This is a genomic window from Nodularia spumigena CCY9414 (assembly GCF_000340565.2).
Classification (GTDB): Bacteria; Cyanobacteriota; Cyanobacteriia; order Cyanobacteriales; family Nostocaceae; genus Nodularia; species Nodularia spumigena.
The window spans coordinates 1987902-2038227 of sequence record NZ_CP007203.1 but is presented as its reverse complement, the minus strand read 5'-3'; the positions used below and the strand labels follow the sequence as shown (position 1 = coordinate 2038227).

General features: G+C 41.6%; 41 protein-coding genes and 5 pseudogenes (1 of these 46 running past the window's edge). 23 read left to right on the top strand and 23 right to left on the bottom strand.

What is annotated here, in order from left to right; all coding sequences use genetic code 11:
• From NSP_RS26810 to infC, 4 genes are all read right to left on the bottom strand, one after another.
• On the bottom strand, positions 1-353 hold a 353-nt coding region (locus NSP_RS26810; protein ID WP_144360593.1), incomplete at its 3' end, for a transposase family protein.
• Entirely contained in the window at positions 260-655 is a 396-nt protein-coding gene (locus NSP_RS26805; RefSeq protein ID WP_006194894.1) for a helix-turn-helix domain-containing protein, read from the bottom strand. The genes NSP_RS26805 and NSP_RS26810, both read right to left, overlap by 94 nt.
• 9 nt (positions 656-664) lie before the next feature.
• Positions 665-3352 carry an MFS transporter gene (locus tag NSP_RS09075; protein ID WP_006196451.1) on the bottom strand — a complete coding sequence of 896 codons (2688 nt, stop codon included), beginning with the start codon at positions 3350-3352 and terminating at the stop codon, positions 665-667.
• 316 nt (positions 3353-3668) lie between these two features.
• Positions 3669-4202 (bottom strand): translation initiation factor IF-3, encoded by a 534-nt coding sequence (gene infC / locus NSP_RS09070; protein WP_006196450.1) that lies wholly within the window; start codon positions 4200-4202, stop codon positions 3669-3671.
• A 377-nt stretch (positions 4203-4579) separates the two neighbouring features.
• Between infC and NSP_RS09065 the strand changes: the two genes are divergently transcribed.
• The 10 genes and pseudogenes from NSP_RS09065 to NSP_RS09025 all read left to right on the top strand — a co-directional run bounded on the left by NSP_RS09065 (position 4580) and on the right by NSP_RS09025 (position 14666).
• Entirely contained in the window at positions 4580-5995 is a 1416-nt protein-coding gene (locus tag NSP_RS09065) for a type I restriction-modification system subunit M N-terminal domain-containing protein (RefSeq protein WP_006196448.1), read from the top strand.
• Positions 5996-6096: 101 nt separating this feature from the next.
• The gene (locus NSP_RS09060; RefSeq protein ID WP_231859559.1) at positions 6097-6225 is read left to right on the top strand and encodes a type I restriction endonuclease subunit S; all 129 of its coding nucleotides are present in this window, start codon (positions 6097-6099) and stop codon (positions 6223-6225) included.
• 34 nt (positions 6226-6259) lie between these two features.
• Positions 6260-6499 carry an antitoxin gene (locus tag NSP_RS09055; RefSeq protein ID WP_006196446.1) on the top strand — a complete coding sequence of 80 codons (240 nt, stop codon included), beginning with the start codon at positions 6260-6262 and terminating at the stop codon, positions 6497-6499.
• Positions 6500-6501: 2 nt separating this feature from the next.
• On the top strand, positions 6502-6912 hold the full coding sequence (locus NSP_RS09050; protein WP_006196445.1) for a type II toxin-antitoxin system VapC family toxin: 411 nt from the start codon (positions 6502-6504) through the stop codon (positions 6910-6912).
• Between the two features lie 46 nt (positions 6913-6958).
• A pseudogene (locus NSP_RS09045) lies at positions 6959-7894 on the top strand (Rpn family recombination-promoting nuclease/putative transposase).
• 83 nt (positions 7895-7977) lie between these two features.
• On the top strand, positions 7978-8124 hold the full coding sequence (locus NSP_RS26250; RefSeq protein WP_006196443.1) for a hypothetical protein: 147 nt from the start codon (positions 7978-7980) through the stop codon (positions 8122-8124).
• A 135-nt stretch (positions 8125-8259) separates the two neighbouring features.
• Positions 8260-10827: a type I restriction endonuclease subunit R gene (locus NSP_RS09040; protein WP_006196442.1), complete on the top strand. Its 2568-nt coding sequence runs from the start codon at positions 8260-8262 to the stop codon at positions 10825-10827.
• Positions 10828-11009: 182 nt separating this feature from the next.
• Positions 11010-12371, top strand: coding sequence for an NAD(P)/FAD-dependent oxidoreductase (locus NSP_RS09035; protein WP_006196441.1), 1362 nt, complete (start codon positions 11010-11012; stop codon positions 12369-12371).
• 217 nt (positions 12372-12588) lie between these two features.
• The gene (locus NSP_RS09030; protein ID WP_006196440.1) at positions 12589-13608 is read left to right on the top strand and encodes a tRNA-dihydrouridine synthase family protein; all 1020 of its coding nucleotides are present in this window, start codon (positions 12589-12591) and stop codon (positions 13606-13608) included.
• 128 nt (positions 13609-13736) lie between these two features.
• Positions 13737-14666, top strand: coding sequence for an alpha/beta fold hydrolase (locus NSP_RS09025; protein ID WP_006196438.1), 930 nt, complete (start codon positions 13737-13739; stop codon positions 14664-14666).
• Here NSP_RS09025 and NSP_RS09020 read toward each other — a convergent pair.
• On the bottom strand, positions 14653-15021 hold the full coding sequence (locus NSP_RS09020; RefSeq protein ID WP_006196436.1) for a BON domain-containing protein: 369 nt from the start codon (positions 15019-15021) through the stop codon (positions 14653-14655). The genes NSP_RS09025 and NSP_RS09020 overlap by 14 nt on opposite strands.
• Before the next feature lie 273 nt (positions 15022-15294).
• Here NSP_RS09020 and ilvN point away from each other — a divergent pair, with 273 nt between their 5' ends.
• From ilvN to NSP_RS08990, 6 genes are all read left to right on the top strand, one after another.
• Positions 15295-15813 carry an acetolactate synthase small subunit gene (ilvN, locus tag NSP_RS09015; protein WP_006196435.1) on the top strand — a complete coding sequence of 173 codons (519 nt, stop codon included), beginning with the start codon at positions 15295-15297 and terminating at the stop codon, positions 15811-15813.
• A 1074-nt stretch (positions 15814-16887) separates the two neighbouring features.
• Entirely contained in the window at positions 16888-19989 is a 3102-nt protein-coding gene (locus NSP_RS09010; protein ID WP_006196433.1) for an ABC transporter transmembrane domain-containing protein, read from the top strand.
• Positions 19990-20084: 95 nt separating this feature from the next.
• Complete coding sequence (locus tag NSP_RS09005) at positions 20085-21638, top strand: beta-barrel domain-containing protein (protein ID WP_006196431.1); 1554 nt, start codon at positions 20085-20087, stop codon at positions 21636-21638.
• Between the two features lie 87 nt (positions 21639-21725).
• Complete coding sequence (locus NSP_RS09000) at positions 21726-22505, top strand: peptidylprolyl isomerase (RefSeq protein WP_017804000.1); 780 nt, start codon at positions 21726-21728, stop codon at positions 22503-22505.
• Positions 22506-23050: 545 nt separating this feature from the next.
• Complete coding sequence (locus NSP_RS08995; RefSeq protein WP_006195374.1) at positions 23051-23287, top strand: hypothetical protein; 237 nt, start codon at positions 23051-23053, stop codon at positions 23285-23287.
• Between the two features lie 573 nt (positions 23288-23860).
• Positions 23861-24172, top strand: a complete 312-nt coding sequence (locus NSP_RS08990) for a hypothetical protein (RefSeq protein WP_006195371.1) — start codon at positions 23861-23863, stop codon at positions 24170-24172.
• Positions 24173-24633: 461 nt separating this feature from the next.
• Here NSP_RS08990 and NSP_RS08985 read toward each other — a convergent pair whose 3' ends face one another.
• The 5 genes from NSP_RS08985 to ispG form a co-directional block, all read right to left on the bottom strand.
• Positions 24634-24939 carry a hypothetical protein gene (locus NSP_RS08985; RefSeq protein WP_006195370.1) on the bottom strand — a complete coding sequence of 102 codons (306 nt, stop codon included), beginning with the start codon at positions 24937-24939 and terminating at the stop codon, positions 24634-24636.
• Between the two features lie 262 nt (positions 24940-25201).
• Complete coding sequence (locus NSP_RS08980; protein WP_006195369.1) at positions 25202-27472, bottom strand: pentapeptide repeat-containing protein; 2271 nt, start codon at positions 27470-27472, stop codon at positions 25202-25204.
• A complete protein-coding gene (locus tag NSP_RS08975) occupies positions 27469-28476 on the bottom strand; it encodes a zinc-dependent alcohol dehydrogenase family protein (protein ID WP_006195368.1) in 1008 nt (335 codons plus the stop codon). The genes NSP_RS08980 and NSP_RS08975 overlap by 4 nt, the downstream gene beginning before the upstream one ends.
• 223 nt (positions 28477-28699) lie before the next feature.
• Entirely contained in the window at positions 28700-29986 is a 1287-nt protein-coding gene (ctpC, locus tag NSP_RS08970) for a carboxyl-terminal processing protease CtpC (protein WP_006195367.1), read from the bottom strand.
• A 242-nt stretch (positions 29987-30228) separates the two neighbouring features.
• Complete coding sequence (ispG, locus tag NSP_RS08965) at positions 30229-31455, bottom strand: (E)-4-hydroxy-3-methylbut-2-enyl-diphosphate synthase (RefSeq protein ID WP_006195366.1); 1227 nt, start codon at positions 31453-31455, stop codon at positions 30229-30231.
• A gap of 39 nt (positions 31456-31494) precedes the next feature.
• Here ispG and NSP_RS26800 point away from each other — a divergent pair, with 39 nt between their 5' ends.
• Positions 31495-31653 carry a hypothetical protein gene (locus NSP_RS26800; RefSeq protein WP_198138095.1) on the top strand — a complete coding sequence of 53 codons (159 nt, stop codon included), beginning with the start codon at positions 31495-31497 and terminating at the stop codon, positions 31651-31653.
• 216 nt (positions 31654-31869) lie between these two features.
• Here NSP_RS26800 and NSP_RS08960 read toward each other — a convergent pair whose 3' ends face one another.
• The gene (locus NSP_RS08960; RefSeq protein WP_006195365.1) at positions 31870-32757 is read right to left on the bottom strand and encodes a LysM peptidoglycan-binding domain-containing M23 family metallopeptidase; all 888 of its coding nucleotides are present in this window, start codon (positions 32755-32757) and stop codon (positions 31870-31872) included.
• A 321-nt stretch (positions 32758-33078) separates the two neighbouring features.
• On the opposite strand from NSP_RS08960, the gene NSP_RS08955 reads away from it, so the two are divergent.
• Positions 33079-34287, top strand: a complete 1209-nt coding sequence (locus tag NSP_RS08955; protein WP_006195364.1) for an HhoA/HhoB/HtrA family serine endopeptidase — start codon at positions 33079-33081, stop codon at positions 34285-34287.
• A 16-nt stretch (positions 34288-34303) separates the two neighbouring features.
• On the opposite strand, the gene NSP_RS08950 is transcribed toward NSP_RS08955, so the two are convergent.
• The 3 genes from NSP_RS08950 to ispD form a co-directional block, all read right to left on the bottom strand.
• Positions 34304-34651: a DUF760 domain-containing protein gene (locus NSP_RS08950; protein WP_006195363.1), complete on the bottom strand. Its 348-nt coding sequence runs from the start codon at positions 34649-34651 to the stop codon at positions 34304-34306.
• A gap of 157 nt (positions 34652-34808) precedes the next feature.
• The gene (gene scpB, locus NSP_RS08945; protein ID WP_006195361.1) at positions 34809-35348 is read right to left on the bottom strand and encodes an SMC-Scp complex subunit ScpB; all 540 of its coding nucleotides are present in this window, start codon (positions 35346-35348) and stop codon (positions 34809-34811) included.
• 170 nt (positions 35349-35518) lie between these two features.
• Positions 35519-36199 (bottom strand): 2-C-methyl-D-erythritol 4-phosphate cytidylyltransferase, encoded by a 681-nt coding sequence (ispD, locus tag NSP_RS08940; protein WP_071839288.1) that lies wholly within the window; start codon positions 36197-36199, stop codon positions 35519-35521.
• Between the two features lie 206 nt (positions 36200-36405).
• Here ispD and NSP_RS08935 point away from each other — a divergent pair, with 206 nt between their 5' ends.
• Positions 36406-37362: a glycosyltransferase family 9 protein gene (locus tag NSP_RS08935; protein WP_006195359.1), complete on the top strand. Its 957-nt coding sequence runs from the start codon at positions 36406-36408 to the stop codon at positions 37360-37362.
• 213 nt (positions 37363-37575) lie between these two features.
• On the opposite strand, the pseudogene NSP_RS08930 reads toward NSP_RS08935, so the two are convergent.
• From NSP_RS08930 to NSP_RS08915, 4 genes and pseudogenes are all read right to left on the bottom strand, one after another.
• Positions 37576-38298, bottom strand: a pseudogene (locus NSP_RS08930) (DevA family ABC transporter ATP-binding protein).
• Positions 38299-38383: 85 nt separating this feature from the next.
• Positions 38384-38715 (bottom strand): annotated as a pseudogene (locus tag NSP_RS26245) (hypothetical protein); the annotation flags it as partial.
• Between the two features lies 1 nt (position 38716).
• A pseudogene (locus tag NSP_RS08920) lies at positions 38717-39166 on the bottom strand (transposase); the annotation flags it as partial.
• Positions 39167-39332: 166 nt separating this feature from the next.
• Entirely contained in the window at positions 39333-40412 is a 1080-nt protein-coding gene (locus NSP_RS08915) for a sodium-dependent bicarbonate transport family permease (RefSeq protein WP_006195355.1), read from the bottom strand.
• A gap of 543 nt (positions 40413-40955) precedes the next feature.
• Between NSP_RS08915 and NSP_RS08910 the strand changes: the two genes are divergently transcribed.
• Together NSP_RS08910 and NSP_RS25230 are read left to right on the top strand one after the other, a co-directional pair.
• The gene (locus NSP_RS08910; RefSeq protein WP_006195354.1) at positions 40956-41273 is read left to right on the top strand and encodes a P-II family nitrogen regulator; all 318 of its coding nucleotides are present in this window, start codon (positions 40956-40958) and stop codon (positions 41271-41273) included.
• A 219-nt stretch (positions 41274-41492) separates the two neighbouring features.
• Positions 41493-41678 (top strand): annotated as a pseudogene (locus NSP_RS25230) (IS4 family transposase); the annotation flags it as partial.
• A gap of 91 nt (positions 41679-41769) precedes the next feature.
• Here the strand turns inward: NSP_RS25230 and NSP_RS08905 are convergent.
• Positions 41770-42246 carry a CRR6 family NdhI maturation factor gene (locus NSP_RS08905; protein WP_006195352.1) on the bottom strand — a complete coding sequence of 159 codons (477 nt, stop codon included), beginning with the start codon at positions 42244-42246 and terminating at the stop codon, positions 41770-41772.
• Positions 42247-42618: 372 nt separating this feature from the next.
• Between NSP_RS08905 and NSP_RS08900 the strand changes: the two genes are divergently transcribed.
• On the top strand, positions 42619-43068 hold the full coding sequence (locus NSP_RS08900) for a Fur family transcriptional regulator (RefSeq protein ID WP_006195351.1): 450 nt from the start codon (positions 42619-42621) through the stop codon (positions 43066-43068).
• Between the two features lie 313 nt (positions 43069-43381).
• Positions 43382-45157, top strand: a complete 1776-nt coding sequence (locus tag NSP_RS08895; protein ID WP_006195348.1) for a DUF3685 domain-containing protein — start codon at positions 43382-43384, stop codon at positions 45155-45157.
• Between the two features lie 191 nt (positions 45158-45348).
• Here the strand turns inward: NSP_RS08895 and NSP_RS08890 are convergent, their stop codons facing one another.
• From NSP_RS08890 to NSP_RS08875, 4 genes are all read right to left on the bottom strand, one after another.
• Positions 45349-46803 carry a dihydrolipoyl dehydrogenase family protein gene (locus tag NSP_RS08890; protein WP_006195347.1) on the bottom strand — a complete coding sequence of 485 codons (1455 nt, stop codon included), beginning with the start codon at positions 46801-46803 and terminating at the stop codon, positions 45349-45351.
• A 268-nt stretch (positions 46804-47071) separates the two neighbouring features.
• Positions 47072-48238: a threonine-phosphate decarboxylase CobD gene (gene cobD, locus NSP_RS08885; protein WP_006195346.1), complete on the bottom strand. Its 1167-nt coding sequence runs from the start codon at positions 48236-48238 to the stop codon at positions 47072-47074.
• 26 nt (positions 48239-48264) lie between these two features.
• Positions 48265-48567, bottom strand: coding sequence for an HU family DNA-binding protein (locus NSP_RS08880; RefSeq protein WP_006195344.1), 303 nt, complete (start codon positions 48565-48567; stop codon positions 48265-48267).
• 480 nt (positions 48568-49047) lie between these two features.
• Positions 49048-50326: the 3' portion of a type IV pilus secretin family protein gene (locus tag NSP_RS08875; RefSeq protein WP_006195343.1), read on the bottom strand. Its footprint extends 1202 nt past the window's final position; the window shows 1279 of its 2481 coding nt (coding positions 1203-2481); its start codon lies beyond the right edge, outside the window — the gene reads right to left on this strand; its stop codon occupies positions 49048-49050.

The window sequence follows — 50326 nt, the reverse complement described above, 5'->3', positions numbered from 1 at the left end:
CCTTGGTAAGCTTTGTCACCGGAAAATTTTTGTTTCTCTTCAAACCCATTTTTATTTTCCCGAAATAAATTTATGTCACTTTTTCGTCCTGGCTCACCAGCTACTACATCAACAATATCTCTACCATTAGGCAGAACAATTAATTGACTTTTTCTAGTGTGCATTTTCTTCTTACCTGAGTAATATTTTTCCTGCTGTTGATACTCTGAAGGTCTTTCTATGGGCTGTTCATAGCTATCTACGATTAGTTCAAAGTCTGTTAAAACTTCTTTAACAATTTCATAGTCACTGGAGTTTTTTTTACCTGTTCTACTAAACTTGGTGGTAATAATTCTCCCAATAATGGCAACCAATAGTTAAACGTATCATTTGCAGTTGTTTCACTCACGCCAAATTGAATACCCAATAGTTGAAATGTGGTTAAATGTCGTAAATATGTTAGGGTGAGAATTATTTGCTCCGATGGTGATAATTTTGGTCTGCGACCACCTCCACCCAGAATAATTCTCACTTTTCTATCTTCAAGCAATTCTCGTTTATGATTGTGCCGTTTAATGGCTTTGTCTAAAAGTTCCTGCAACTGTTCATATTTCAGCCCTACTAAACGCTGTGCTTCCTGGGGATTATTTTGGATATAATCGAATATACTGCTCATAATGCTTTACTAAAAATAGCATTTTATACTCTTATACCATAATTTTATTCTTTTTCGGAGATGTCTATTGAGTATTAAAGCTTTTGTGGGCAAAGTAATCGTATGGTCTAAAATTTCTAACCCCTGTGCTAAATTTGCCCCTGATTCTGATTTGAGATTAAATGTTGCGGCTTGCATCTTTTCTGGCGAATAAAGTAGCCGCAATAGCAGCAGCAATCGCTCCTTAACATCGATTTCTAACTCTTCCAATGCGCGTTGTAATAAGCTAGCAATTACTAAAGTCCTGTCTGATTGAAAATTTTCGTTAATTGGTAGTGGTTGTTGAAAGTCTAGATAGGCGGCGTAAATTTCCCCTAAAAACTTTAATTCCTGCTCAATTAAATTTTCTACCTGACTATGATGAAAGGTATCTATACTGGTGACTTCTGGTTGTTGATTTATTTTGAGTAAACTGCGGAGAATATGATGTCTGTTCACCCCCGAAGAGATTTCTAAGTGCGTCCATAAAGTTTCTATGGCTTCAAAACTGGAAATTTGAGCAATAGTCCGCCAAGCATACATCCTGACTACTTCTGGTTTGTAATTATTCGTAGCCACCTGTAACAGAATATCCAGGGCTTCATTTTCCAGTCTAATCAAAGCCCGCATAGCGGTACTGCGGGTGGATTTATAGTAAAGCGCCCCGACTAATGCGGAATAATATTCCTCTAAATGAGTTGCAGCAATTATTTCCAAAACTGCACAGCGCACCCGTAAGGATTCATCCTGTAACAATTTGGGAATGTGAATCCGTAACGCCTGTAAATATACCGCTTCTCGGAGCGCTCTCACCCCATTGACTCGTTCTCGTTCTTGTTTATGAGTCAGCATTCGGCGCATAGTTTTGGTGGCGGCGATTTTTTGCAGAGGTGTTCCCTGACGCAAAATTAAAGCGGCTGCTGTGGCGCGGATCAGTGAATGATGTCGCGGTTGGAGGTACTCTTCTAAAAGGGTTAAATTGGGATTGGTGTCCGCTAGCCAAACGTAACGCAGAGCTAGGGCAAAAACTTCGGGATCAACGGTTCCTGGGGGCTGTTGTAACAAGGAGCGCACTTCCAGCCCATAAACAGGATTGATATTCCCCATGATCATGACTTCCAAACTTTGGCGCTGCAAATCTGGGGGTAATTTCAGCAGTAAGGGTGCTAAAACTTGGGCTGCTCCTTGGGGGTCAATTTGTGCCAATAGTTCAATACAAGACCTTTTATCTGCTGTACTGCCTTTTTCGGATAAAGCTTTGATTACCCCCTGGTGGAAGAAACGCAAACCGACATTTGCAGCACTCAGTTCTCCCCGTTCTGCACTCAATACTAGCAGGTCTACGTAACGCGATCGCAAGTCCAAAACGACTTTTAAACAAGCCCCGGCGATGATTACCGTTTCTCCGATTAATACCCACTTTTGGACTTCTATGGGTAGGAATTGATTGCAAACAAACAAAGTTACCAGAATGATTATACCTGCCAAACCGGTGGCGATCGCCTCTGCTGTTCCCCCTGATAATGTCTGCGTGCGGCTGCGAATACGTTCAGGTATGGGTTGGTAGAGAACAGGGCCGCTACTGACTACAAAGGTGTAGCGTAACAGTTCATCGACGAATTTTAAACCGACTAATCCCCAAAAGAAGCCTTGGGCTTGCAATACAGGGACTAAATTCAATAAAGCCAGCGCTCCTGGTAAAATAAAGCCCACAGCGATGGGTAAAAGTGCGGCTGTAAAAAATACCCCAAAGCGTTCAGTGATGCGACTGGAAATAAACCACTGAGTGATTAACTCACACAGTCCCACAACGCCACCAAATAGACCTAAAAAGCTCGCCAGTTCGACGCTGCTTAAAGAAGCATTTAGTTCCCGCAGGTATTGAAAATCTACTAATAATCCAATTATTTGTAAAAGACCGACAAAAGCGAATAATTGCCATGTATAGCGCTTTAATGGCGCTTCCAGGCGGCGGTGTCGCGTCGCTTGTTCCTGGGGAATTACCCGTTGGGGAGCGTCGGGAAAAGCTTCGCGATAGTGATAACTTAAATAAAAGAGAATTCCTGAACCTAAAATAATCACGGTACAGGCGATGAGTATCACTTGATCTAGTTTGATGAATTGCAGCATCCAAGGCAAACTAAAGCCACTGATCACATCGGCTACTAACATACCACTGCTGACTAAGGGATAGGTACGTTTAATCTCTCGGATATTAAATAATTGGTTAGCAACTATAGAGGTATTCAGGTCATTGATCACATAAATTCCATCTACCCACAACCGCAGCAGAAACACTAGGGCTACTGTTAGGTAAGAAATATAGACTCCCCCCCGCAAGGAGACTATAAAGATTAATGGCATCACCATACAAGGTGCGATCGCCACAATCACCCAACGCAACGGGAAAATCTTTTGCAGCCAAGAATAAACAACAACCAGTGCCATACTCATGACAGCACTAGCAATATACATCCAAGGCAAGGGACCCGCCCCATATTCATCTAAAAACAGTGCCACTGTACTGTCTTCAGCCCAGCGCAAACCTACTGATACAGTGGTGTAAAAAGCAAACATCAACCAAGTGCGTTCGCCTTCTTCTGGTCGAAGATTCAACCACTGTAACAGTCGTGTGAGAAAGCCTTTTTTTGCAGCAAACGAGTTATTTTTAAATTCCATGCACTGCAAGTTACACTAAGTTGGATTCGGAATCAGATAAACAAGCAGGAGAACATAAGGGAGAAAACAACCCATTATTCCCCCTCATCCTCCTAGTCCCTCTCATGCTTCTCATGTTCCTCATGCTCCTCATGCTCCTCATGCTCCTCATTTTCCTCATCACCACTCCCCACAAACGGCAAAAATCCTGAGCAACTGAGTATTATCTTTCCCACTCAGCCCTCAGGACTATCAATTTTCTGAAAATTTTACCGATTTTGGGTCAATGGTAAATTTTCAGTTAGGAATTATACTTTATATTGGAAAAATTGGCGAATTACTTTTTCGGGGAAATCAGCATCATCATATTTCTCCCCTCTTTTTTCGGCGCTTGCTGCAATTCTCCAAGCGGTTCCAAATCCTTGGCCATGCGCTTGAGCAAATGCTCTGCTAAGTCACTGTGTTGAATCTCTCGACCCCGGAACATCACAGTTGCCTTCACTTTATCACCATCTTTCAGGAAGCGCTCGGCTTGCTTAACACGCACATTGTAATCGTGTTCTTCAATTTTATAGCGCATCTTCACTTCTTTCACATCAGCCGTGTGCTGCTTTTTCCGGGCTTCCCGCGCCTTCTTCTCCTGCTCAAACTTGTACTTCCCGTAATCCATGATCCGACAAACCGGGGGGTCAGCCTTATCACTTAGCAATACTAGGTCTAGCTCTTTTTCTTCAGCTAGTTGTAGTGCTTCTTGTGGAGGCATAATTCCTAATTGCGCGCCATCAGTATCAATGACTCGAATCTTGGGAAACCGGATGCGCTCGTTGATTTGGGGCAGATCGCGAGTTCGTTTTTTCTCAATCACAGGCATTATGATTATGGAAGCTCTCTAGTAGTTAAGACGTGGTTTGGACTTGGTTCGCTTGGTCTTCTTTGGGATGCCTCAGAAGCACAAGACAGCAATTGAACTAAGGACTTAAGCTTGAGTCTATTTTTCTAGGATAACTAATTGATCAATTAGTCGTCACTGTATTTGTTATTCTACTCACTCTGAGATAATTTCTGTGGCTATCTTTAATGTAAATTTTATCACAAATAATATTAATTTTTATTACATTTCTTTTAGCCCATCTCAAGGTATGTTAAAAATCATCACCTTCTACCTGCCACAGTAATTATACTTAACAGCTAGAAATTGACCTAAAATAAATTACTTAAAAAATGTAGTGGCTTTACACAGCTAGTCTTATGATTCCCACAAATACAGAAAATTCTCATCAAGATTTAATTGGTTTTATTTGGACTATTGCTGATAAACTCCGAGGCCCTTACCGTCCACCCCAATATCGTCGGGTTATGTTACCCCTGATTGTTTTAGGGCGTTTAGATGCTGTTTTAGAACCGACTAAACAAGACGTACTTGATGCGAAGGCGAAATATGAAGCAATGGGGTTACAGGGTGAGGCTTTTGAGAAAGCGATCGCTAAAGTCGCAATTGGGAGCGATCGCCAACAATTTTTGTATAATACCAGTAAGTTTACATTTCAAGAATTATTAAATGATGCTGATGGCATTGCGAGTAACTTAATCAATTATATCAATGGTTTTTCACCTAGAGCCAGGGATATATTTGAGAAGTTTAATTTTGAAAGCGAGATTCAAAAACTCGATGAAAGTAATCGCTTATATTTAATCATTAAAGATTTTTGTAAACCAGAAGTTGATTTATCTCCCGCCCAACTTTCTAACCTGCAAATGGGTTATCTGTTTGAAGAATTGGTGAGAAAATTTAATGAACAAGCCAACGAAGAAGCCGGAGATCACTTTACACCCCGTGAAGTCATTCGCCTCATGGTGAATCTGGTTTTTTGTGAGGAAACGGATGTCTTTCAACAAGGTATTTATCGCTCAGTCTATGACCCCACATTAGGCACAGGGGGAATGCTTTCGGTTTCAGAAGAACACATTAAAAAGCAAAACCCAGAGGCGAATTTAGGGCTATTTGGTCAAGAATATAATATTGAAAAACTCGACGAAAAACGCACCGCCCTCATCAGTCACGCTGTCACCAAAGGACTAGATCCCAGCGTACCTATGAAAGATTCTGGTATTGAGTGGCTGGGTAAAATTCCGAATCATTGGGAAGTGATAAAAGTTAAACATTTAACTAAAATCTTGCGCGGAAAATTTACTCATAGACCAAGAAATGATCCTAGATTCTATGATGGTCAATATCCTTTTATACAAACTGGTGATGTTGCAAATGCGAATAAATTTATTATGGAATATACACAGACACTAAATGAAAATGGTTATGCAGTAAGCAAAGAATTTCCTTCAGGAACACTTGTAATGACAATTGCTGCAAATATAGGAGATATGGCAATTTTAAACTTTAATGCTTGTTTCCCTGATAGCATTGTGGGTTTTCTTCCATCAAAAATGACAGATATATTTTTTCTTTACCATCTTTTTAGTTCTATGAAGAAGCAATTTTTTAGGACTTACGCAATAACTCTCTGCAACCCTCTTTCCTTCGTGTCCTTCGCGTTCTTCTCCCTTGGCGCTAGCCTCTCCCTTTGGGAGAAGGGGAGACGCTACGCGAATGTGGTTCGTTTTTTCATGATTTTGCGTAAGTCCTGTTTTTATCAACTGCTGTTTTAAATACTCAATTAAATTTAAACGTCGAAAGAATAAGTAATATTTTTACAGTGATTCCTCCTTTCAATGAACAATTGCAAATAACTGATTTTTTAAATAAGGAAATGCAAAAAATTTACCAACAAAAAGCCAAAATAAAAGAAGCCATAGAACTATTAAAAGAATATCGCACCTCCCTAATTACCAACGCCGTCACAGGTAAAATTGATGTAAGAAAAGTTGCTATTCCCTAACCCCAGAAACCACAACCAAAAAAGGACAATAACAATGAGTACAGAATATCACATCAAGCTTATTCAAACAGGAAACACCCAAACATTAACAATTCCTCAAGAATTAAACCTATCAACAACAGAAGTAATTATCAGACAAGAAAATGGAAAACTAATCATAGAACCCTACAAGAAAAAATCCCTCCTAGAAATCTTTGCCACCTTAGATGACATTGAAGAAGAATTTCCCAATGTTGACGAAGGATTATTACCCTTAGATGATATTGAACTGTAAAAATGTCTTATTCTTACTTGCTCGACACTAATATACTCTCTGATTTTGTTAAACACCCAACAGGGAGAATTTTTTCTCAAATTCAAGATGTGGGTGAAGAAAAAATTTGTACCAGTATCATTGTAGCTTGTGAATTACGATTTGGCGCAGAAAAAAGCAAATCATTCCGATTAAAAGAACGAATTGAACTAGCTTTAAAAATTATTCCTGTATTACCATTAATGCCAGATATAGATCATAATTACGCCACAATTCGCACAAATTTAGAACGTCAAGGAACTCCCATTGGTAGTAATGATTTATTGATTGCTGTGCAAGCATTCACCCTAAATCTAACTGTCGTTACTGCTAATGTTCGTGAATTTTCTCGCATTCCTAATTTAAAAATAGAAAACTGGCTTAAACCCGATTAAAATAGCATCAAATTATGATTCCCTAATTAAAATCGAATAAAAAAATATGATAGACCACGATAGACTATTTAAAGAATTAATCCAAACCTTCTTTTGGGAATTTATAGAACTGTTTTTACCAGAAATATTAGAGTATGTAGAAACAGACAGCCTCACCTTTTTACCAGAAGAAATATTTACCGATGTTACCTCTGGAGACAAAAGAAAAATAGATTTATTAGCACAAGTAAAATGGCAAGGACAAGACAGTTATTTACTCATTCACCTAGAAAATCAGGCATATAATCAGAAAGAATTTCAACGGCGGATGTTTCATTACTTCGCTCGTTTAGATGCAAAATATTTACTTCCCATTTTCCCTATAGTTATTTTCTCCTACGACGAACCAAAACGCCCCGAAAAAAGCCAATATACTGTTAACTTTCCTAACAGAAAAATACTCGAATTTAACTACTTTGCCATTCAATTAAATAACCTGAAATGGCGAAACTTTTTAAATCAGCCAAACCCCGTAGCAGCCGCATTAATGGCAAAAATGGATTTTAAGCCAGAAGAAAGAGTCAGAGTTAAACTAGAATGCTTAAGAATGCTAGTCACCTTACAATTAAACCCTGCTAAAATAGAACTAATTTCCGGTTTTATTGACACATATCTCAGATTAAACACAACCGAAGAACAAGAATTAAACACCGAATTAAAACAAGCCAACTTAGTTGAAGAGGAACAAATCATGGAAATTGTTACCAGTTGGATGGAAAAAGGAATTGAAAAAGGGATTGAACAAGGAATTGAGCAAGGGATTGAACAAGGAGAACAAAAAATTATTAAAAGACAACTAAAACGGCGATTTAATAATATTACTCCTGCCTTGTAAAGCCGAATTAATAGCTTATCTTCAGAACAAATAGAAAACCTATCAGATGCGATTTTTGATTTCCAATCTTTAGAAGATTTAACTAATTGGTTAGAGCAACAAAATTAGAGCGTACACAAGGGCGGGCATCTTTGCCCTCCCCATAAGATAGATTTTCACTATTGGTCTTTTCCCTTAGCCTAGAAACCATCATGACACAAAAAACCTATCAACTACCCCTAACCTTTGAGCAAATTCTTAATCTTGTTCTACAACTTCCCGAACAAGAACAAGAAAAACTTATTCAAGAAATCAAGAAAACCTCTCCAAAAATTGATGACGAAAATCTACTTAGTTAAGAACTTTTAATGTAGGGTGTGTTGTGGCGCAGCGCACCATCAAAACTTCGGCTTATATCAATAATTCAAGGTGCGTTAGCCTACGGCATAACACACCCTACGAACTATTCAACTACGCTCTAATTTTTTAATAAGATGCACATAGAAAGCGAATTTGAACACATTATAGAAAATGAAGTTATTCAATTTAGTGGCTACGAAAAAGGCAACGCCAAAAAATATGACCGAGAAACAGCCCTTTTCCCCACAGAAATTATTAAATTTATTCAAGAAACTCAAGATAAACAATGGCAACAATTAGCCAAAACCAGCCCCAATGATGCCCAAAAAATCATCATAGATAGCCTCACTAAAGAACTCAAAAGCCGAGGAATGTTAGATGTCCTCCGTAATGGCTTTAAATGTTATGGTAAAACCTTTAAAGTTGGTTACTTCCAACCTAACACCGGGATGAACCCGGAAACCTGGGAACTTTACCAAAAAAATCGCCTCACCGTCACCCGCCAAGTTACTATCAAAACCGGAAGAATCCCCGATATTCTTCTCAGTCTCAACGGTTTACCTATCGCTAGCATTGAACTAAAAAACCCCCTGACTGGGCAAACCTACCACAACGCCATTGAACAGTATCAAACCGATAGAGATGCCAAAGATCCCTTATTTACCTTTAAACAACGGTGCTTAGTCCATTTCGCCGTAGATACACAACAAGTTTGGATGACTACCAAACTAGCCGGAAAAAGTACCCATTTTCTACCTTTCAATAAAGGACATAATCACGGTGCTGGTAATCCCATCGGCGACAATGAAGAATATCGCACGAGTTATCTTTGGCTAGAGGTTTTACAAAAAGATAGCCTTTTGGACATCTTGGCGCGTTTCCTCCACATCGAAGTCAAAGAAACCAAAATTACTACAGACACTGGTGTTAAATACCAGAAAAAAGAAACCCTGATTTTCCCCCGTTACCATCAACTTGATGTGGTGCGTAAACTGATTACCCACACCCAACACCACAAAGCGGGACATAATTATCTAATTCAACATTCCGCCGGTTCGGGAAAATCTAACTCTATCGCTTGGTTAGCACATCGCTTGGCTAATCTCCACGACTCCCAAGATGAAAAAATCTTTCATAGTGTGATTGTAATTAGCGATCGCACTATCTTAGATCAACAATTGCAAAACACTATTTATCAATCTCCTTTTCATCTTTACACCATGCGTCAAGCTATTGAAGAAAATTATATCAAAGATGTATTAGCAAATTACACCTGCTATGAAAGATATTATCAACTTGTTTGCACCTCAGAAGATGACCCAAATTTACCTCGTCGTCAAACAGCCAAAGCCATCGCCCGATTCATTGAACTTCATCCCCACAACATCGCCCAAAAAGTAGAAATCATCATTGAACATTTTCGCAACCATACTCGCCATAAAATCGGAGGGAAGGCGAAAGCAATGGTTGTTACCCGTTCCCGTGAACACGCTGTAAAATACAAACTCGCCTTTGATAAATACATTCAAGACAAAGGTTATAAAGATATAAAATCTCTAGTGGCGTTTTCTGGTGCTATTACCCTCGATGAATTTCCTGATGAAACCTTTACAGAAACCAATATTAATGGTATCAAAACATCAGAAATTCCCGAAAAATTTGGCAGTGATGCTTATCAAGTGCTGTTAGTTGCGAACAAATTTCAAACCGGATTTGACCAACCTTTATTACATACAATGTTTGTGGATAAAAGATTGGCTGGAGTCCAATCCGTGCAAACTTTATCACGACTAAACCGCACTACTACAGGTAAACAAGATACTTTTGTTCTCGATTTCGTTAATAAACCAGAAGACATTTACAAAGCCTTTAAACCCTACTACACAGAAACACCCATAGGAGAAACAGCAGAGCCACAACAACTTAATGATCTGTCTTATCAACTTTATGAATGGGGCTTTTTTACCAAAGAGGATGTTACCCAATGGTGTGAAATTTGGTTTCGCCAAAAAACTTCTCTGACTGGAGGCGAACATAAAAAATTAAATACTTTACTAGATCCGATAGTTGACCGTTATAAAGAGCGCAAAGAACCAGAAAAAGAACTATTTAAAAGTCAACTTACCAGCTTTCGCAACCTTTATCTATTCCTGGCTCAGATTCTCCCTTACCAAGATTCAGACTTAGAAAAACTCTATGCTTACGGGTATTGTCTGCTGAAAAAATTACCCCGCAATTCCGAAGCGCCAAAAGTAGATTTATCTGGGGATATAGAATTAAAATATTTTCGCTTAGAAAAAATCAGTGCTGGTAAAATTGACCTCAATGATGGTGAAGCAGAACCATTACCAGGAGCTACCGCAGTGGGAACCCGTCAGCCAGATAAGGAAATTCCTTTATCTCAACTGATTAATTCTCTAAATGATAAATTTGGCACAGATTTTACTTTAGCTGACCAATTGTTTTTTGAACAAATCGCCGAAACAGCGATGAGTAATAATTCTATTAAACAAGCCGCCCAGGTAAACACAAAAGAAAACTTTGCCCCTGTTTTAGATAAGCATCTGGAAAACCTCATTATTGAACGTATGGAAGGTAATGAAAAAATCTTTATGGAAGTAATGAATAACGAAGAAGTTAGAGCGGTTGTGTTTGAAAAATTACTTGCCAGTATTTATGAGAGTATCAATAGTGAACATTGATAATGGTATTATAGCCGTGATTTCTCATCGCCAGGGCTAGAGTCAAAAGACCTAATATCGCTATTTGACTACTTTTATGATTTTTTAGAATGTTCCAAATAAACGGCAGAGTCTATCATAATTTTGTTAGCTTTTTGTTAAGAATAGTTACAAAGCTCTTAACACAAGGAAAAATATTTATTATGGTAGTTTCATCTGAAAATAATGCACCTCATAGGGTTGTAATCATTGGTGGTGGCTTTGGTGGACTGTATACAGCAAAGACTCTGGCGAAAGCGAATGTCAAGATTACTCTGATCGATAAACGAAACTTTCACCTATTTCAGCCGCTTTTATATCAAGTTGCTACAGGTACGCTATCACCTGCGGATATTTCTTCACCATTGCGATCTGTACTCAGAAAAAGCAAGAATACACAAGTGTTATTGGGAGAAGTAAATGATATTGATCCTAAAGCGCAGGAAGTTATTTTGGATGAGAAAGTAATACCTTACGATACATTAATTGTGGCCACAGGTGCTAACCATTCCTATTTTGGGAAGGATGAATGGAAAGAATATGCTCCTGGCTTGAAAACTGTTGAAGATGCGATAGAAATACGTCGGCGGATATTTTCGGCATTTGAAGCCGCAGAAAAAGAAAGTGATCCCGAAAAACGCCGTGCTTTTTTGACTTTTGTGATTGTGGGAGCAGGTCCCACAGGTGTAGAATTAGCAGGTGCGATCGCAGAGTTGGCATACAAAACTCTCCAAGAAGATTTCCGCAATATCAGCACTTCAGAAACGAGAATTTTAATATTGCAAGGGCGCGATCGCATTCTCCCATACATTTCGCCTGACTTATCGCAAGCAGCAGCAGAAGCTTTGGAATCCTTGGGTGTGGAGGTCCACACTAAAGCCAGAGTCACAGATATTGAAAATAACATCGTTACTTTCAAGGAAGGCGGTGAAGTCAAAGAAATTGCCTCAAAAACTATATTGTGGGCAGCAGGTGTAAAAGCTTCCCCAATGGGGAAAGTCCTACAAGAACGTACAGATGTAGAGTGTGATCACGCCGGACGTGTGATGGTAGAACCGGACTTGACTATCAAGGGTTATAAAAACATTTTCGTAGTGGGAGATTTAGCCAACTTTTCCCATCAACATGGTAAACCCTTACCTGGTGTTGCACCTGTAGCCAAACAACAAGGAGAGTATGTAGCTAAACTGATTCAAGCACGGGCTAAAGGTCGGACTTTGCCACAATTTGACTACAACGATGTAGGTAGTTTGGCAATGATTGGGCAAAATTTAGCTGTTGTAGATTTAGGCTTAATCAAACTCAAAGGTTTTATTGCTTGGGTATTTTGGCTAGTAATTCACATCTATTTCTTAATTGAGTTTGACACTAAAGTAGTAGTAGTAATTCAGTGGGCGTGGAATTATATCACCCGTAATCGTCGCTCTAGATTGATTACAGGTAGAGAAGCTTTTGTAGAAGCACAAAGTCTTCAAAATAGCAGTGCTTACCAGAGTCCAGAAAAGAAGCAGCCAGTCAAGCTCTAGAATTTTTGCTTTGAAGTACCAAGGATTTTTAAACCGGCCTCTACGGGTTTCGCCTGTGGAGCCGTTTTGGTGCAAGAGCAGAGCGTCCCAGGAGGGGAAGTCAAAAATCAAAAATGAAAAGTATTGTCAAACTTCCCCCAAGAGCGGTACAGTCAATCTAAAATACTCGCGGAGCTAAGGCAAATCTAAAATCCAAAATTGAATAATCGGTATCTTTATGCCCCTGGTATCAATCCCCCAATCCCTCCTCAAAGACTTACCCCTCACGGCTCTTGCGCCCATGCAGGATGTCACCAACCTCTGGTTTATGAAGGTGATTGCTCATTATGGCAGTCCTGACTACTTCTTCACCGAGTATTTCCGGGTCAATGATACCTCACGGCTGAATCGGAGCATTTTGGCAGCCATCACCGAAAATGACACAGGTCGCCCCGTTTTTGCTCAAATGATTGGCGAAAGCATTCCAGACTTAGTAAGAACAGCAAAGGAACTCTGCGGCTATAATATCGCTGGAGTTGACTTGAATATGGGCTGTCCTGCTCCGAGAATCTATCGCAAAAATGTTGGGGGTGGATTGCTGCTTTCACCAGAAAAAGTGGATCGGATTTTGGCAGAACTGCGGCAGACAGTCAATGATCGACCATTGACGGTGAAGATGCGCTTAGGCTTTGAAAATACAGATACCTTTTACGAAATTCTCGATATAATTAATCGCCACAGTATTGATTTGCTGAGTTTGCATGGTCGCACGGTGAAAGATATGTACCACGGGGCAGTGAAATATGATTTGATTGCCGAAGCGGTCAGACGGGTGCAATGTCCAGTCCTGGCCAATGGTAATATCCACTCGGCGAAAACTGCCCTGGAAGTGCTTTCTCAAACCGGCGCGGCGGGTGTGATGGTGGGACGCTGGGCGATTGGGAATCCTTGGCTTTTTAATCAAATTCGCCAGGCTTTGCGCTTTGAACCGATTACCCCGGTTCCTTTAGTAGAGGTACGCAACTATATTGATCGTTTATGGCAAACTCCAGCCGCCGCAACTATGCCAGCGCGATCGCGTATCGGCTATCTCAAAAGATTCCTCAATTACATTGCTCTGAGTGTTGACGCTGAAGGTGATTTCCTGCGGTTGATGCGACGGACACAGACCGAGGTAGAATTGCTTAACCTGTGCGATCGCGTTTTCCTTACTGATATGACGAAAACTTTAGCCCTCACACCTTTTCTAGGCGTTTGATTTTTTGGGTAATTTCTTGAGCAAGCGATCGCACCCTCCACAAAAGCCTCAAAATCCCAGTATCTTAGAATCATACCCCCCTCCTCGCTGGCGGGGCTGGGGGTGGGGTTCATAAATTGGAGGCAACCGTGACCACTACGGTACACTGGCAACAACGAGTTGGTAATCAAAGAGATTGGGTTTGGCGAGGCTGGCAAACTCGTTATACTTATATCCGACCTAGCCAAAATAAATCCACCACACCCTTAATCCTGTTACACGGTTTTGGTGCATCCATTGGTCATTGGCGACATAATTTAGAAGTCTTAGGCGAACACCATACCGTTTACGCCCTCGATATGCTGGGTTTTGGTGCATCCAAAAAAGCGCCAGCGAATTACAGTATAGAACTGTGGGTAGAGCAGGTATACGAATTTTGGCAAGCATTTATCCGTCAACCAGTCATATTAATCGGTAATTCCAACGGTTCACTGATTTCCTTAGCAGCAGCTGCGGCTCATCCAGAGATGGTGAAGGGTATAGTCATGATGAGTTTACCCGACCCATCTTTAGAACAAGAAGCCATCCCGCCTTTTCTGCGACCTCTGGTGACAGGAATTAAAAAGATGGTTGCTTCCCCGTTGATCCTCAAGCCTGTGTTTCACTTCGTGCGCCGACCCAGCGTGCTGCGTCGCTGGGTCAGACTTGCTTACGCCAATCCCGAAGCCATCACCGATGAACTGGTGGACATTTTAGCAGGGCCTCCCCAAGACAGAGGTTCAGCGCGGGCTTTTAGTGCCTTGTTTAGAGCTGCGATCGCTGTTAACTTTAGTCCTAGTGTCAAAGCCATATTACCCACCATCACAGCACCAATGCTGTTAATTTGGGGGCAGAAAGACAAATTTGTTCCCCCTTTACTGGCACAGAGATTTACTCAGTACAACGAAAAGCTAGAACTTCTCAACTTAGAAGATGTCGGCCATTGTCCCCATGATGAATCCCCAGAACAAGTTAATCAGGTGATTCTAGATTGGATTAACAGGCACATTAATTATGAATTAGGAATTACCCAACAGTGACTTCATCGGTGTTAACACCTGTAGCACCATTAACTGAACGCGCCACAGCAACCATCTTGTTGAGGGTTTCCTGGTCGGGAACATTTCCTTTCAATACCACAGTCCCGCTTGTCTGAGCAACCCAGAGAGTATCAATATCCCCAAGTTGCGAATCTTGATCAAACGCCAACGCTACCCGCTTGGCCAACCCACTTTGGTCGTATTCTCCATTCAATCCTAAACGTTCTGGCGGAATTGATTCAGTAGTAGCAGGAGCCGCGCTAGTAGTCGAACCTGGCGGTACTTGCTGCGGGGTAGGATTTACTTGGGCATTTTGCGGTTTTTCTAACCCAAAAAGTCTTTTTAACCAACTCATAACAGCTTTTCTCCAATTTTTGGCTAATTATCAACGATATATGAAGGATAAACCCTTGGCAAATAAATTACATCTACCGATGTAAAGATATGCACTGCCAAAATTTGTGCTTTCAGTGTGATTTGCCTATAAATTATTTTGAGAAAGTGTAATGAGTGTAGGTATTGAGTTTAAAATGGAACCTTAGACTAATAATTTAGCAATTTAGGTGTAGGGCAGTCATGAGCTAGTGTTTATATTAATCAAATGCTTGCCTGATCTGTGTTGGCGAAGATGAAACATACCCTTTCAGTTTTGGTAGAAGATGAGGCGGGCGTTCTGTCCCGTATCTCCAGTTTATTTGCGCGTCGTGGCTTTAATATAGAAAGCCTCGCAGTTGGGCCAGCAGAGCAAGGAGGAGTGTCTCGCATTACGATGATTGTACCTGGAGACGATCGCGTGATTGAGCAACTCACCAAGCAACTGTACAAATTGGTCAACGTTCTCAAAGTCCATGACATCACCGAAATTCCTTGTGTAGAGCGAGAATTGATGCTTTTGAAGGTGAATGCTACTAGCAGCAACCGCTCAGAAGTGGTCGAACTGGCTCATATTTTTCGGGCGCGAGTGGTAGATGTGTCCGAAGATTCTGTCACTCTCGAAGTTGTGGGAGATCCTGGTAAGATGGTGGCGATCGTCCAAGTGTTACAAAAATTTGGTCTCAGGGAAATCGCCCGCACTGGCAAAATTGCCCTGACTCGTGAGTCGGGTGTAAATACTGAGTTGCTCAAGTCTTTAGAAGCCAAAGTTTAACAGTTATCAGTTATCAGTTACCAGTTACCAGTTAAGATACATAAGTGTAAGTAGGTTTAAGTCCCCCACTGTCAGCCTTGATTACTGATAACTGTTCACTGATAACTGTTCACTGTTTTAGAAGTCGCTGAAAAATTTCTCATTCACACGCTGGTAATGCTGGCAAAGATTCGGCTTTTGCAAAACAAAATCAACTATTGGGTGTTCAAAGGAAGCAAAGGAAGGCTTGATAAAGTTACCGATATACCCAAAAGCAGTTGCATCTAAAATTTACCCTATTGTCGCATATTTATATAAGTTATTTCATGAAAAGAGTAACTTGCACTAATATTTTAACTAGGTCTTTTTATCATTATACTATGAAATACAAGAATATTTTCTTTAAAAATAAAAATAGATTTTCCCGTAATATTTGCCATTGTGGCGTGACATAAACCCTAAAAACCTGCTACAAAATTGATGGTTCAGTATAACGTTGATAACAACTATGATTTGTAAAAAACCACAAATTAAACATTACTGAGATGGGATTTTTAGGCTGATACAATGACGAGTTACTCATTTGATCAACTAAGTAAGTAGGTGACATTAAAGTTTAAATTTACTAATTGCTGCTCGTGGTAGTTTTAGCACTTATTTCTCATAGTTCCCGGAATTACAGCACGTTTCAAGTAAGTGAAGTACACATTTTAATATTCTATATCTTATGAGTCAGGGCAAAGATGCCCGCCTACTACCTACTCAGATTAAATGTGCTGTAAGCCTTTGGAACAAATTTTCATTTATTTTTATTCACCTTAGTTGTTGAAGTTAGGGACATTTCACGAATAAATATATCTGACAAATATGGGACAGGTGGGGAAACCCATCTATAGCAACCGCCAAGGACGTTAGGACATAAACTGATCATAAAAGTTAGACACCGAAAGGTTTTTACCCTACTCCCCACTCCCCAGCTATAGTTGTGATTTATCCAAAATTTATAGCCTAAATCAGGTTTTTGTAATTCACCCAGTTTTTATTAGTTATTCAGTCTGATGTACCAATAACTAATGCTGTTTTGGAGGTTAGGTTATGACAACGGTATTTTCCCAGGAATATCTGGGTGAAAAACTTACTTACACTTTAGGAAACAGGCTTTCAAAACAAGAACTGCAAAGCTGTTTGGCATCTATGGAAATAGTACAGCCACCAGTAGCCAAGCAGTTCTGGCAATCAGCAGAAATGAACGCTGGTATTTACGTCATTCTTGCAGGTAAAGTCAGATTGTCTGATAGTTCTGATGACTTAATTACTACTCTGTCGGCGTGGTCTTCATTTGGTGAAATGACTTTGTTTCCAGAGGAGAACTTTAATCACTACAGCGCCAGAAGCTCACAAAATTTAGAACTTGGGTATCTCAAACCAGAGGTATTGCAAGGGTTGATGAACAAATATCCTCACATTCGCGATCGCCTGTTTTCTCGTGCCGAAATCTGGGATTTATTGCTGTGGTGTCGCCAAAACTCAGGATTTCCCGGACACCCCGCCCAATTTCACGCCATGCTCAAAGCCTTATCCTTCTTTGAGCGACATAACCTAGAGATTGGCTCTGTAAATACACAATTCCCCGATTCCCATTTATGGCTGTTGTACAAAGGTCAACTACTGCATTCTCAGGGTAACTCTTTGACACCAGGGCAAATCTCTACTGAACCGAATCAAGGTCATTGGCAAGCCATACAACCAACCATTGCTTACATCCTGAAAAGTTCAAACTGGTTAAAAGCACGAGAACACTGCCCAGCATTAGGTTCCTTTGTACCTGAGCCAGAACACCAGAATACTTCAACGCTTAATCAGACAGAATGGGAAAGTAAGCATAAAAGCGACTCGAACCCAGACAAAAGACCACGCCAAAAGCCCATAACCAAGGTTATACCCTTTCCCCAGCGAGAACCAGAATCAAAAGCCAAGCAAAATAAAACACTTCCTTACTTTCCCAGCCCGAAAGTGAAAATGGGGCATTGGTGGCAACGCCTGAGCAAACGCTATCCCTTCTATGCTCAACAAAGTGGCGCAGACTGTGGCTCTGCTTGCTTAGTGATGATTGGTAAGTATTGGGGTAAGCACTTTAGTGTGAATCGCTTGCGGGATATGACCAACGTCAACCGCAGTGGTGCATCTTTACGTGCCTTAGCCGCAGTAGGAGAAAACCTGGGTTTTGCCACCCGTCCTGTGAAAGCTACTTTCGATAAGTTTGCAGAACAATCTTTACCTGCGATCGCACACTGGGAAGGCAACCACTACATTGTCGTTTATCAAATCACCAAAAAGCGCGTCATAGTCGGTGATCCCGCTATCGGTCAACGCAGCCTCACCAGGAGCCAATTTAATGCAGGTTGGACTGGTTATGCCTTATTACTGCAACCGACAGAACTACTCAAAGAAACAAAGAATGAAACTGCCAACTTCTGGAAGTTTTTTGAGTTAGTTAAACCTCACTATTCAATACTGGTAGAAGTCTTCCTCGCCAGTGTGCTGATGCAATTATTCGGACTAGTAACGCCAGTATTTACCCAGTTATTACTAGATCGAGTCTTGGTGCAACGCAGCATTCCCACCTTAAACGCCGTTGGTATGGGGATGATTGTTTTTGGTTTGTTCGGTATTGCCATGAATGGAGTCCGGCAATATCTGCTAGATCATACAGCCAATCGCGTCAGCATCTCCCTACTTGTCGGTTTTATTAAACATACCTTCCGCTTACCCCTGGCTTATTTCGAGTCCCGTTATGTCGGAGATATTGTTTCTCGGATTCAAGAAAACCAAAAAATTCAGCGCTTCCTCACCGGCGAGACTCTCTCAATCATGCTGGATATGCTGACATTAGTGATTTATCTGAGCATGATGTTTTGGTATAGCTGGCGCATGACTTTATTCGTACTATTGACAGTGCCACCATTTTTTATTCTGGCATTGGCTAGCACAAATATTTTGCGTCGCATTTCCAGAGAAGTTTTTAATGCTGGAGCCAAAGAAAACAGTTATCTGATTGAATCTCTCACAGGTATTCGCACAGTGCGTTCATTAGCCATTGAACAGACAGTACGCTGGCGTTGGGAAGAACTGCTGAATGATTTGGTGAAAAAAGGCTTTAATGCCCAAGTGATTGGGAACCGCCTGCGAATCGTGAGTGGCGTTATTCAAACCTTTGTGAATGCTTCCTTGATGTGGTTTGGCGCATGGCAAGTCATTGAAGGGCAACTGACTATGGGGCAGTTAGTAGCTTTTAATATGTTGGTGGGTAACGTCTTGAGTCCTTTTCAAAGGCTATCAATGTTGTGGAATGGATTACAGGAAATTATTATTTCTACAGAACGGATTAATGATGTTTTAGAAGCAGAACCAGAGGAAGACTTGCAAAATAAACCCCGCAAGCCTCTAGGGAGACTGAATGGCCGTATTTGTTTTCAAAATGTCACCTTTCGTTATCATGCAGAAACTGAGACTAACGTTCTGGAAAATATCAACTTTGAAATCCAGCCAGAGCAAATGGTAGCAGTAGTGGGGCGCAGTGGTTCGGGAAAAACAACCTTGAGCAAGTTGATTTTAGGTTTATACCCACCTACAGATGGCAAAGTTCTGATTGATGGTTTTGATATTAATACTATATCTTTGCGATCGCTGCGTTCTCAAATCGGTGTTGTTGACCAAGATACCTTTCTCTTCGGTGGCACAATTCGCGAAAACATTGGCATCGCTCACCCAGAAGCTTCTGTAGAAGAAATTACTCAAGCCGCAAAATTAGCAGGTGCAGACGAATTTATTCAGCAATTGCCAATGGGTTATGAATCCCAAATTGGTGAAAGTGGGGGAATGCTTTCCGGTGGACAACGCCAACGCCTAGCCATTGCCAGAGCCTTAATCGGCAACCCCCGCTTATTACTTTTTGATGAAGCCACCAGTCACCTAGACTCAGAATCAGAAAGGATTATTCAGAACAACCTCAAAACAATTCTCCAAGGGCGTACCAGCGTAATTATTGCCCATCGCCTTTCCACAGTCCGCAATGCTGATCTCATATTAGTTTTAGATCGCGGCGTATTAGTAGAAAGCGGTACTCATGACGAATTAATCGCCAAACAAGGACATTACTACTATCTCAATCAACAACAACTAGCTCAAGTAGTTTAAATCAATCAATTTTAGATTTTAGATTTTAGATTTTGGATTGCAATCTAAAATTCCTCACTCCCGCCGTTCCTCTTCTCCCCACTCCCCATAAAACTATGTCTTATATTTCTCCCAATTCCTCATCTGTATTTCTAAAAAAAGAGCAAGATGAGTATAAAAGTTATGTTCAACCCAGCCAAGAAACTACTAAGCTTCACAAGACGATTCCACCAGGTAACACCGAAGATTTATATTACGGTACTGAAGAACTACTAGATGCCTTACCAAAAGTCTGGACTCGTGGTGTTTTGTATGTACTGGTAGGCTTTGCTTCTCTGGCTTTACCTTGGGCAACCTTCGCGAAAGTAGATGAAACTGGCAGCGCCAGAGGACGTATAGAACCTCAAGGTGCAACACAAAAATTGGACTCCCAAGCACAAGGAAGTGTTAAAGCTGTGAAGGTAACAGAAGGCGATACTGTCACCCAGGGACAGGTGCTGGTGGAACTTGATTCTGATATTTTGCAAACGGAAGTTCAGCAAGCCGAGGCTAAACTTTCGGCACTGCAAAATCAAGAAACACAGTTTGAAGTCCTGAAGAGTCAACTACAGTTGACACTTAGTATTCAGAAACAACAAAACCAATTTCAAGCTTTAGAAAAAATGTCTCAAGTGAACCAGGCACAACAAAACCTGGGTTTGAAAGAAACAACTTATAACCTGCAAAAGTTAGAAAGACAAGCATTAGTTAATCAGGTGCAGCAGCAGATTCAAACTGCTGAAGATGAGCAAGTATCGGCTGAAGGTCGGTTGAGTATAGATTCCCGGCAAGTTAACCGCTTTCAGCAACTTGTGAATGATGGTGCGGTTTCGGCAAATCAAGTTGACCAACTCAAAAAGGAAGAACAAGACAGCAAACGACTCTACGCTAGAGCGAAATCTGATGTTAAACAAGCAAAATTACGCTTGGCTGAAGAAACGAGCCGCTATGAAGCTACAATGAATCAGTTACAGTCTGATATTAAGCAAGCAAAACATCAATTGCAAGCTGAGAAAAATAGCTATCAAAGCTTACTGCAAGCTGGTAAGTTGGCGGTGCTGAAATATCAAGAACAACTTAAAGAACTAGAAAGACAAGTTGCTAATTTAAAAGCCGAAATTGCTCAAACTAAAAGCAAAATCACATCCTTAAAGTTACAAATGCAGCAACGAGTTGTGCGATCGCCTGTTGATGGGACAATTTTTGATTTACCAGTCACCAAGCCAGGAGAGGTGGTACAAGTCGGTCAGAGAATTGCTGACATTGCACCCGAAAATACTAAAATTGTACTCAAAGCTAATATGCCGATTCAGGATAGCGGCTTCTTAAATGTGGGAATGCCGGTAAAAATCAAGTTTGATGCTTTCCCCTTTCAGGAATATGGCATTATACAAGGCAAAGTTTCGCGCATTTCTCCCGATTCTAAGACGACTCAAACACCCGCAGGTAACATAGAAACCTATGAGTTAGAAATAACTTTAGAACAACAGTATATTCACAACGGCGCAACACGTATTCCATTAACACCAGGCCAAACAGCAAATGCTGAAGTTATTGTGCGTCAGCGACGCGTAATTGATTTTGTTTTAGATCCGTTCAAGAAGTTGCACCAAAACGGTTTAGAGCTTTAGTCATTAGTCATTTGTCATTTGTCATTAGTCATTAGTCATTGGTGATTGGTTGTAGATAAATCACACTCATAGTACAGGGATTCTGTCATGTCTCAAATTCTGACTATTTCTGCTTCAGATATCATTCACAGCCTCAAATTATCTTCTCAAGTTCCTGGTCTTGTCGAGGCGATCGCATCGCAAAAAATTATTGCAGAAGTAGCCCAGAAATCAGGAATTACAGTCACACCAGAAGAAATACAGCAAGAAGGAGATAATTTACGTTTAGCCCATAAGCTTGTCAAAGCTAAAGATACATTGACCTGGTTACAAAAACACCATCTTTCTGTAAATGAGTTTGAACAATTAGTCCAAAACAAAATCCTTTCTAAGAAATTAGCTAATCATCTATTTACCTCTCAAGTAGAACGGTTTTTTTATCAACACCAACTAGATTATATCGCCGCCATCACCTATGAAATCATTTTTGATGATAAAGACTTAGCTTTAGAAATGTTTTATGCGGTGGAAGAAGGAGAAATCAGTTTTCCAGAAATTGCTCGTCTATATATTCTTGAACCAGAACTTCGCTGCACTTATGGATATCAAGGACGGCGACACCGCAAAGATTTTCGCCCAGAAATTGCATCTGCTGTATTTGCTGCAACTTTGCAGCAGATTCTCAAGCCAATTGTGACTCCAAAAGGAGTGTATTTAATTTGGGTGGAAGAAATTATTCAGCCCCAATTGGATGAGTCATTACGCGAAAAAATCATTACGGAATTATTCACTGATTGGTTAAAGCAACAAATCCAGTGTATGGAAATAATTACTCAGCTAGATTCGGATACCCTAAAGCCACAGAAAAAATTACTTCAGCAGTCTTAATTTATAGCCTAGTTAAACCGCAAATATTTTCATAACAAATGGCAATTAAATTATAGATTTGCCGTTATCTTAGTGCCATTCCATCATAGCCCCCTCCTTGCTGGCGGGGTGGGGTTCTTGTATCTCACTTAACTGAGAACCGCTATAGTTTCTTTCTCCCCTCTCCTTGCAGGAGAGGGGCTGGGGGAGGGGTATCTGTTTGTCTAAACCATCTGTCAGCAGCAAAGCCGATGGCTAATAAATATAGCCATGCTCATAAATGGTGTTTAAAGATTTATTTTTTAAACACTATTTAATCTTTCATTGAAATTAATGAATTCACAAAAATGTCTGACGGGGCGACATATTGTATTGCCTAAATTTTGCATAATTACATTTATTTATAATGATAACATTCTCCCATAAACTTATATATTCATCTTCAACTTATTTAAGAAAAAGGCATTGCATGAGATATTGACTTCCCTGGTTAAAGCGCTATATTAAAAACATAGCCGAACAAAACAAATCGGTTCAAAAAAAGTAAATTTTCCAGGAGAAACTCAATGATTATTGCTGACTTAAACATCTTAGAAACCGTAGAAGCTGGAAATATTATTGGTGGTTGCTGCTGTTCAAAAGATTACAAGGATTATGACAAAGATTATGACAAGGAGTATGATAAGTATGGTAAAAAGAAGGACAAAGATGAGGACAAATATTATGGCAATAAAGAGGAAGAAGCAGAATATCAAGAAACTTTAACCATAAAGATAAACCAAGAAGTTTTTGTCATTTCTTAAGAAGACTTAAGCAATAATTGCATCTTCCAAAAAATCCATCAAATCAACAATCTGATGTTGATTTGAGAATGAATGCAACTATTTTTCAGTCCGTGTCTGTCTGACTTCTCAACTTAATCTTTGCCTGATTTTATTCTATAAATGGGACCGAAAGCTCTCAAAGTTATATTGTAATCAGGTAGTAATAATATGGCTGGAATGTCTTTAAAGCATTTCAGCGATATTTTTTATTTGCATTGAAAAACTTTGATTGTATTTGCTGCAACTCCGTCGCAGATTCTCAAGCCAATTGTGACTTTAAAAGCATTCGACATTATTTATTTGGGAGCAAGAAATTAGTCAACCCCCATGAGATGAGTCCTTACGCTCAAAATAATTACAGAATTATTCTTGGTTGCTGAAACCCACAAATAGAGCGCATGGAAATAAGTACATGGATTATTTTTAGGAAAAATCAAATAAAAAGCTAGTTATTTATTTAGAGGAATTAGCTATTGTATAAACATAGCCAAGGAAGAGAAATTGGTTATAAAAAAGTTCCTAAAACCTACTTGAAAGTCACAGGAAAAACTCATGGTTATCTCTGATTTGAACGTCTTAGAAGCTGTTGAAGGTTCTGCTATTGTTGGTGGTGGCGGTTTTAAGATCGATAACAATAAGCATGAAGTAATTGACAGCAAAGTCAATGTTGATATCTTTAAGACACTTGATGTAAAAGTGAAAGTTGTCGGTAACTTTGCTGATGCTCAAGCAGTTGCTCAAGCATACGGTGAAAACACAGATGCTGAAACTATCACCTTTGCAGAAGTATACGAAGGTGTTTCTTCTGATGCTGCTTCCCGTTCCACAGCAGCAGCTATCAAGGGAGAAAAAAGCTACAAATAGCTTAAGATGATTCTTGATAGAGATAGATAGTGGCTTTGAGTTGCTCTCTATCTCTTTCTTGGAATTTGAGAATAGAGGACAGGGGACAGGGAACATAGATACGTTTTTCACCTTTAGAGGATGTTTGAAAAGTGCAGACTGGTAAGGGCTATATAAACAAAATAAAGTTATAGAAAACCATATATTCAATTATCCCACGCAGATGAAAACCCTTAACGGCGATGTTTTCATAGGCGTGGGATTTACAATGATTGGGTATTAGTCTTTATTCATTAGTACCAATGATTTTTATAATGTTTAATAAAGTCTTAATATTATAAGTACTACCCTACCCTGTTCAAGAGTAGGGTACTACCAAAAATTGCAAATACTGAAATAACAAAATTACACAATGCAATTTTGGCACTACAACAGAAAAATTGAGCTTAAAACTAGAAGGTCAAAAATATAAGCAGATGTTTTTAGTATTGGTTTGTTATTAAAGTCACAGTTTGTTTTTGGTAAGACTGGGAGAAACCTTGACTATCCCAAGCCCTAGATAAAGCTATTCCCGTAGCCTTAGTAACCATAAACTGACTACTAGTATCTACAATAGTATTAGTTTCGGTAAAGGTTTCAGAGCTATCTCCAACTGCGGTTGCTAAAGCTGTTATGTCAGCATATCCAGGTTCCACATATGATTCAATATTGGTACCAGTATCTAGTCCGCCAATAATCCTGTTTTCATCTGTTGCTAGTTCGCAATATTCTAAATCATTAATAACCATGATATTTACCTGTGAAAAGAGGTATGAATTCTTTACAATCATAGCATAAAATAATTAATGTAAACAGACAATTTATTTTAATTAATTTAAATTTATTGCTTTAAAACAAATACCAAAAATGCTAAATTAAGCAAAATAAATATTATTAATATTTACTCTAACATTAGATAGATACATAAATATGAAAAATTATTTTCACATTTATATCTATGAGAAATTACTCTAAATATAGTTGTATAAATCCGAAGCAATATTGCAGATATTACTTGAGATAAATCAGTAAGTTTAATCCTGGAATAGTGCGAGAAAGAGTCCACAAAACCAAAGTAATATAAAGTATACCCAAACTCCACTGATACCAAGCAAGTGTGGCAATAATACCTGGTAAATGTTCATCTCGCAGGCGAATATCGTTAAATCCTAACCTGACTAAGTTGTTGAGGCTAAAGTCGTAGTAATTTAACCAGTTCCAACGGCGGTTCCATAACAAATGCATATATCGTTCGCGGAATGTCTGATTTCTGGGTATGACTGGTAATCGCCCAATTAATAATCTTAATTGCCGAAAAGTACCGTCTTCTGTAAAATAAGAAACGTCCATTAAATCGTGATAGCGGCCTTGTTGGTAAAGTTGAATTAATAAAATTACTGGTACGGGGATAATAATTATTAACAGACAACCGAGTGTTAGCCAAGGCTGTTCAGCATTACGGAAGATGGCTAATAAGCTAAAGAGTGTTAAAAAGCTAAAACCAGCTAATATCCATGTAGTTTCATAATATGTGGGAATAATTGGCACTGGATGTAAGCGACGATAGCGATCTACTAGCCAAAATAGCCAGCCGAAATAAGCGATCGCCACTCCGCCCACGCCAAACACTAACCAAAAGCTGGTACCATAGCCACTAAGCAACAATAGTACACTCAAAGCCAACCATCTTGCTGCAAGTAATAGCCAACCACCAGGGGAAAGAGGTTCAGCAACCACCAGGCGATCGCTCAATTGATTGTATGTTTCTAAATCGATATCTGCTAAACTTAATAACTCACTGCTATTGCGAAATAATTTGCTCATCCGACGATTGGCGATCGCATCCGCTTGAATTGCACTAAAACCCAAATTAATCAAAGTTTTGCGGGTAGCACTATTAATATTCCCATCCACCAAACCATGACTTAATTCCCTCAATCGCAGTTTTTGTTTTGTATACTCCAACTGATTAGCATCAGCTATTTGCTGCTGCTGACGGAAATTTTGTCCCAAATTACGCAAAATATTTTGATTACCTTGAGAAGTAGGAACACGAAACATTTTCCCAATTTCGCCGGGATTCCCTAAAATTTTCCCTTGGTTAGAATTAAAACTTAAACCAGGGACATTTAAAAAAGCCTCTTTCGCAAACCGCGCATCACTAAAATCAGCTTGGTTAAAAATACTAGCACCGCTTAAATTAACCGCTTGGTTAAAAATTGCATCTCGAAAAATTACAACCTGCTCAAAAATAGCTTCTGTGAAAAAGATATACTGATGAAAATTCGCCTTAGTAAACTGTGCTGTCTCAGCAAAGCGTACACTAGAAAAATCAGCATTTTTTCTCCATTGCGCCCGACTAAATTTAGCTGATTGCTTAAAAATAGCTTCATTGAATTGAGTAGACTCTTCAAAAGTGCTATCTTGAAAATCAGCCGTTTCCTGAAATTGCGCTTTCTGAAAATTCACCTTGTCGAAAAAAACACTCGTCTGAAAATTACTCAATTGCCGAAAATTAGCCCCAGTGAAACGTACAGAACGACTAAATCGAGTTTCCATCCAGTTAGTTGGTTGTAAAAAAATGGCATTTTTGGCATTCACAGGCTGAAAAAAGAAAGTATTCGGGAACTGTACCTCCCCATTGAAGCGAGTTTTTACCAGAATTAAAGAACCACGAAAAATGTTAATTTCACTAGATGCACTCGGCTGACTTCCCAAAAGTGCGCGACAGTCCTTAGACTTAGGTAAAGCGATATCTAAAGACTGCAAACAAACAAAACGCAAATGTTCCAGTTGTGCTTGTTCACTGCTCGTCAAAACAGGAGCATAGACACCTACAGACTGCTCACTAGATATAACGGGCGCGTAGAGAGGAGTTCTCAAACCCAAATCACTACCCACAAAATTCCCCTGAATCAGAGAATTACTCAAATCTAAACCCAAAGGCTTTGTCCCCGACCTTTGTAACTCCTTTCGCAGCACCTGATAAAAATTATCCCGAAACTCCCCATTCTCCGGTCGCAAATCAATCACCATCTCCCGTAAATCCACAGTCAAATTACCCTCACGGATAACCGGAGTATGCAAACGTTCCTGTAACAACTCCAGACTTAAAGAAGTGCGTTCTGGTTGACTTGAACTAGCCCCAGCAGGTGCAGAAAAGAAAAGCCATACAACGCAGACATAAATAACAAAGTAACGCAGAGATACCCAAAACCTGACCTCCGCGCCCCTTTGCGCTGACCTCCGCGCCCCTTTGCGTTTAAAAAAAAATTCAATCACTCATCACTCATCATCAGAACAACCTTACCAATCATTCCACCGGATTCCAAAACTTGATGCGCCCGAACCGCTTCCGCCAAAGGAAACCGATGACTAACCTGAACTTTCAACTTACCTTCATCCATCCAAATAGCACACTGTTCCAGAATTTCCCCATGATGCTTCAGACTCTCCTCCAAACCTTGCAACATTGGAGTCAGCATTAATTCTAACCCAATGCGGAGATTGCGTAACCTTGCCGCCTTCCAAACAGTATCAGCCGTTGGTTCCAGAATCGTCACAATATCGCCATATACCCGCACAGCCGGAAAAGTTTTGTGAAGAGTTTCGCCACCAACAGTATCAAAAGCTAAATCCACACCTTCACCACCAGTCCAATTTAAAGCCGCCTGGACAAAATCTGTGTCTTGATAAAAAATCACCTCATCAGCACCGAGTTCTTTAACAAAATTAGCCTTTTCCTGAGAACTCACAGTAGTGCAGACAAAAGCACCCTTAAGTTTTGCCAATTGTATCGCCACATGACCAACACCACCAGCACCAGCATGAATCAAAACCCGTTCCCCAGGTGCTAACCTTCCCCGTTCATACAAAGCTTCCCACGCAGTAATTAATACTAGAGGCGCTGCTGCTGCTTCCGCAAAAGAGACTGAAGCAGGTTTACAGGCTACAAACCTTTCATCAACAACCGTATATTCAGCGTAATTACCCTGATGTGCGCCCAAACCACCATAGCAAAAATATACCTCATCACCTACGCGAAATCTTTCAACACCAGCACCCACCGCCTCAACAATTCCAGCACCATCACAGCCCAAAATTGCCGGCATTTGTTCAGGGTAAAAAGTGCCGCGCTGACGGAGTTTCGTATCAATAGGATTAACACCAGCCGCTACTAAACGGACTAAAAGTTGAGTATTTTCTAAAGGTACAGTAGGTTTTGGCACATCCTGTAATTGCAAAACTTCAGGACTACCAGCTGCTGTCATTAAAACTGCTTTCACAAATATTTCCTCCCAGATGCACAGTTATTTGCAACTTTAGCGCAATCAGGAGGACAAACTCTTCCTTATTTCTCTGTGTACTCTGTGCCTCTGTGGTTAGTTAATCTAAAATACATATCTTACAAAAGCATATTTAAATTAAGTCATGATCTAATGTATTTCTGTAAAATCCTGGTTGCGTAGGGGCGCAAAACCTGACACCCCTTTAGCATCGTAGACAAATTCACTTTTTCTCGGAACTCGTCATACCTCTAGCAGCAATTTCCTTACCCAAAACTTCCACAGCTTTAGCAAATTGAGGATCTGCGAGTGTAGCTAATTTTTCACGCTGCTTGAGCCACAATTCTTCACGCTGTTCATCCGACAAGTCCACAGTCACATCAGGGCCAACCCCGTGCTTATTAATATCTTTACCACTGGGAGTATGATATTTAGCAATTGTCACCGCTAAACCGGAACCATCTTCTAAGGGACGCACCGATTGCACTAAACCTTTACCGAAAGTTTGAGAACCCACCAAAACAGCGCGTTTATTATCCTGCAAAGCTCCTGAGAGAATTTCGCTGGCGCTGGCTGATCCTTTATCAACTAAAACCACCAGAGGTTTATTCGTCAAAGCACGTCCCCTGGCTACTTCCCGCTCTTGTTCACCCCCCCGGTCAATAGTGGAAACAATTGTGCCGCTATCCATCCACATCCGAGCAATTTCTACACTTGAGTAGAGTAAACCACCAGGGTTACCACGTAAATCCAGAATATATCCAGCTACCCGTTTCCTTTCTAAATCTCTGATAGCGCTTTGCATTTCCCGGCTAGCATTGGCGCTGAACTGATTCAGGCGGATGTAACCGAGTTTACCTGCTGGAGTTGGTTTTTCAGAATACTTAACTGGATGAATTTCAATGCGGGCGCGTGTGATTTGAAACTGTTTTTGTTGACCGTCCCGTTCCACTGTCAAGTTGATTTTCGTTCCTGCTTCACCACGAATCAAGGATACCGCCTCATTGGTATCCATCCCTTCAGTGCTTTTACCATCAATTTTGATGATGACATCTTTCGCCAAAATGCCCGCCTTAAATGCGGGTGTATCATCAATGGGCGAAATCACTACAATCTTCTTCGTTTCTTCATCTTGACTGATGGTGATGCCAATACCTGTGAGTTCCCCAGAGGTATCCACCTGCATATTTTTGAACTCTTGTGGGTCCATAAACCGGGTGTAGGGATCATCCAGCTTTTTCAGCATTTCCCGGATGGATGTATAGGCATCTTCCTGACTACTGTAGGACTTGCCTAAGTACTCCTTCCGCACAGCCAGCCAATCCACTTGATTAAAAGTCTCATCTACATATTGGCGCTGAACAATTTGCCAAACTTCGTCTACTAATTCTTTGGGACTTGCTTTAAATAAAGCCTGACCTCGCGAGTGAATACCCAGGCTAGTAACAGCAATTGTGGAAAGCGTCACCGCCGTAGCACCCAAAACAAGTCTACTTTTTGTAATGACCATAATGACAGCTGCGTCAGAGGGAGGAATATATCGTCAGTATGCCCAATCTAACACAGGGTTACACTGTACAAACCAACCATGTGTTACTAACTTCATTAAAATACTTGACAATCCGGGGATTAAGAGGAACGGGGGCAGGGGGCAGGGGGCAGGGGAGAAGAGGAACGGTTGTTAAGTAACCGGAAGTTTAAAGTAATTTCTCACTCCCCCTTGCTCCGGTGCTCCCTGCTCCCCTGCCTCTTCTATGGTTCTACCCAACGTCCATCAGCCTTAATGAGGTTAATTAATTCCTCAACTCCTTGGGCTTCTGGGACTTTTTTAATTTCTTCTCGCCCACGATATAAAGAAATGTAACCTGGTGTTTTACCAACATAACCATAGTCAGCATCTGCCATTTCTCCAGGGCCGTTGACAATGCAACCCATGACGGCTACATCCAACCCAGTTAAGTGTTTGGTGGCTTCCCTAACTTTGTGTAAAACTTCCTCTAAATTAAATAAAGTCCGCCCACAAGAAGGACAAGCGACATACTCAACCATTGTTTTCCGCAGTCCTAAAGCTTGCAGAATGCTGTAACAAACGGGAATTTCTTTTTCTGGTGCTTCTGTCAGTGACACGCGAATTGTATCGCCAATACCATCAGCTAATAATGTGGCAATTCCGGCTGTGGATTTAATGCGTCCATATTCACCATCACCAGCTTCTGTGACACCCAAATGCAAGGGATAATCCATACCCAGTTCATCCAAGCGTTTAGCCATCATCCGATAAGCGGCTATCATCACCGGCACTCGTGAGGCTTTCATGGAAATTACCAAGTTCCGGAAATTTAAAGATTCACAAATCCGAATAAATTCTAAGGCAGATTCTACCATGCCTTCTGGGGTGTCACCGTAGGTAAATAGCATTCTTTCGGCGAGAGAACCATGATTTACACCAATTCGCATGGCTTTACCTTGATCTCGCAAGGAAACTACTAAAGGTTCTAGAGTTTCGCGGATTTTGTCGCCAATTTCATCAAATTCGGTTTTAGTATATTCGCTTCTATTGGAGTTGGGTTTCTCGAACACATACAACCCCGGATTAATTCGCACTTTTTCGATATGCTTGGCGACTTCTAGGGCAATTCTCATGCCATTGTGATGCACATCGGCGACAATTGGCACATCTTGGTAAGTTTTAATTAATCTTTGTTTAATTTCCGCCATCACTTTGGCATGAGCCATACTTGGTACTGTGACGCGGACAATTTCACAGCCGATTTCGTGTAAACGACGAATTGCTGCTACTGAACCATCAATATCAAGAGTGTCCTCGTTAATCATCGACTGTACCACCACTGGGTAGTTACCCCCAATTGTGACATTTCCCACTTTTACAGGTCTGGTTTTACGCCGTTTAATTTTGGTGTCAAAGATGGGTTGATCTGCGGTGGTGTCAATGGTTGTAGGAGTTGGCAGAGTTTGCATAACCTAATTAGGTAAATTTGCTGTAGTTAAAATATCAAATTGAAAGTCTCTTTCTTTCAGATTGCCACAGTCAGAGCATTTTTGGGCGATGAGAGGGCAAAAGAGCAGATAAAAAATGAGATTAAGCAGCGATCGCTTGCTTATTGTGTGACAAAAAATACTATAAAACAAATTCAGAGGCGATCGCACTTAAATTGAATAACGAACGGACAAGAACAGAAAAACGCCAAGTCAAATAATTTTAGATGAATAATCACATAAAAAATAAACATGATGCAGGGGAACACCCGACACCAGCAGCAACCAACATTACCCCAGCAGATATAGAAAACGGTATTTGGAAAGTAAACCCATCGCATCCCTGACTTAAACCTCCTCCGCGTACCTTTGCGCTCACCTTTGCGCCCCTTTGCGTTAAAATCCTGATTGCTGTAAATAACCTTGAGGATCTTCAGCCACCCAACCCAAATCAGAGCTAGAGCGCATTTCAAAATGGAGGTGTGGCTGATTCCCGGTAGGCTCTCCAGTAGTGCCTACAGTTCCGAGCAAGTCACCCGCATTAACTTTTTGACCAACAGAAACCTGAATATCACCAAGATGGGCGTAACGGCTTTGGAGACCGCCACTGTGGTTAACGATGACCAACTGGCCATAAGTCCCCTGCTGTTCAGCAAACACTATAGTTCCCGGTGCGATCGCTTGTACAGAACTACCCACAGGAGCTATAAAATCCACACCACTATGGAAAAACACTTCAGCAGTAGTAGGATGAATCTGCCAGCCATAAGGAAGTGCCACAGTTGCCACTGACTGCAAAGGATACCCAGAAATGGATATAGGCTGACTATCAGCCGGCGCACCAGAAGCAGTTAAAAGGCTACTGGGCGAGACATTTCCTACTGGAACAAAGACAATTCTGGGGTCTTGTTGGCAACCATTGATTTCAAACAGTGTATCAGCACGAACTTCATATTTTTTTGCCACTTCTCGCCAAGTTTGTCCGCTAGCCACTTGGACAACAAATCCATTGTAGGGAGGAATTTGCAACTGGCTACCAACAGTAACGTTGCCGTTTTTGACAGCAGGATTCATGTCCATCAGCGTTGTCGGCGTGAGATTGTAGCGCTGTGCGATGCTCTCCAAAGTTTCACCACGATTAACTTGATGGCGTTGGAAACGAGACAAAGCGGGAGTTGGACAACTTGGGGCTGCATGGGCGCTGCTGGAGTTGAGAGGTGTGGATGTTAAACCGACAGCACCAACTAGGCTACAGAGCAAAAGTAGACGATAAGGAAAATTCATATATAAAAGTCAACAGAGCCTAACTTTAGATTTTAGTTGGGGAACGAGGTTGTGGGGAGTTTTCATCAGACATCTGGAGACAAAGAATGTAGAGACGTTCCATGAAACGTTTTTACAAGGACTCAACGAAGATCCATATTTAAATTCGACCGATGTCTATTTAGTGACAACAAGTCCAGATTTATCTGTGTTCAACTGCCTTTACCCGTTTTGTCAGGAAAATATTGTCTTTATTGTATGTAAATTTATCTGTCCACTTGCCCTTTGCTTGACTACACTTAGGAATTAGCAACTGCACTGCGTTGTCTAAACGTAATCATTATGAACTTACCTTTAAAGCAACTAGCTATTTATTTATCTCTACTGGCGATTGGTAGTGGTGCAGGTGTGTTGGGCAGTAGTTATCTTTTGCCACACAATCGCTCGTTCAAAGAATTAAGAAATATTACGGTGTCATCTTCTCCAGAGTCTGTGGTTCCTAATCCTGTAGGCGGAGCTATTGGCGCTACTAGGGGTGATAATCTGAATTTTATTGCTTCAGCAGTGCAGAAGGTTGGCCCGGCGGTAGTCAAGATTAATGCTACTCGTAAAGTTCCCAATCCGATCTCAGATGCTTTGAAAAATCCCCTCTTGCGGCGCTTTTTTGGGGATGATGAGGAACCAATTCCTAAAGAAAGGATTGAGCGTGGTACGGGGTCGGGATTTATTTTAAGCGAAAATGGTCTATTGCTGACTAATGCTCATGTGGTGGCGAATACAGAGACTGTGCAAGTCACTCTCAAAGATGGTCGGACTTTTAAGGGGAGAGTGGTGGGAGTTGATCCCATTACAGATGTCGCTGTGGTGAAAATTCCCGAAAATAAATTGCCCATTGTGAAGTTAGGCAATTCACAAAATTTAATTCCAGGACAATGGGCGATCGCTATTGGCAATCCTTTAGGTTTAGATAATACTGTGACTATCGGCATTATCAGCGCCACTGGTCGCACTAGCGCTCAAGTTGGTGTCCCAGATAAGCGAGTCAGTTTTATCCAAACTGATGCAGCCATTAACCCTGGTAACTCTGGCGGCCCTTTGTTAAATGCCCAAGGTGAAGTTATTGGTGTTAATACAGCTATCCGCGCCGATGCTCAAGGCTTGGGCTTTGCTATCCCGATTGAAACTGCGGCTCGTATTGCTAATGAACTATTTACTAAAGGACGTGCAGAACATCCCTTTTTGGGGATTTCAATGACAGATTTATCTCCTACCACAAGGCGAGAGCTTAATCAAGAAAAAAATCTCAAGATTCAACCGAAAACGGGTGTTGTGATTTCGGGAGTTATGGAAAACTCACCAGCAGAGGAGTCTGGGCTACTTCCTGGAGACGTGATTCAAAAAATCAATGGTAAACCAGTCAAAACAGCAGCCCTAGTCCAGAAGCAGATTGAATCCAGCACAGTTGGGGATATCCTGGAAATTGAAGTTAACCGCAATGGTAAAATTCAAACTTTGAAAGTGGAATCAGGTTCCTATCCTGAGAAAAAGTAAGTAGTTGGGCGATTGACTAATGATTATTAGACAAATGCTCCAACTGCATCCTTTGCTCCATTTGGCGGAGGAAGTATCCTGTCATCATCGCCGATGCTAGCAGCCCAGCTAAGTTATCCCTATCTGTGGTAATCTGCACGTTGAAATTTTCTGCGGGGAGCATTCCCACTAGCCCTTGGACGTTTTGCGAAATTATATGCTTAATTTCCGGACTGACGGACTGGGCGACACGGGCTAGAACTTCAGGAGGCTGATGCTGTAAATATTTGAGTAACTGATTCGGATTTTCCTCAAAATGGTCGTTCAGAAGCTGATTGGGATTTTCCTCGGAGTTGTCATTCAAAAAGTCAGGGTCAAACACCATTGGCAAATTTTAGCTTAGTTGCTGATTCTACTCTAAACCATAGTACAAGCCTATTGCATTCTCTATTGGTATAGGTTGGACTTTAATCTAGGAAAGCCCTGTCTATGTCTACAACAGAGAAATTCTGCATCAAAAACTTTTGTGGATGAGATTCTGTTTAACTCGCAGGTTTTACTTCTTCTTTGGGTGTGAGGTCTAGTTCTAGCTGTTCTTCTTTGTGGCTATATTCTAATATTTGGGGCAGTTGTTCAAGTTGAAAATACTGATGAAATTTCGGTGTGACTTGTAGGGAGTAGGAGCGAGACTCATTGTCTCGGCGTTTCCGCACAAAACCGAGTTCCACCAGTTCCGGGACGTGTTGATATACTCCTGAACCGCGTAGTTCAATTAAATCGCTTTGGAGTATGGGGTTATTTAAGGCGATCGCAGCTAAAGTCCTTAATGCACCTAGTCCTAATTCTACAGGAATCAGCGTTTGTACTAAGTCCTGAAAATCAGACCGCAGTTGCAAACTATAACCTGTGGGAGTTTCTACGACTTCTAAGGCACTATCTCTGTGAGCATAATTATCCATTAGCTCCATTATGCCTTCTTCGACTGTGGCGCGATCGCACCCTGCATACTCGGCTATTTCGCTCAGAGATAAGGGTTTACCTTTTAAATACAGAATCGCTTCTATCTTTGTTGCTGTAGTCATTAGTCATTAGTCATTTGTCATTTGTCATTGGTCATTAGTCATTGGTCATTTGTCATTGGTAGAATATCAGCTTTGCCAATGTATTCTAAATCAACCCGCCTACTTATAAAATCAACAAAATTCCGGCTCCCTCTCCTTACTAAGGAGAGGGTTGGGGTGAGGTTCTATCCTCATTCTCGGTTACTGAGGATAAATTCGGCGATCGCTAAATCTTGTGGAGTGGTAATTTTTAAATTAGTCTCTTCTCCGGGGACAATTTGGACTTCAATTCCACATTTTTCAAATAAAGCCGCATCATCAGTTACTTCCCAACCTTGACGCACACCTTGGGCGTGACATTCTTTCAATAACTTGACATTAAACCCTTGAGGTGTTTGTGCTGCCCACAATTGCCGTCGGTCGGGTGTGCTTTGAATAATGCCATGATCATCCACAACTTTGATTGTATCTTTCACAGGTACAGCCGCAATTAAACCAGAACATTGGCGGATAGCTTCGGCGCAGGAGTCGAGTAAATCTGGTGTCGCCAAACATCGTGCGCCATCATGAATTAATACGTGTTCTGCGGTGGCTGGGAGCGCCTGCAAGCCATTGTAAACAGATTCTTGACGGGTGTCCCCCCCGGCAATAAATTCCACTGGTTTAGTCAAATTTAAATCAGCAATAATGTCTTTAAATTCAGGCCAATCACAAGGTTGAGAAATAATCCCGATCCACTTGATTGTACTGGCTGCTGCCGCCGCTTTGAGAGTCCAAGCAATGATTGCTTGCGATCGCACTTCCAGGAGGAGTTTATTACGGGTTCCTCCCATTCTTTTGCCGATACCCGCCGATGGAATGAGTAAATACACAGAAAACCTCAAGACATTAATGACTAATAATATAGAACCTCACCCCAACCCTCTCCTTAAGTAAGGAGAGGGAGCCGGAATTTTCTTTACTTTAGTTAAATAGGGAGTCAATCTAAAATCCCAAATCCCAAATCTCAAATTGTTTGACTAATGACTAATGACTATATTCACCTAAAATAAGGAGCGAGTACGCGTCAATAAATATTATGCGAGTAGTAGCCCTTGTTCCTGGTGGAATTGGCGACCAAATTCTTTTCTTCCCAACACTAGATGATTTAAAGCGTAATTACCCTAACGCTCAGTTAGATGTCGTTGTGGAACCCCGGTCAAAGGCTGCCTACCGGGTGAGCAAGTCAGTTAATGATGTTCTGAGCTTCGATTATAACGACCGCAACAGTTTGGCGGATTGGAGCAATCTAGTTGGCACGATTCGCGATCGCGAGTATGATGCCGTCATCACTGTGGGACAAAGCTGGTTAATGGGTCTTTTACTCTGGTTAACGGGAATTCCTACCCGCGTTGGCTACCAAGGCAAAGGCGCAGGTTTTCTCACTGATTCTGTACCATTCCAAGCAAACAAGTATGTGGCGGCAGTTTACCACGATTTGCTGCAACCGTTTGGGATTAAAACCCCTTGCCGAGAATTAGCAGTGAATATACTGAAGCCAGATATTGAGTGGTCACAAAATGAACAAAAACGCTTGGGGGTAAATGAAACAGGCTACATATTGATTCATGCTGGTTCTAGTCAGGTAACTCCAACAGATGTGGATAAACTCTACCCCGTGGAAAATTGGCAGCAAATTATTCAAGAATGTCAGCAAAAGCAGCCAGATTTACCTGTGGTGGTGATTCAAGGATCTGAAAATGACCCAATTAGGCGATCGCTCCTAGAAAGGACTCCCGGTATCAAAGTGACTTATCCTACTAATATTGGCAAGATAGCGGCCATGATTGGCGGCGCAAGTTTGATGTTATCAACCGATGATCCACTACTTCACCTCAGTGTGGCAGTGCAAACTTATACTATTGCTCTATTTGGCCCTACAGATCCAGCAAAGTTGTTGCCAAAAAGTGATAAATTTCTGGCGATTAAATCACCGACAGGTCAAATGGCGGATATTTCACCCCAAACCGTTTTGGATAAAATTTGGGCTGGGTGAACCAGTGCTGAGTGCTGAGTAAAAATAACATCCACAGTGCTTAGGGACTTCCAAATAAAAAAACACTCAACCACTTAACGAAAAAAACCTCACTTCGACAAGCTCAGTAACCACTCAAATCCTCTTAACTCTGTGTCCTCTGTGCCTGGAGTGGTTCGTTTATTTGGATAATTTATTTATTAGAAGTCCCTGAGAAAAACCTTCCACTCCGCATTAAGCACTATTTAAACTACTTACATCATTTCTAACTAGATGACCATCTTCCATGTAGATAATCCGGTCAGCGATATCTAAAATGCGGTTATCGTGGGTGACGAGCAAAATTGTACAGCCTTGCTCTTTGGCTAATTTTTGCATAATTTCCACCACATCGCGCCCCGATTGTTTATCCAGTGCAGCAGTGGGTTCATCGGCTAAAACAATTTTAGGCTGACTTACCAACGCACGCGCGATAGCGCAAGCGCTGACTTGTCAGTTCGCTACCCGTTGTTTTTGTCCACCAGACAAATTATCCGGATAGTAATTCAATCTTTCTCCCAAACCCACTGCTGTAAGCATTTCTTGTGATTGCTGGAGCATTTCCTGGGGCGAAATTTGCGGTTGCACTTCCAAACCCATCCGCACATTTTGCAGTGCTGTTAAACTACCATGCAAATTATGAGCTTGAAATATATAACCATTACTTCGCCGCGCCTGTGTTAATTGTTTAGAACTAGCACCACATAGTTCTCTGTCTAAAACTCGCATACTACCAGATTGGACAGAACGCAACCCTCCCACTAAAGTTAGCAGTGTCGTTTTCCCAGAACCAGAAGGCCCTGTCATAATCACAATCTCACCGGCATTAATTGTGAGATTGATATTGAATAAAACCTGCTTACTGAGTTGACCACTACCAAAGTAATGATCCAGATTTTCAATAGAGATAACCATCATAGGAATAGTCATTAGTCATTAGGAAATTACCGTCTTCTCCCCCCTGCTCCCTGCTCCCTGCCCCCCTGCCTCTTCCCCCCACTCCCTAAAACATATCCGCAGGGTCAGCAGATTGTAATCTCTGAGTGGCGATAATTCCCGAAATAGTACACATAATTATTGTTAGCAATTAGGACTTACGCAAGAACTCTCTGAAACCCTCTTAACTTCGTGTCCTTTGTGTCCTTCGTGGTTCGTTTTTTCATAATTTTGCGTAAGTCCTGGCAATAACACAAAGACTGCCCTGAATAAAGTCATGTATATCGGTAAATTTGTGGCATTGCGAGCCAAGCGATAAAGTCCCAAAGGTACAACAAATCCGGGAATAAAACCCAGAAAAGCTAAAATAATGGCTTCTTCAAACAATACTGTAGCCAAATTACGAGGGTTCAACGGCTGTAGAAGCATTGTGAATACGACCAACAGAGGTAAGCTTGGCAAAAATCTGGGCGTTGAAAATAGGCTCAGGCTGTTGCGGAAGCATTTTTAACATTTCCCGAACATATCGAAAACCCCGACAGTAAGCCTGAAGATCAACAATGCCAGAACCGGGATTGTTTTCACGAAACTGAGCTAAAAGATCATGGGATAAATTGACGATGAAAAAAGAAAGATTGGCAGCATTAGTTACCGCAGTTTGACCTCTATTCATAAAATCTTCCAATCCCCAAAATTGTTTGGCATCCCGGAAATTAAATTCGATTTGGAAGCGCAGTTTATAGTAGTCGATTATTTTATCATCAGATAAAGTTAGGTCACTAGAAAACAAAATTACGTGACTGGGAGCATTAGTTTTGAGATTGGTTTTCACCAAAATCACTACATTCAACAGTTCTGTAGATTAATGATTAATTATGATAATCCCTGGACAAAAACTTTAAGGTGGCTCGGACATCTTCTCCATAGACTTCATGGTATTCCTGATAGGCTACGCCACTGCGGTCATCAACAACGCTGTAAAGCATTAATAGCGATTTGCCGCGACCGCACCGGGATCAGCCGCCCATCAGCGCCTGGGCGAGTCCGATGTAGAGCGGTATTCCCAAGGCAAGCGCAACTGGCGTGCCGACGGCTGTGGACGCGCCGATGTAGGCGGAGGGATTAGCCGACGGGATACCGGCTCGTAAAGTGGGTGGCCCTGAGATGTCTGAACTGGAGGCGGCGATGACGGCCAGGATCACAACGCCGCCAAGGCTGAATCCCGTGGTGTAGTGGGCGATCATGCCGAAACCGAAGGCGATGAACCCATGCAGTAGAGGCGCTACAAAGGCATATAGGGCATACCACTGGCCGACCCGGCGCAGCTCGCTGATCCTTGCGGTGGCCTCCATGCCCATTACCAGCATCAGGATCGAAAGCAGGCCGCGGAAGAGGGGATTGAAGAAGCTCTCATAGACACTTTCCGGCCGGGTTAGCAGTCCTAGAGCGAGGCCGAGTAACAGTGCCGATAGGGCAGATCCCTGGAGGCTTTCCTTCACGATAGGCCATATTTTGACCCGCTCGTGCTGCTTGCTGGGATACCCGCGTGCGATAATAGCCTGCTTGCTGGAATACTCCTGCTTGCTGAGATACTCGTCTGCGGTATCGCGCTGCTTGCTCGTATAAATGCTGGCCAAGACGATCGCAGTTACCAGAGCTGGGATGTCCATGAAGGGATAAAGTGCGGCAGCCCAGGCCTCGTATTCGATGCCTTCGGTTTCCAGTATCGTCAGGGCGGCGGCGAGGGTAGAACCACTCACGGCACCGAACAAGCCCGCAGTTGCAATGGCATCCACAGTTTTGACTTTCGGCAGCTTGGCCAACGTGTAGCGCCCGATGAACACGATCAGAATCCCCACTACCACGGCGAACACGGCGGGCAACAGCATCTTTGCTAGATCGGCATTGCGGATCGCAATGCCGCCGCTCAGTCCGACTTTGATGAGCAGCATGAAGACGATGAACTTATAGATCGCATCTGGAATTTGCAATCGGCTATTGACGGCGGCAACAACCATACCGCCAATCAGAAAGCCGAGTGTCGGGGACTGCAACTTCGCCAGGAAGAGCGTCAAGAAATCGGATAAAAAATCCATGTTGTAATTCCTCTTTGATCAGATATTAGGGGTCAGGACGGCGGGTATGTGCTTGAGTTTATCTTAAAAATTACACAAATTTGCGATCGCTATACATGGATCTACTAAGTAATTTCAAATTCAACTCATAAGTTTTTCTTTTAGTCTCAGAAAACTTGTATATTTCTGGTCAATGTAAATTGCGATCATAGAATTTTCTCTATACATTGTTGTTATCAAGAAAGGCTTTCTATGACTGCACTTCCCAAGCTGCTCCTCTGTTGGATGGTGAATCGAAGTTTGATTACTCTACCAGTGGACGGTACTGTAAACGGCAGATTACTCGTTCCTAATTTCCCCTAAAATCTGATCTTAAATGGTGGTCATAGCGTCAAAAAGATAAGCGTTTTTTATATAATACTTCCGTTAATCTGAGTCAATCTTTCTCAACAGAGGCTAGTGGATTCGTCGATCTTTGACATAAGATTAAATATATATTTCAAAACAAAACCATAAAGTCTTGTCTTGAATTGTCACAACAAAACGCATCAAGAGGTAACATACATGACCCAGCAAGCCAGCAAGCTCGTCATCGTCACGGAAAAGTTGCTGCTAAAACAGATCGCCAAGATCATCGACGAAGCCGGGGCTACCGGTTATACAGTGGTGGACGCTGGCGGTAAAGGCAGTCGCAACGTGCGCTCGTCGGGACAAACCACCGTTTCCGACACCTACTCGAATATAAAGTTCGAGGTGCTTACCCCCAATCGGGATATGGCCGTGAAGATCTCAGATGAGGTCGCAGCGCAGTTTTTCGACGATTATTCCGGCATCGCCTATCTCTGTGACGTGATGGAGGTACTGCACGCGCACAAGTTCTGAACTCAAAACCCCAGCAATTCTCATTTTGGCAAGAAGCTGTTCAAGCACTGGGAATCTCGGTATTGTAATGACATCTGAGAGATCCAAGACAGCTAGAGCGGTTGCAAGAACGGGGTTTGTTCGACACCATCGTCGGTTCGTTTCGCCAGCGTTTGTCGTCGCTACCGGACAAACGCACGGGCAAAAATACTCGCTACGGGATGGAGGATGCCGCTTTTGCGTGAAAACAATCCCGGTTCTGGCATTGTTGATCTTCAGGCTTACTGTCGGGGTTTTCGATATGTTCGGGAAATGTTAAAAATGCTTCCGCAACAGCCTTAGCCTATTTTCAACGGCCAGATTTTTGCCAAGCTTACCTCTGTTGGTCCTATTCACAATGCTTCTACAGCCATTGAACCCTCGTAATTTGGCTACAGCATTGATACAAAAACAGGTTTTTAACTTGCATCAAAGTCTCCCCTCTCCTTGTTAAGGAGAGGGGTTGGGGGTGAGGTTCTTAAGAAAAAATCTCAAAAAAGGCATCATCTAAGTCATAACCGAGCATTTGCGCCATAGACTTTAAGCGCGATTGGCTGGGGATACCTTGTTGCTTGAGCCAATCACCTAAGATAAAAATTTTGTGCATGAGAAATATTTCTAAAGCTTCAGGGTTATATTGAATACCTTCTTTAGCGCTGAATTGGTGTGGTACAAGCATGGCTGTATAACGAGCAAATTCTCCAGATTTCCAATCTAGTAAAAATGGTAACCAGGGATACTTGGCATCCAAACGCACAAACCACAGCCTTAACTCTGGAATTTCGGAAAATTCGCGGGGATCTCCAGGTTCTAAAGCGTATTTTATCTCAAAACTCAGTTGCTGTTCGTGAGATGCGATCGCTCCTTCTTCCAGCAGTGGCGAAATCACCGTCAAGGCTGGTGAAATATCTAAATTGTTAACGTAGTCAGTATCGAGTGTGATCGTGATTGTCATCGATTCCGCAGCCACTTTACTTTATGCTCAACAGTAGGATCGAGAATACACACTACCAGCTTTTGTGGGTTTAATGGAACATTTACACCCAGTTAATTCTTGACTTTATCTGGATTCGCCTAATTTTGCAGACATCACACCTACCTAAAGTTGGACATTTGCCACAATTTTAAGTTAAAGTTGTAATGAGTTTGTTTAAGATGAAAGTGTAATCAAGCAAACGCCAACCAGCAACAGACAATTATCACCTGAAACTGTAAATTCCGCAGCAACACAGGTACGGGCAAAATAACTAATGTAACATTCTTACATATCAAAAGAACCAATAAACATTGAAACGGGAAAATCCCCTTATAGTTAACCAACTTAACTATGCAAAATCCATCGATATCTCCAAAACCAATTCGTTCCCTAGAAGATGCCCTTGAGCGGTGTCAACAGCTAGGTATGCGCGTCAGCCGTCAGCGACGCTTTATTTTAGAACTGCTATGGCAAGCCAATGAACATCTTTCTGCTAGAGAAATTTATGATCGCCTCAGCCAGCAAGGTAAAGAAATTGGTAACACTTCTGTCTATCAAAATTTAGATGCCTTATCAAATCAGGGCATCATTGAATGTATTGAACGCTGTGACGGGCGTTTATACGGTAATATCAGTGATTCCCATAGTCACGTCAACTGTATAGATACTAATCAACTTCTTGATGTTCACATAGAACTACCAGAAGAATTAATCCGTCAAGTTGAACAAAAAACAGGAGTGCGGATTACTGAATACAGTGTTAACTTTTATGGTTATCGCAATTCCCCAGACAAACCGTAAGTCTTTAACCATTTATTAGATATCTGGTGACAAAGAATGTAGAGACGTTGCATGACAAGTCTCTACAAGGGTGATGTCAGGCGCATATTTGAATTCAGTCGATGTCTAATTGAGCAACTTCTAATTTAATTTATTCTTGCGTTTTGTTAACCAATGCCTAATACTTAAGTTTATCTAATGATGAATGCCACCTATGGGAATGGTCATCCATGTATTCAGCTGACCAAAACAAGTGACAATAGGGGGGGACTATTCTGAGCATCAAAACTGTTTGTGACTGCGAAAAAACAGGCCTTGTGTATTTGTTGATACTATGAGCAATAGACCCCTAAGATTATTGTTAATTGACCAAGACCCCATATTCCGCCTGGGACTACGGGTAGCGTTGTCAGCATTACCTGATATCCAAGTGGTAGCGGAAGCAGAAACAGATACAAGGGCTTTGCAGATACTAGCAGAACTGGCTCAAAAAAACCCCAACCAAGTGAATTTGGTGGTTTTAGAATTAGGTAATGGTCGCTCCATCTCCAGTCAGCAGAACGGTTTACAACTTTGTCAACAACTAAAAATTCAATACCCTCAATTACCGGTTTTGCTCCTGAGTTCGGTGCAAGAACCAGGATTATTGTTAGCAGTTAAAGCTGCTGGCGTTAATGGTTATTGTCCTAAAGGTACTCCGATTTCCCAATTAGTCGCTGCTATGGAAAAAGTAGCAGATGGTGGTTCTTATTGGTTTCTTGAACAGCGAAGGGTAGAACCAACTACTTACCCCATGACCCCATCACCGAGCCTACCCCTGGCTAGGGTGCGGAAAAATTGGTATTTGTCAGGAATTGGTTACATTGAGGCGGCTTTAGCCGAAGTTACGGCGCAATTACAAACCCCTGGATTACCATTAATAGATAGAGCCGTTTTCGCTGGACAACGACGAGAATTGTTAGCAGCTCGTTGGTTGCTGACTCGGTTATTAGTTTCACCACAGGAAATACAGTCCGAACAGCCGCAAGAATCAATTTCTGCGACTCCGAAACCGCCTGTAATTTCAGCCTTAAGTAATGCCATTGTGCCATTAGAGTTACAACAGCAACCAACTTCGCCGCCTCTACTTAGTCCGCGATCGCTACAATCTGATTTATTCTCATTATGTGTTACCAAATTACAATCCTCTTTACAAAACGTCACAGATGTAGCTTTAGAAATTGACATCTTTCGTGAAGATAAAAAACGGGAATTACTGTATATAGTTCTGCAAAAACTAGCTCAACAACTTGATGAACTGCGTCTCCCTCAAATCACAATTGCTCAACTAGAAAGTTTAAAAGACAGCATATTATATGACTTATGGCAATCAGCAATTACAGATTTCTTTGGTAAATTTTATCGAGTACAAGTAAGTAATCAGAACATAGAAGTCGTTAATTTATTGCTGCAAAATTATCGAGTTATCCAAACAGAGATTTTCAATAAAATTCCCCTAGTTGTAGAATTATTTTCTTATTTGGTATTTCAGACAGATTTGCACATTGATAATACCTGCTACTCAGCCGGTAGCCCGGAAGCGAAATCCCAAGCATTAATAATTTTAGAAAATTTATTAATTCAAGTAGCCAATGGTGTAGTGCAACCACTGCTCAACTCTTTAGCAGATGTGGAAGAAATTAAAGAAAATTATTATGACCGCAAATTAATTTCCACAAGAGAAATAGAACGCTTTCGTAATGAGTTGTCATGGAAATACCGTTTAAACAAGTATATCAATGAGCCGAAAGCCATGTTTGAAAGTAGCTATGAGTTATTTGTCTTAGCACCGCGTGGAATTGCCAAAACTTCACTTTATGCTCCGCGTAGTCAGGAATTAGCCCAGCTTTCTGGTATTCCCCTATTAGTGACATTAACACTAGAATTTCGAGATGCGATCGCACCCCGGTTAAAATCATTATTATCTGTAGTAGGTAGCAGTATTGTTTTCCTGCTCACAAAAATAGTGGGTCGGGGTTTAGGTTTAATCGGTCGTGGTATTCTGCAAGGAATTGGTAGCGTATCCTTTACAGAAAAGAACTTCAAGCGCCATAGTGAGCGACAAAAGTGAGGGGAGTAGGGAGTGGGGAGTAGGGAGTAGGGAGTGGGGAATGGGGAGTAGGGAGTATCAAACTTTTGCAAATACAGCACATCTCATCTAAGTAGTTACACAAGGGCGGGCAGTCCTTACCCTCCCCACAAGATTTACTCCGGCTCCCTCTCCTTACTAAGGAGAGGGCTGGGGTGAGGTTTCATGAGGTTTCACAAATTCCAGTCACGGCGAAAATGAAACAAGCCTTCCAGAAAATCTTGTAAACCAAAATTGCTATTTAACTTTTCCTTACCCCACTCCCTAGCTGCATTTTCGATAATTTCTGAAAAACTGGGATAGACAGCAGATAAATTTGCTAACTGTTTAACCCTAATTTTTTGAGACATCGCCAAAGCAATTAAATTAATTAACTCTCCAGCTTCCGCCCCTAATATAGAAGCACCCAAAATTTCCCCATTGCGGAGTACAATTAATTTACATATACCTGTAGTTTCGTCCCGCAGTTGGGCTGCTGTAACTGATTTATAATATTGTCGCAAAACGAAAACTTCATCTAATTTAAATTGGCGTTTTGCTTGCGCTTCAGTCAAACCCACTTCCGCCAACCTGGGATGAGAATTTAGCCCCCAAGGAATGCACTGATAATTAACCCTTAATCTCGGAAAAAACAGGGCATTTTTGACTGCAATTCTAGCTTCATAATTCGCAACATTAGGAAAATCATAACCACCAATTACATCACCACAGGCATAAATCCGGTGGTTAGTGGTTTGTAATTTATCATTGACAACCAAGCGACGCTGCCGCCATTTTACGCCCACAGCCGCCAAATTGAGAAACTCAACATTTGGTTCCTGGTCAGTTGCGACTAAAATTTCATCAGTTTCAATTGCTTTATCTCCCGCCTGAACCCACTTTTTATCCTCAATTAATTTTACTTGAGTTACTGGTTTCTGAGTGAGAACACGCACACCATCAACTTCTAACTGTGCTTGCAGCAGGTGGGCGATTTCTGAGTCAGCGTAGGGCAGAATAGATGCAGATTTAACTGCTAAAGTTACACTACAACCCAACCGCGCCAAGGTTTGAGCAACTTCAATACTTTGGGGAACACCGCCAATAATTACCCAATTTTGGGGTAAACTTGGTTGCTTGAGACACTGCCAAATATTAGATAAAGTTAAGTAGCCAGTGGTTTGTAATCCTTCGATGTCTGGAACGCCTCGCACAGAACCACTAGCTAATAAATAGGTACGCCCCCTTAGCAGGCGTTGATTTACCGCAAAGGCTAAATGGGGTAAAGATTGAAATTGACCACTGCCAAGAATCACATCGACACCCAAGGCGGCTAAATTGGCGGGAGAGTTCTGTTCTTGAATATTGGACACAACGCCGTCAGTATACCGCTTGGCTTCTGTCCATGTCACAGATACTTGACATTTGTCTGAGTTCTTCGCTTGTGTGCTGTGAATTCCCAAACCAGCTACATCATTCATGTTATGGACGATGTTGCCAATTTCGCTCATAGCTTGGTGTTGACTAAACTCATAATTTACTTGAGATTCCACCAAAGCAACTGTAGCCTTGAGTTGGGTTGCAACTAAGGCTGCATAGCGTCCGGCTAGAGTACCACCAATAATTACTAAATCATAATCAATTGTCATTTGTCATTGGTCATTGGTCATTGGTCATTGGTCATTTGTCATTGGGACTGAAAAATCAAAAAACATGACAAATTTTCTTGTGGGATGGGTGTCCCTACCCGTCCTTTAATCAGGGCGGGCAAGATGCCCACCCCACAATATGGATAATTTATTTCTTGGAAATCCCATTGGTCATTGGTCATTTGTCAAATTACAATATGCATCTTCGTTGAACCTTTGTAGAGACGTTGCAGTTTTACGTCTCTAGATTTTTTACAACGTCTCTACGTTATTTGTGGGATATCGGTCTACCTTCATCAGTTATTGAAGATAAGGCTGTTAATAAACGTTGGTTATCAGCCTCGGAACGGACAGCAACTCGGAAAAAGCGATCGCCTAATTCTTTAAAACTCAGGCAATCACGAATTAAAATTTGGTGATGCTGGAGTAATTTTTTTTGTAACTGCAAAACCGATTGTTCTGATTTCACCAGTAAGAAGTTAGCAGCGCCCTCTAGAGGCTGTAAACCGGGAATTGAGGCTAAACCTTGAAAAAGTTGGTTTCGTGCCGGTGTTAGCCATTTCCAGGTGAGTTCTTGAAACTCTTGGTCTTGGACGGCTGCAACTGCTGCGGCTGCGGCTAAGGTATTTACAGGCCAAGGATCGCGCCATGATTGCCATAGAGAAAGACGCTCAGGGTGAGCGATCGCATATCCTAATCTTAGTCCCGGCAGACTGTAAAATTTCGTGAGCGATCGCAATACTACTAAATTTGGATAGTCCTGTACCACCCCAATTAGGCTTTGTTCCGCATCAGGTGGCACAAAATCCATAAACGCCTCATCCACCACCACCAAAGCGTATTCCTCCAAATAAGGCAAAATCGCCTCTCGTGAGAATAACCTCCCCGTGGGATTATGAGGATTATTCAGCAATAATCCCGAACTTGCGGATGGAGGAAGAGGCAGGGGGGCAGGGTGCCGGGGGCAGGGGGGAAGAGGCAGGGGGGCAGGGTGCCGGGGGCAGGGGGTAAGAAATTTTTCCATCTCATTTCCCATTCCCCATTCCCCATCTAAAGAAAGGGGAAACTCCAGAATTTTAGCGTTGTATGCCGTGAGGGTGCGGTAATAATCGCCAAAGGCTGGAGTAATTAACGTTGTTGCGGATAAGTTTGCTAACTCTCTACCTGCTAAAGTCAGTAATTCTGCTGAACCATTCCCTGGCAAAATCCACTCAGAAGGTAGTTGATGAAAGCGACCCAGAGCAAGTCTTAGGTCACTGTAGTCTGGGTTAGGATAGTGTCTAAGATTACCAACTTGAGAATAAATAGCGGCGATCGCACTCTTTGGTGGCCCCAATGGACTGATGCTGGCAGAAAAATCCACAATAGCTTCAGGTGGACAACCAGCTAGTGCTGCTGCCCAAACTAAATTTCCGCCGTGAACTGGTTGCCGCATCAAAAAGAGGTCTCCTAAAATGTGATCTATTCTTTTACTTCTTTGGGTTCTTTTGGGGGTGCAACCTTTTCTCTAAAAAGCTTACCAGCAGAGAAAGCAGGAACCCTGGTGGCAGGGATTTCCATCTTTTCATTGGTTTTGGGGTTACGACCTTCACGAGCCTTGCGTTCGCGAGATTCAAAGGAACCAAATCCGACTAGCGTGACTTTATCGCCAGAAGAAACAGCTTCGATAATCGTTTCCAACGCCGCAGTTAACACAGCATCGGCTTGTTTTTTGGTAACACTAGCCTTTTCAGACACAGCATCAACTAATTCACCCTTGTTCATATCAAACTCCTTGATGTTTACTTGAGATTCTTTACTGTTGCACTCTGTGGCATCTTTAATTAATTCTCCAAACAGAGAATTACAAAAGTCGTCCTTTGGAAGTATTTACATAAAAAATGGCTGTACATCCCATCGGCTCGACTTTTCAATGAATCATTCTAAGGTGTTGTAGCCTGAAGTGGATAGATGAAACCATTAATTTATATAGATTTCAGGATTTTTTGTGATTTTTCAGTGTTTTTTCACGAGAAATTATACATAAACTTGCAAAAATACTGATGAAATGCCCTGGCTGTCAATTTCAAATTTCCAAATTCCAAAACAAGAAATAGATAAAACCCGCACTTCGACAAGTGTTACAGTGAGCTTGTCGAACTGCTCAGTGACCACCGACGCGGGTTTGAAATTCAGAATTTCCTATTAGTCCGCGCAGGCGGACTTGGTTTGTCTAGCTGCGATTTCTCAGGGTTCCAGGGCTACTTATCGCCTCGGCGCATTCAACCCACGACGCTCAAGCATTTGCCGTACCTCTGGGCTGGGGGTGTAATTATAGCCATAAGCCGAGTTCTCAGAGTCATCCATAATTTGAGGTGTGAGTAGCACAATTACCTCCTGACGCTGATTTTGTCTGTTTGTTCTTCTAAACAGCGAACCAATCAGAGGAAGATCACCCAAAATAGGAAGCTTAGAAACACTTGTTCGGTCTGACTCTTGAATGATACCTGAGAGAATTAGGGTCTGACCATCTCGCAGGCGAATAGTACCAGAAGTCAGCGAACGTGTAGAAACCAAAAATATTCTTTGGCTACCACTACCACCCAAATTTATTTCGGCTGGAGCTTGAGGAGATGAAACACTTGGGGACACAGAAAGGGAGACAAAACCATTATCATCTATTCGGTCAACTTTCACAGCTAGAGTTAAACCTACGTTTACTTTATCAGCTGTAACGGATTCTGAAGAAGTGCCATCACCACGAGTTATTTCCCTAATAATATTACCCACAACTTCTTGAGTTAATCTAACGTCAGCCGTTTGACCTTCTTGCACAATTAAAGTGGGGTCAGTCAAAATTTTGGCATTGCCATTTTGGATTTGAGCTTGCAAACTCGCAAGAAGACGTTTAGGGTACTGATAAAGTGATGGAAGACTAGTGATAATTGACCCTGGGGTTCCGAGAGTAGTTTGAGTCGTTGTAGTAGCAGGACTACCAGGGCTGGTGAGATTACCTTCAGCATCAAAAGTCGGAGGAACAGCAGGAACATCAGTGATAGTGGTGACAGTCGGTGTTCCTTGTGTGATATTCCTAATCCCTGTCTGAAATGGATCGGATGAAACTCCACTAAGAGGACTGGGAAAGATCGCAGCACCTCCAGGTCTATTTTCAGTTATTCGCCCTCTATCAATAACTACTTGACCCACGCCAGTTCCAGGGACAGCGATGGGGTTATTTGGGTCAACAAAACCCGAAAATCCTGAATAAGGATTTGGGATAACTGTTGGGGTAGTTAAACTGTTAAGTGCTTGAGACTGACTAGGAGGATTAACACCACCAAAGTTCAGCGCTGCTGCACCACCGTCACTAACAAAGAAGTTATTACCAATACCAAAGGAAAAACTGGCATTCTGGTCTTGAGTATTTAAGAGGTTAACATCAATAATTCTGACGTTAACTGCCACTTGACGACGGCGAAGATCAAGCGGCACAATTTGAGACATCGCAATTTCAACTAACTTAGGCTGACCAATCAATGTAATA

What these genes read in the sequence shown, in the direction of transcription:
- NSP_RS26805 (WP_006194894.1), bottom strand. Translation starts at nt 655, where the DNA reads ATGAGCAGTATATTCGATTATATCCAAAATAATCCCCAGGAAGCACAG.
- NSP_RS09075 (WP_006196451.1), bottom strand. Translation starts at nt 3,352, where the DNA reads ATGGAATTTAAAAATAACTCGTTTGCTGCAAAAAAAGGCTTTCTCACA.
- infC (WP_006196450.1), bottom strand. Translation starts at nt 4,202, where the DNA reads ATGCCTGTGATTGAGAAAAAACGAACTCGCGATCTGCCCCAAATCAAC.
- NSP_RS09065 (WP_006196448.1), top strand. Translation starts at nt 4,580, where the DNA reads ATGATTCCCACAAATACAGAAAATTCTCATCAAGATTTAATTGGTTTT.
- NSP_RS09060 (WP_231859559.1), top strand. Translation starts at nt 6,097, where the DNA reads ATGCAAAAAATTTACCAACAAAAAGCCAAAATAAAAGAAGCCATAGAA.
- NSP_RS09055 (WP_006196446.1), top strand. Translation starts at nt 6,260, where the DNA reads ATGAGTACAGAATATCACATCAAGCTTATTCAAACAGGAAACACCCAA.
- NSP_RS09050 (WP_006196445.1), top strand. Translation starts at nt 6,502, where the DNA reads ATGTCTTATTCTTACTTGCTCGACACTAATATACTCTCTGATTTTGTT.
- NSP_RS26250 (WP_006196443.1), top strand. Translation starts at nt 7,978, where the DNA reads ATGACACAAAAAACCTATCAACTACCCCTAACCTTTGAGCAAATTCTT.
- NSP_RS09040 (WP_006196442.1), top strand. Translation starts at nt 8,260, where the DNA reads ATGCACATAGAAAGCGAATTTGAACACATTATAGAAAATGAAGTTATT.
- NSP_RS09035 (WP_006196441.1), top strand. Translation starts at nt 11,010, where the DNA reads ATGGTAGTTTCATCTGAAAATAATGCACCTCATAGGGTTGTAATCATT.
- NSP_RS09030 (WP_006196440.1), top strand. Translation starts at nt 12,589, where the DNA reads ATGCCCCTGGTATCAATCCCCCAATCCCTCCTCAAAGACTTACCCCTC.
- NSP_RS09020 (WP_006196436.1), bottom strand. Translation starts at nt 15,021, where the DNA reads ATGAGTTGGTTAAAAAGACTTTTTGGGTTAGAAAAACCGCAAAATGCC.
- ilvN (WP_006196435.1), top strand. Translation starts at nt 15,295, where the DNA reads ATGAAACATACCCTTTCAGTTTTGGTAGAAGATGAGGCGGGCGTTCTG.
- NSP_RS09010 (WP_006196433.1), top strand. Translation starts at nt 16,888, where the DNA reads ATGACAACGGTATTTTCCCAGGAATATCTGGGTGAAAAACTTACTTAC.
- NSP_RS09005 (WP_006196431.1), top strand. Translation starts at nt 20,085, where the DNA reads ATGTCTTATATTTCTCCCAATTCCTCATCTGTATTTCTAAAAAAAGAG.
- NSP_RS09000 (WP_017804000.1), top strand. Translation starts at nt 21,726, where the DNA reads ATGTCTCAAATTCTGACTATTTCTGCTTCAGATATCATTCACAGCCTC.
- NSP_RS08995 (WP_006195374.1), top strand. Translation starts at nt 23,051, where the DNA reads ATGATTATTGCTGACTTAAACATCTTAGAAACCGTAGAAGCTGGAAAT.
- NSP_RS08990 (WP_006195371.1), top strand. Translation starts at nt 23,861, where the DNA reads ATGGTTATCTCTGATTTGAACGTCTTAGAAGCTGTTGAAGGTTCTGCT.
- NSP_RS08985 (WP_006195370.1), bottom strand. Translation starts at nt 24,939, where the DNA reads ATGGTTATTAATGATTTAGAATATTGCGAACTAGCAACAGATGAAAAC.
- ctpC (WP_006195367.1), bottom strand. Translation starts at nt 29,986, where the DNA reads ATGGTCATTACAAAAAGTAGACTTGTTTTGGGTGCTACGGCGGTGACG.
- ispG (WP_006195366.1), bottom strand. Translation starts at nt 31,455, where the DNA reads ATGCAAACTCTGCCAACTCCTACAACCATTGACACCACCGCAGATCAA.
- NSP_RS08960 (WP_006195365.1), bottom strand. Translation starts at nt 32,757, where the DNA reads ATGAATTTTCCTTATCGTCTACTTTTGCTCTGTAGCCTAGTTGGTGCT.
- NSP_RS08955 (WP_006195364.1), top strand. Translation starts at nt 33,079, where the DNA reads ATGAACTTACCTTTAAAGCAACTAGCTATTTATTTATCTCTACTGGCG.
- NSP_RS08950 (WP_006195363.1), bottom strand. Translation starts at nt 34,651, where the DNA reads ATGGTGTTTGACCCTGACTTTTTGAATGACAACTCCGAGGAAAATCCC.
- scpB (WP_006195361.1), bottom strand. Translation starts at nt 35,348, where the DNA reads ATGACTACAGCAACAAAGATAGAAGCGATTCTGTATTTAAAAGGTAAA.
- NSP_RS08935 (WP_006195359.1), top strand. Translation starts at nt 36,406, where the DNA reads ATGCGAGTAGTAGCCCTTGTTCCTGGTGGAATTGGCGACCAAATTCTT.
- NSP_RS08915 (WP_006195355.1), bottom strand. Translation starts at nt 40,412, where the DNA reads ATGGATTTTTTATCCGATTTCTTGACGCTCTTCCTGGCGAAGTTGCAG.
- NSP_RS08910 (WP_006195354.1), top strand. Translation starts at nt 40,956, where the DNA reads ATGACCCAGCAAGCCAGCAAGCTCGTCATCGTCACGGAAAAGTTGCTG.
- NSP_RS08905 (WP_006195352.1), bottom strand. Translation starts at nt 42,246, where the DNA reads ATGACAATCACGATCACACTCGATACTGACTACGTTAACAATTTAGAT.
- NSP_RS08900 (WP_006195351.1), top strand. Translation starts at nt 42,619, where the DNA reads ATGCAAAATCCATCGATATCTCCAAAACCAATTCGTTCCCTAGAAGAT.
- NSP_RS08895 (WP_006195348.1), top strand. Translation starts at nt 43,382, where the DNA reads ATGAGCAATAGACCCCTAAGATTATTGTTAATTGACCAAGACCCCATA.
- NSP_RS08890 (WP_006195347.1), bottom strand. Translation starts at nt 46,803, where the DNA reads ATGACAATTGATTATGATTTAGTAATTATTGGTGGTACTCTAGCCGGA.
- cobD (WP_006195346.1), bottom strand. Translation starts at nt 48,238, where the DNA reads ATGCGGCAACCAGTTCACGGCGGAAATTTAGTTTGGGCAGCAGCACTA.
- NSP_RS08880 (WP_006195344.1), bottom strand. Translation starts at nt 48,567, where the DNA reads ATGAACAAGGGTGAATTAGTTGATGCTGTGTCTGAAAAGGCTAGTGTT.